The organism is Allobosea sp. BE125 (assembly GCF_031456075.1).
In the GTDB taxonomy this organism is placed as follows: Bacteria; Pseudomonadota; Alphaproteobacteria; order Rhizobiales; family Beijerinckiaceae; genus Allobosea.
In genome coordinates this window covers 1-56,697 of record NZ_JAVDTY010000015.1, presented here as the reverse complement: position 1 = coordinate 56,697, position 56,697 = coordinate 1, and the positions used below count along the sequence as shown (strand labels likewise).

Genomic DNA, 56,697 nt, shown 5'->3' with positions numbered 1-56,697 from the left:
TCGTCGCCATCACCGTCGGCTCCAACCGGCTGATCGAACGCCGCTACGCACAGGTGTTCGAATGAGACGCAATGGCCCGCTCGCGCTCTGCTTCCACGCGCTCTTCGTCATCTTCATGCTGGCGCCGCTGCTGATCGTCTGCGTCGTCGCCTTCACGCCGGAGGGCTATCTCTCGCTGCCGACGCGCGGCCCGAGCCTGCGCTGGTTCAAGGCGATCTTCGACTATCCCGAATTCATCCGCGCCTTCCGCGACTCGCTCTGGCTCGCGGCCCTGTCCTCGACGGTCGCGATCATGCTCGCCGTGCCCGCCGCGCTCGCCATCGCTCGCCACCGCTTTCCCGGGCGCGAGGCTCTGACCACGCTGTTCATGTCGCCCTTGATGGTGCCCCATGTCGTGCTCGGCATCGCCTTCCTGCGCTTCTTCACGCAGATCGGGCTGTCCGGCACCTTCCTCGGCCTGGTGCTGAGCCACATCATCGTGGTGCTGCCCTTCGCGCTCCGGCTCGTGCTGGCCGCCTCCTACGGCATCGACCAGCGCATCGAGCATGCGGCGATCTCGCTCGGCGCCGGCCATGCCACGGTGTTCCGTCGGGTGACGCTGCCCTTGATCCTGCCCGGCGTGGTCTCGGGCTGGCTGCTGGCTGCGATCAACTCCTTCGACGAGGTGACGATGACCGTCTTCATCGCCTCGCCCGCGACCGTGACCTTGCCGGTCCGGATGTTCCTCTACATCCAGGACAATATCGATCCTCTCATCGCAGCCGTCTCGACCTGCCTGATTGCCCTTACCGCCGGTCTCCTGATCGCGCTGGACCGGCTTTTCGGGCTCGACCGGCTGTTCGTCGGAACCGGAAAAGGCTGAAGCAGCGTGTCGTCCAAGAGCAATCGTCCATGAGCAATCACACGGAACCGGATGTCGTCGTCATCGGCGGCGGCGTGGTCGGCGGCGCGATCGCGCTGGGGCTCGCCCGCAGCGGCGCGCGCGTCACCATCCTCGACGAAGGCGACGCGGCGTTTCGGGCCTCGCGCGGCAATTTCGCGCTGGTCTGGGTGCAGTCGAAAGGCTTCGGCATGCCGGAATACGCGATGTGGTCGCGCCGTTCGGCCGATGACTGGCACGGGCTTGCCACGATCCTCAGCGAAGAGACCGGTATCGACGTCGCCCACAGCCAACCCGGCGGCTTCATGCTCTGCCTGTCGCAGGACGAACTCGGGAAGCGCGTCGATGCGATGCATCGCCTGCACAACCAGACGACGCTGACCGACTTCCCCTATGAAGTCCTCGACCATGCCGAGACGAAACGGCGCCTGCCCGATATCGGCAAAGACGTGGTCGGCGCGATCTACTCCCCGCTCGACGGCCATGTGAACTCGCTCAAGCTGTTCCGGGCGCTGCGCGAGGCGACGACGCGTCGCGGTGTCGATTACCGACCCAACTGCCCGGTCGAGAGCATCACGCCGCGCGATGGCGGCTTTCGCATAACCGGCCCCTGGGGCGAGATCGCCACGGCCAAGGTCGTGCTCGCAGCCGGGCTCGGCAATGCCCGGCTCGCGCCCATGGTCGGCCTCGATGCGCCGGTGAAACCGAGCAAAGGCCAGATCATCGTCACCGAGAAGACCGCGCCCTTCCTGCACAACCCGATGGTGACGGTCCGTCAGACCGATGAGGGCGGCGTCATGATCGGCGACAGCCAGGAGGATCGCGGCTTCGACACCGTCGTCGGCCAGCCGATTCTCTCGGTCATGGCCGAGCGCGCGGTCAGGATGTTCCCGCGCCTCGCCGGACTCAATGTCGTGCGGACCTGGTCGGCGCTGCGCGTGATGAGCCCTGACGGTTTCCCGATCTACGACCAGTCGCAGAGCTGCCCGGGCGCCTTCGTCGTCACCTGCCATTCCGGCGTGACGCTGGCCGCCAACCATGTCCTGACGCTCGCCCCCGCCATTCTGTCCGGCGTGCTGCCGGACGCGGTCGCGAGCTTTTCCGCACGGAGGTTCCATGTTTAGGCCCATGTCTGACGCCAAGAGCGCCGCCGCGCTCAGCTTCAGCTTCGACGGCCGCCCGCTGATTGGCCGCGACGGCGACACGGTCGCAGCCTCGCTGCTGGCGAACGGCGTCACGGTCTGCCGCGAGACCCCGGTCTCCGGCGCGCCGCGCGCGCCCTATTGCCTGATGGGCGTCTGCTTCGAGTGCCTCGTGGTCATCGACGGCGTCGGCAACCGGCAAGGCTGCATGGTCCCGCTGCGCGACGGCATGGCGATCGAAACCCAGCATGGCCGGCGTCAGCCCGAGGAAATCCAAGGATGAAGCCCCTCACCGAAATCGGCCAGCTCGCCGAGCATTACGATCTCGCCGTCGTCGGCGCAGGTCCCGCCGGCCTGTCGGCCGCGGCACGCGCGAGCGAGCTCGGCCTTTCCGTCCTGCTCGTCGACGAGAACCCGGCACCGGGCGGCCAGATCTACCGTTCGATCACGACGACGCCGGTCTCCGACCGCGCCGTGCTCGGCCAGGACTATTGGCGCGGCCTGGACATCGTCGCCCGCCTCAAACGTTCGGCCACCGCCTATGCCGCGCGCTGCACCGTCTGGTCGATCGCCCCCGAGGTGGAATCGGATGGAGCATCCTTCGAAATCGGCCTCTCGCTCGATGGCCGCGCCCGGCTGATCAGCGCCAGACAGGTCGTTCTGGCGACCGGCGCGCAGGAGCGGCCCTTCCCGATCCCGGGCTGGACCCTGCCCGGCGTGATGACGGCCGGCGCGGCGCAGATCGCGCTGAAGAGTTCAGCGATCGTCCCCAAGGGCCGCACCGTGATCGCCGGCTGCGGGCCGCTGCTCTATCTCCTGGCGGGTCAGCTCGCCGCTGCGGGCGCCGAGATCGTCGCCGTCCTCGACACCACGCCCCCGCGCAACTGGCGCGCCGCGCTCACGGCGCTGCCTGACTTCCTGCGCTCGCCCTATCTCGCCAAGGGGCTCAAGCTGATGGCCAAGGCGCGCCGCAGCCTGCGCTTCGTTGGTGGCGTCACCAGCCTCGCGGTCGAAGGCTCGGGCCGGCTCTCCGCTGTCCGCTTCGAGCGTGGCGGCACCTCGCAGAGCATCGCCTGCGATACGCTCCTGCTGCATCAAGGCGTCATCCCGAGCGTCAACCTCTCCAATGCCGCCGGCTGCGCGCATGATTTCGATCCGGTCCAGCATTGCTGGGTGCCGCAGCTCGACGACTGGTTCGCCTCTTCCGTCCCGGGCATCGCGATCGCCGGCGACGGCGCCGGCATCGGCGGAGCCGAGAGCGCGGCGCTGCGTGGCGAGATCGCGGCGCTCGACACGGCCAGGCGGCTTGGCCGCATCACCATGCAGGAGCGCGACAATCACGCTGCGCCGGTCCGCGCGGCGCTCGGGCGTACGCTGCGCGGCCGCCGCTTTCTCGATTTGCTCTACAAGCCGGCCGCGCAATTCCTCGCACCGACCGTCGACGACACCATCATCTGCCGCTGCGAGGAGGTCACCGCCGGGCAGGTCCGCGATGCAGCCAAACGGCTTGGCGTCACCGGCCCCAACCAGATGAAGGCTTTTCTGCGCTGCGGCATGGGGCCCTGCCAAGGGCGGCTGTGCGGGCCGACCGTGGTCGAGCTGATCGCGGAGACGCGCGGCACGTCTCCCGCCGAGGTCGGCTATTACCGCCTGCGCCCGCCGGTGAAGCCGGTGACGCTGGCCGAGCTCGCCTCGCTGCCGCAGAGCGAGGCGGCCGTCAAAGCGGTGGTCCGGTGAGCGCAGAGCGCCGCAGCGCCGATGTCATCGTCATCGGCGGTGGCATCCATGGCTGCTCGACCGCGCTGCACTGCGCCTTGCGCGGCCTCTCGGTCATCCTGATCGAGAAGGACCATGCCGGCCGCCATGCCTCGGGCGTCAATGCCGGCGGCGTGCGCCAGCTCGCGCGCCATGTCGCGGAAATCCCGCTCTCCAACACCTCGATGGCGATCTGGCATGGCATCGCCGAGCTCGTCGACGATGATTGCGGCTTCACCTCGGACGGCCAGGTGCTGGTCGCGGAAAACGAGGCCGATCTCGCCGGTTGCCGCGCCCGCGTCGAGGATCTCAACCTGCGCGGCTTCCATCATGAGGAAATGATCGACGCCAGGGAGCTGCGCGAGATCGTCCCGGCCGTCTCCGAAACCTGTCCCGGCGGCGTGATCTCGCGCCGCGACGGCGCCGCCATTCCGCTGCGCGCCACCCAGGCCTTCAAGCGCAAGGCCGCCGAAAGGGGCGCGACGATCCGCGAAGGCGTCAAGGTCACCAAGGTCGAGCGCGACGGCGCAAACTGGCGCGTCGTCACCGATGGCGGCGATTTCCTCAGCCCCCGCATCGTCAACGCCGCCGGCGCCTGGGCCGACCGCATCGCGGCTGATCTCGGCGAGCCCGTGCCGCTGGAGGTGATCGCACCGATGCTGATGATCACCGCGCCGATGCCAGCCTTCATCAAGCCGGTCGTGATCCTGCGCGGCCGAAAACTCTCCTTCAAGCAATTCGGCAACGGCACCGTCCTGATCGGCGGCGGCTATCTCGGCCGCGCCATCCGTGACGAGAACAGGACGATCCTCGACTGGGGCAAGCTCGCGACCAATGCGAAGACGGTCTGGGACCTGTTCCCGATCATGCGCGGGGCGCCGATCCTGCGCGCCTGGGCCGGGATCGAGGCGCGCATGCCCGACGATCTGCCCTGCTTTGGACCCAGCGCCAGGCATGATGGCGTCTACCACCAGTTCGGCTTCTCCGCCCATGGCTTCCAGCTCGGGCCGGGCGCCGGCGCCGTGATGGCCGAAATCATCGCGACCGGCCACAGCAACGTGCCCATCGACGGGCTCGACATTGCCCGCTTCACAGCCTCAACCGCGCACTGACCTCTTTTCAACCTGGAGAAAGACCATGACGATCACCCGTTCCATCCGCACCCCGATCCAGAACCGCGTCGTCCAGACCGGTGGGCTGGTCTTCGTCGGCGGCACCACCGCCGATGACACGACCCAATCGATGGGGCCGCAGACCCAGAACATCCTGACCAAGATCGAGGGCTATCTCGGCGAGGTCGGCCTCGACCGGACAGCGATCGTCGCCGCGACGATCTTCGTCACGGACCTGTCGATGAAGAAGGAGATGGACCCGGTCTGGACCGCTTTCTTCGGCGAAGGCCTGCCGACCCGCGCCACCGTCGGCGTCGCCGATCTCGGCGGCACCACACTGATCGAGGTCGTGGTCACCGCCGCCAAGGGCTGACCCACAAGGACGGCATCAGCAATTCGCGCGCCTCCGCCACCAGGCGGGGGCGTCGTTCTACGTTCCGCATTTATACGCAGTGCCCGCCGTGCTCGGGCCTTTCCACTTGATGTCGGCGACAGACGACTCGACATGGGTCGCGCCCAGCTCCGCGCCGCCGGCCTTCAACCGCGCCAATGCCGCATCGCGCGCCTGATCCCGGAGCAGCACCTTGCCCAATGGCGATGCGCCTTCAAGCTCGCCGAGCTTCTGGCATTTCTCGACGACGCTCTTGGTATCGGTGACGACCACCGTATTCGAGCGCGAGTTCGGGATCACGCAGGCCGAAAGCGCGAGCAGGGGCAAAAGCAGCAGGGAACGCAGCATCGGGACTGTCCTTGAAACGACGGCGCGCAACGCGCCCGCCGCCATGATCCCCGCTATTGTCGTATTTTCAAGGCCCGGCCGCCAGAAAGCCTACCGCTTGCCTCAGGCAGGCTCCGGCATTCGCGCCGCCGGGCCGCCGAGATGCAGCACGGCGTCGAGCAGTTCGCGCGCATAGGCCGTCGCGGGCGCGCTGAACAAGGTGCGGCTTTCGCCCTGTTCGACCACACGCCCGTTCTGCAGCACGACAGTGCGCTCGCACATCATCCTGACCACGTTGAGGTCATGGCTGACGAAAAGCAGCGCCAGCCCGTCCTCGCGACGCAACCGGTCGAGCAGTTGCAGGATCACCGCCTGGACCGAGACATCGAGCGCCGCCGTCGGCTCGTCGAGCACGAGCAGGCGCGGCCGGCAGGCGATGGCGCGCGCGATGCCGACGCGCGCCTTCTGGCCGCCCGAAAGCTGGTGCGGAAAGCGCTCCAGCAATTCGCTCGGCAAACCGGCGCGCTCGGCGCATTCGCTGACCCGCCCCGCCAGCGCCGACCCATTCTTCATGCCGAGCAGGCGGCGCAAGGGATGGGCGATGCAGTCGAAGGCATTGAAGCGCGGATTGAGGCTGTCGGTCGGATCCTGAAAGACGATCTGGATATCCCGGCGGAATTCGCTGCGATGGAAATCGCGCGCCGGCAGCGAGCCGATCGCGCGGCCGTCGAACAGGATCTCGCCTTCGCTTGGGTCGATCAACCGGCAGATCATGCGCGAGATCGTGCTCTTGCCCGAGCCCGATTCCCCGACCAGGCCCAGACTTTCGCCGGCCGCAATGCTGAAGGAGACGTCGTCGACCGCCGTGACGCCGCCATCATAGCGCTTCACCAGCTTCTGAACCTCGAGCAGCAGCGGCGTGCCGGGAGCGGGCTTGGGGCGCAAGAGTTCGACGGCCGGTCCGGCCCTGGCGCCGTCCGGCGCGAGATCGGCGATCGTCGAGGTCGCGGTCGGCGAAGCGGCGACGAGGCGCTTGGTATAGGGGTGCTGCGGCGCGCTGAAAAGCGTCGCAGGCGCGGCCTGTTCGACGACCTGGCCCCGCTCCATCACCACAGCGCGCTGGCAATAGCGCGAGGCGAGGCCGAGATCATGCGTGATCAGGATCATCGCCATGCCACGCTCGGCCGTGATGCGGGCGACGAGGTCCATCACCGTCTTCTGCGTGGTGACGTCGAGCCCCGTCGTCGGCTCATCAGCGATCAGCAGGGCCGGCTCGCAGGCGATCGCCATCGCGATCATCACGCGCTGGCACATGCCGCCCGAGAGCTCATGCGGGTAGGCGTCGAGCCGCTTTTCCGGATCGCGGATCAGCACCGCCTTGAGCAGCTCGAGCGCGCGCGCCCGCCCCTCGCTCGCCGAGATGGGCTCATGCGCCATGATCGCATCCGCGATCTGTCGGCCGACGCTGCGGATCGGATTCAGCGCGCCGCGCGGGTTCTGGAAGATCATCGAGATCGCCGCGCCATGCAGGGAGCGCAATTGCTTCGACGACGCCTTGCTGATGTCCTGCCCCTTGAAGCGGATGCTGCCTTGCGAGATGCGGCCGGCCGCGTCGAGCAACCGCGTGATCGCGAACGCCGTCACAGATTTGCCCGAGCCGCTCTCGCCGACGATGCCCAGCGTCTCGCCAGCGGCAACGGAGAGGCTGACGCCGCGCACCGCCTCGACGGTTCCGCTACGGGTCGAGAAACGTACATGCAGATCGTCGATGGCGAGCAAGGGCTCGCTGATCATGGCGTCCATCGCGTCTAAGTCCGCATGCGCGGGTCGAGGATGTCGCGTAGCCCGTCGCCCAGCAGGTTGAAGCAGAGCACGCTCAGCATCAGCGCCAGCCCCGGAAACGCGACGAGCCACCATTTCCCGGTCGAGATGAAGCGTGCGCCCTCAGCGACCATGATGCCCCATTCCGGCGTCGGTGGCTTGACCCCAAGCCCGATGAAGGAGAGCCCTGCGGCGTTCAGGATCGCCCAGCCGAGATTGAGCGAGACCTGCACCGCCATTGCCGGCAGCACATTGGGCAAGAGGAAGCGCAGCACGACCGAGACATGGCTGTCGCCGCAAGCGCGCGCCGCCTCGACCCAGCCGGCGTTACGCCGGACATTCACCTCGGCGCGGGCGAAGCGGATATAGAAGGGCAGGTTGATGATCGCGGTTGCGATGACGATGTTCTCGACCCGGTTGCCGAGCGCCGCGACCATCGCCATGGCGAGCACGAACAGCGGAAACGCCATCAGCACATCGACGAAGCGCCCGACATAACGGTCGAGCCGGCCGCCGGCATAACCGCAGAGCGCCCCGATCACCGCCCCGATGACGAAGGAGAGCGTCACCGCAGAAGCAGCGATCGCGAGATCCAACCCCGCCGCCACGATCAAGCGGCTGAAGACGTCGCGGCCGAGCTGGTCGGTGCCGGCCCAGTATTTCGCGCTCGGCGGCAGCAACGCGTTGGGCACGTCGGACGCGACCGGGTCATAAGGCACGATCCACGGCCCGATGACGGCAAGCACGCAGAGCGCGAATGCGCCCGCCGCTGCGAAAGCCGTGACCGGGTTGCCGCGCAGGATCCAGACGGTGTGGCGCAGGGTCGCGGAACTCATAGCTTCGCTCCTCCGTCATTCCGGGGTGCGCCGAAGGCGCGAACCCGGAACCCACGACCGAGTGACCGGCAGGGTTTTCCAGGGCTCACCCGGTCATGGGTTCCGGGTTCATCGTGGAGCTTATCCTTGGGCCGACCAAAGGTCGGACCCGAGGGCGATGCCCCGGAAAGACCGGTGTGGGCGCAAGCCATCATTCCACCGACACCCTCGGATCGGCGATGCCGTAGAGCACATCCACCGTCAGATTCACCAGGACGAAGATCGACGCCATCAGCAGCACGAAACCCTGCACCGGCGCGTAGTCCGAGGAGAGCAGTGCGTCGAGCGCATAAGACGCGACACCCGGCCAGGAGAACACTTTCTCGACCAGCACATTCGCCCCCAGCATGGTCGAGAACACGATGCCGGCGATGGTCAGCACCGGCAGAAGAGCGTTCCGCAGGGCGTAGGTGACGATGACCTTGCGCCGCGACAGGCCAAGCGAACGCGCCGTGCGGACAAAATCGCTGCCGAGCGAGGCCAGCATCGCAGCCCTGGTGATGCGCGCCAGCGGCGCGACCACGAAGAGCGCCATGGTGAAGGCCGGCAGCACGAGCTGGCTCGCGGCCGCGCGCCAACCCTCCCAATCGCCGGCCAGCGCGAAATCGATCAGCAGGAAGCCCGTCACCAAGGGTGGCGGCGAGGTGAAGATGTCGACCCTTCCGGTCGGATCGGGCGCGAAGCCGAGCAGGTAGTAGAAGGCATAGATCAGCAGGAGCCCGGAGACGAAGGTCGGCACGCAGACGCCAAGCGCGCAGATGAAGCGCACGATATGGTCGATGCCCGAACCTTGCCTCAGCGCGGCCGCGACGCCGAGCGGCACCGCCGTGACCAACGCGATCAGGAGCGCGGAGAAGGTGAGCTCGAGCGAGGCCGGCAGCCGCGACTTCAGATCGCTCAGCACCGGCTGGCCCGTGGTCAGCGAGCGCCCGAGATTGCCGGTGCCGATATCGCCGAGATAGCGCAGGAGCTGCTCGGGCACCGGCTTGTCGAGCCCCATCTGCTTGCGGATCGTCTCGATCTCCTCCTTGCCCGCCGTCGGGCCCGAAGCAAAGAACACCGCTGGATCGCCCGGCAGCACCCGCATCAGCAGGAAGGTGAAGACGAGCACGCCGAACAGCGCCGGCAGTGACGAGGCGAACCGCCAGCCCGCACGCTTGGCCGTGATGGAGAGTTGCGACATACCGACTTCTGCTCACTCACACCCGCGATGTCGTCCCGGACACGCAGCGAAGCCGCGCCAATCCGGGACCCATTCCGGAGCATAGCCGGAAAGCGTTCCGGCATGGGTCCCGGATCTTCGCGAAGTTTATCCTTGGGCCGATCGAAGATCGGACCCGAGAGCTACGCCCGGGACGACCGACAGGTTCACACCAAACCGTCAGAGGTCACTTCCGGCTCAGATCGCGGAAATCGATCTGCCGGTGGAACTGGTAGACATAGCCGTCGATCGACGACGCCATCACCGCGTCCTGCGCCGGCTGCCAGAGCGGGATCTGCGGCATCAGTTCGAAATGCCGCGTGTTCAGATCCTTGCCCAGGGCCGCGTATTTCGCCTTGTCGGCCTCGAAGCGGGCGGTCTGCGCCCATTCCGTGATCTTGGCGTCGTCGAGCGAGGCGTAGTTCCAGCGGATCGGGCCGATATAGAAGTTGCGGTAGAAGTAATCCATCGAGGGCAGCCAGGCGACGATGCCCTCGGTGAAGAACGGCAGCTTCTTCTCGTTGATCAGCGTCGACATCTGCGCGTCCGGCAGCTTCTGGATGTCGACCTTGATGCCGACCTTCCCCAGCGATTCCTTGAGCAGCGCCGCCATCGGCTCGGCCGTGCCGGCCTGGCCGACATTGAAGGAGAAGGTCGTCGAGAAGCCGTCGGGGAGGCCCGCCACTGCCAGCTGCTTCTTGGCCTCGGCGAGGTCCGTCTTCAGCGGCTGCGGGATCGGGAAGACCTCGCCGGTCGGGGCCTTGCCGTCCGGCCAGTTCGCGCCATAGAGCGGCGCTCCCCGGCCGAACAGGGCCGCCTTGAACATGTCGTCATAGGGCAGCGCCGCGGCGATGGCGCGCCGGACCTCGATCTTGTCGAAGGGCGGCATCTGGTTGTTGAATGAGACGAAGGTGATCGAATTGTACTGAGGCGTCGAGACGACCTTGAGCTTACCCTTTTTCTCCAAGTCGGCGGCGTCGGTCGCCTGCAGGTCGATGACGATGTCGGCATCGCCCTTCTCGACCAGATTGGCGCGCGTGGCGGCTTCCGGCACGGTCTGGGTGATGATGCGCTTGAAGCTCGCCGGCTTGTCGGCCGAGCCGCGATTCCAGTCCGGATTGCGGCGCAGGATCGTGGTCTCGCCCGGCTTGTAGCTTTCGATGATGTAGGCGCCGGAGCCGGCGGTGTTGTCCTTGAGCCAGTTCAGCGCCCAGGGATCCTCAGCTGTCGCATGCGACTTCGCCAGCTTCGAATTGATGATCACGGGATAGACCACGGCAAGGTTCGCCAGGGCCAGCTGGTCGGGCTTGGGCAGCGTGACCTCGAAGGTGTGGGCATCGATGATCTTGAACTGGTCCGGGCTGGTCAGCGAGCCGGTCAGCAACTGGTTCTTGCCCAGGACATTGGCGCTGACCTCGCGGTCGAGCGACCATTTCACATCCTCGGCCGTCACCGGCGTTCCGTCGTGGAACTTCGCGTCCTTGCGCAGATTGAAGGTGATCTTCAGCCCGTCGGGGCTGACCGTGTAGCTCTCGGCCAATTCCCCGCGGATGCTGTCGAGATCGAACACCCATTTGCCGTTGAGCTGCTTTCTGCCGAAGGAGAGCAGCCGGTCATAGGTCAGGAGGCTCAGGCCGAAGGCCTCGCGGGTCGAGCCTGGAATGTTGGGATCGAGCGTGTTGATGGCCGCGCCGGTGACGTGGCGCAGCGTCTCGGCACGTGTCTGCGCCAGCGCCGGCGAGGCCAGAAGCGCAGTCGAGGTCAAGAGCGCGGCTGCAAGCCAGCCCGTCCGCACGATCGTCATGGTCGTTTCCCTCTTCATCAGCGCAGTCGCCAGGTTGGTTCCGAGCGGGACCGGATGCAAGCGTGGTGCCATGCAGCGCATCATCTCCCCTCTCGTCTCAGGCGGAAAGACCGGATCAGCGCAGCACGGCCTGCGGCACGTCATAGGCCTGGAACGAGGCCCAGTGCCGCTCGACATCAGCGCGGAACAGTCCGCGCGTGATGCCCGAGACCAGCTTGGGCACCGCCGTGGTCATCGCGTTGATCGAGGAGCCGGACGCCCCGAAGCTCATCGTCGAGGCAATGGTGAAGAGATGGATGTCGCTGATCCAGGGTGTCGCGTCCGGCACGCGCTCGGTCAGCGCGTAGTCATCGGCGAGATAGGGGAAGCGGCCGAGCCGCTCGTCACGCTCGGCCGCCGGCGGCGCATAGCGGTCGGCCCAGGCGGCGATGTTGCCGGCGAAACCGGCAAGCTCCGGCCGCACGGAGAGATCGATCTCGATACCTGCAGCAGCGATGACGAAATCGACCGTGAGCGAACCTTGCGGCGTCGTGATCTCGACACCGTCGGGTCCGTCGATCGCACTCAGAGCCGGCGCGCCGAGATGCAGGGAAAAGGCGTCGTGGCGGGCGCAGCGGTCATAGGTCGCTTGCGGAAACCCCTCCCGCAGCGCCAGGACGGCGCTCATGAAACGCCAGCGCCAGGCATCGTCGAGGTCGCTGAGATGGCGCAGGAAGCCGCGAAAGGTCAGCCAGCGATAAGGCTGGATCACTTGCGCCTCAGGCCGGCGGCAGAGCAGATGAACCCGAGCCGCCCCGGCCTCCAGCGCTGTCGCGGCATTATCGAAAGCCGACGCGCCGGCCCCGATCACCGCAACGCGCTTGCCCGCAAGCGCCGCGAAGTCGATCGGCTCGGCGCAATGCGCGCAGCGTGAGACCGGCAGCGCCATGAGCGGCGCCGGCATGGTCCAGTCGCCCAGGCTCTCCTGCCCGGTCGCGAGCACGATCTTGCGGGCATGCAGCGTCTCGGCCTTGCCACCGCAGCGCAGCGTCACCGCCAGCAGCCCGCCGGCGGGGGCGATATCGACCACCTCCACCTCGTTGCGGACGGGGATGCCGACGACATGGCGAAACCAGCCCAGATAATCCGCCCAGAGTCCCTTCGGGATCAGGGTCAGCTCATCCCAGCTTTCGACACCGAATTTGGCCTCGTGCCAGGATTGGTAGGTCAGGCTCGGCACATCGAGATCGGGGCCGGTGAAATCCTTCGGGCTACGCAGCGTGTGCATGCGCGCATAGGAGCGCCATGGCCCTTCCTGCCCCGCAGCCGCCTTGTCGAGCACCAGGATGTTCGTGACCTGCGAGCGCTGCAGGCCAAAGGCCGTCGCCAGCCCCGACTGGCCGCCCCCGACCACGATCACGTCAAAGGCGCGCTTGCCGTCCGGCCCTGGAACCGGCTCGAGCCAGGGCGCACTGGGATGGGCGGTGCGGGCGAGATCGCCGGCGATACGGCTCTCGAGAACCGATAATCCGTCATGCTTCATGACAACATCCCATGCAGTGATCATGCCGGAAACCGGTCACGCGGCAAGCCAGCCGCCATCGACCACCAGCGTCGTCCCCGTGCTGAACGACGAGGCGTCGCCGGCGAGATAGAGCACGGCTTGGGCCACCTCCTCGGCGCGGCCGAAGCGCTTCATCGCATGGCGGTTGCGCGAGGCCTCGCGCAACGGCTCGGGCTCGGCATGGCGGGCAAAACTGCGCCGCAGCATCGGCGTGTCGATCGCGCCCGGAGCGATCGCGTTCACGCGGATGCCGTCTTCGGCATAGTCCAGCGCCATAGTCCGGGTCAGGCTCAGGATCGCTCCCTTGGCCGCGATATAGGCGCTGTTGCCACGCCCACCGGCCAGCGCCAGTTGCGAGGCGAAGGTCACGATCGCGCCGCCACCCCGACGCTGCATCGCCGGGATCACCGCCCTGGCGAAGAGGAAGGTGCCGCCGACATTGGCGCGGAAGACGGCGTCCCAATCCTCGGGCGCGGTCGTCGTCACCGTACCGCCGCAGGAGAAACCGGCCGCCGTGACCAGAATATCGATATGGCCGAAGCGCGCGAGCACCTCCTGCGCGACGCCATCGGCGAAGCCCGGCAAGCCGACATCGCCGATATGAGCGCAGGCCTGCCCGCCGGCCTCGACGATCAGCGCCGCCGTCGCCTGCGCCGCCTCGGCATCGCGATCGACGACTGCGACGCATGCGCCTTCGCGGGCAAAGAGCAGTGCGCTCGCCCTCCCGATTCCCGAGCCGGCGCCGGTCAGCAACGCGACCTTTCCCCCAAGCTTCATCCCCCAAGCTCTTTCATCGCCCAAATCCTTGTCATCGCCCGAGCCCCCGGCCATGCATCCGCCACCAGGCGGCCAACCTATTTGCCGACTCCGCCACGCCGGTTGCAGCCTCCCAGCCGAATTCCTGCCTCATCCGCGAAATGGAAAGCGGCGCGCGGTCGCCCGGTCCGTGCAGGTCGATCGTCGCCGCCTCGCCGGGCTCAGCCAGGCGGCAGGTGAAACCGGGAAAATTGTCCGCCAGCGCCTGCCCCCACTCCAGGGCCGCGAAGCGCCGCGGCGTCGAGATATTGTAGAGCCGATGACGCAAGGCTGGCGCGCCTGCCACGATCCGCACCGCCTCGGCGAGATCGGGCGCATAAATCCAGTCGCGCAGGCCCGGTCGGGGCAGGATCGCGGGCAAGTCCTTCTCGGCAGCGGCGAGGATCTGGGCTTGCGGGCTCAGCGTGTCGCGCACGCCCGTCGCACGCTCCCAAGGGCCGAAGACACCGCTGAGCCGCAAGGAGACCAGATCGAGCTCCCAGAGATCGGCCAGCCGCCCGCCGACGCGCTCGCTCGCCCATTTGCTGATCGCATAGAGGCTGACCGGATCGCCCGGCGTCTCCTCGTCGAGCACCTGATAGCGCTCTCCGGCCGCCCCATAAGCAGCAGCCGAACTCAGATTGACGACGCGCCGGACACCCGCAGCCCGCGCCGCCTCCAGGATCGGCACCTGAGCGAGCAGATTGACCTGCAGGATCGTCTCCGGGTCGCGCGCATCGCGCGCCGCTCCGGCGGTGATCGCAGCGCCCATGATGACGACGTCGACGCCGGGCTGCACCGCCTCGGCGATCGCCGCCTTGTCGGTGACTTCCCCCTCGACGGCGGTCAAGCGCCCCGGCAACCGGGAAAAGGCCTTCCGGATGGCAGCAGGCAACGCCATGCGGTCGAACACAACAACGTCGTCGCCTTTCGCCAACATCGCCTCCGCGATGTTGAGCCCGACGAAACCGACACCGCCAAAGATCAGGATTCTCAAGAAACGCCCCTTCACACAGCTTGCACGCCACGGCGGCTGACCTAAGCGTCCAGCCGTGCCGCCCACAAGCGCGACCGGTCCTGATCATGCCCGCATCTTCGGCGCTGCGGCGCAAATTTCGCCCATCCGGCCGCGCCCGCCGCGGAACCGAGCCGGCATGTCGCATTGCATCGGCGCGAACCATGGTCTAGGCGTCGCGCGACACCTGCAGAGGCCGCGCGCCACCCCGCCGCCACGCCTGGAGCAGGATGCGAAAAGTGGGAACCGGTTTTTCGCATGGATTCAGCTCTCACCTCCGGTGAGAGACGGTTTCAGACATTGGCACTTCAGCCGCCGCATCGCGCGGCCCGTCCATTTTCCGAAAGGACCCCGAATCATGGCCCGCAAGAAATCGAAGCCGCTCGATGCCGAATTCGTGATGTTCGACGTCGTCTATACCGATGGCTCGCGCCGCTCCAACCGGCGGGTGCCGACCGCACTGCTCGGCGGCCTCGACGGCGACGAGCCCGCGCGCGACGCCATCATGGAGCAGGACCGCGCCATCGCCGAGAAATCCGGGATGCCGGCCCTGGAGATCGCCACCCTCGCCCGCTCGGGCAAGGTCGTCGAGAAACCTGGGCGCAAGGTCGGCTAAACAAAGGCGCCCTCAGGGCGACGCAGTATTCCCATGACGATCGGACCGGCTTAAACCAACAGGCGCGGTTGTTCTTGACCTGCAACGGCGCGTGTATTTTAAGTCGTTTCTCCATTGGGAGGCTGAAAAGGAAAAATTGATGCGTACCCTTCTCATCGTTGGCGCCCTGGCCGCCGTCGTTGCTGGCTGCCAGACGCGGCAGGAATCGCTCGCCGACGCCGAAATCACCTGCGAGTCGCAGGGATTCCGTCCTGGCACCCGCGCCTATCAGCAGTGCCGCTCGGCCAACTACACCGAGAACCGCCGCGCCAACTCCGAAGCCAGCAGCGCTGTTGCGGCCGGCGTCGCCGCCGGTGTCATCGGCGGCGCGCTCGTTGCCGCTGACAACCGCTCCTATTACGGCCGCGGTTACTACGGCCGCCGCGGCTACTGGTATTGATCGCAACGACAGGCTGGAGGCGGCTTTCGCCAGCCGGCGATCCGCCACCGCCTGGAGCGTTTTCGACAAAGCGCAGGGGCAATTGAACGATCCAATTGGATCGGACATTGCTTGGACAGACAAAACCCCGCGGCCGAGAGGCTGCGGGGTTTTTCGTGGCCACAAGAGCATTGCGCGAAAAAGTGGGCACCGGTTTTTCGCGTGAGCAATGCTCTCAACTTTTAGAATCGATCACGAGGCCGGCTGTCAGCGCTTCGGTGCGGGGCGCTTGCGCGCGGGAGCCGCATCGCTGCTCGACGATCCCAGCAACGATCCCAGCGCATAGACCGCCAGCCCGATCCCCAGCATCGCCGCGATCGGCTCCTTCTGGGCCCGCTGCGCGATCATCCGGCCGCCATAGCCGGCATAGTCGCGTGCATCGCCGCCATAGGCGTTCAGCCATTGCTGGCTGCTCTTCAGCGCGCCCTCGCCCGACTTGGCGGCATCCTTGCCGTAGTCACCAAGCAGGCCACGCAGCCTGTCGAAATCGGGCTGGTAGCGCTCCCAGCGTGATGCGGGCGGTGAGCGCAGGCTCGCCCAGGCGATCAATCCGATGCCCAGCGCACCCAGCCCGAACGCGACGACGGGGTTGCGCTCGACCACGCGTATCATCGCCTGGCCGCCTTCGCGGGCGGTCTCGACCGGATCGATATCCGTCAAGGCGTCCTTGGCGCGGGAGTAGCCGCTCCTGACCGTCTCCGTCGCCTTGTCGGCGACATCGGCGGCCTTGGCGCGCAGGCCGTTGGTCGCGTTGTCGATCTCGTCGCCGGCTTCGTCCCAGCTTTTCGGCACATCGGGCGGAAACTTGTTCATGGTCGCCATCGCGATCCTCCTTCAAGACACAGATCCAAGCCCAATGAACGAGGCAGCGATGCGAGAGTTCCGCCCGGCGGCGAGAACGCAACGCGCCGACGCCCGGTTTTCGCCCTTCGCCAGCCCCTTTCACCTGGGCGCGGGCCGGCGCGCAAAGGCTTGCCGGCAAAGGCTTGTTTCGGACGGCACTCGGTCATGACAGCGCCAAGATTGGATGGGATTCAGCATCATCCATCCCAATCGAGCCATCATCCCAATCGAGAAGGAGACGCTCATGCAAACACAGCACCTCCAGATCGCCCGCCCTGGCGTGATGTCGGACCCGGAATGGATCGCCCTCGAGAGCATCGACGAGCAGACCACCCATTTCATCTTCGACGATGACATGCTGGTCGTGCTGAAGGATCGCGGCCTCGTCGAGCCGCTCGGCGGGCGCTGGCTGGTCACCGAGCACGGCCAGAAGGCGCTGAACGAGCGCAGCCTCTGAGGCTATTCTCCTCTGGCCTGCCCAGTCTTCTCTGGTCCGCGCAGTCTTCGCGGCCTATCCTTCATCCCAACGCGACTGCGCGCGGGACCGCCGGAACTCCGGCGACCCCCGTGTCACCATGTCCGTCGGTGCTCCTTCGACTGCGAATCCCATGGCCAAGCCCGTCAGCATCACGATTTCCCATGAGCTTGGCCGCGAGGCCGCGCTGGCGCGCATCCGTGGCGGCGTCGACCGCATCCGCGACAAGCTCGGCATGGTGAAGATGCAGCTCGTCGAGGAGGAGTGGCGCGACAACACGCTGGATTTCGGCGTGGCCGCGCTGGGCTATACGGTGCGAGGCAGCCTCACCGTCGAGGAGAGGCTGGTACGCGTCGAGATGATGCTGCCCTGGATGCTGGCGACCTTCGCCGAGACGCTGAAGCTTGGCGTCGAGAAGCAGGGTCGCGTCCTGCTGGACAAGCCGAAGCCCTGAGGCCTCCGACCACCCGGCCACCTGGCGGAAACGCCACATCACCTCGTCGAAAGCGCTCTGAAAGGACCGCCTCAAGGTTGAAATTGCGCGACCCAGACGCCATGCTTCGAGTGCTCTCTCGAGCCGCCTTTCGCCTTCCCTGATCCTGCCCGCCTTCTGGAGACCTGATGCATCCTGGCCCGCTGATCGCCATTCTCGTCGCGGGCCTGTGCCTCGCCTTCGTCTTCGGAGCGCTTGCTCAGAAGCTGCGCTTCTCTCCCCTGGTCGGCTATCTCCTCGCCGGCGTCGCGGTCGGGCCCTTCACGCCCGGTTTCGTCGCCGATCAAGGCCTTGCCAACGAACTGGCCGAGATCGGCGTCATCCTGCTGATGTTCGGCGTCGGCCTGCATTTTTCGCTGAAGGATTTGCTCTCGGTCAAAACCATCGCGGTCCCCGGCGCGCTCGTCCAGATCGCGGTGGCGACCTTGCTCGGCCTGGGCCTGGGGCTTTGGCTCGGCTGGGGTTGGGTCGCGGGTCTCGTCTTCGGGCTCGCGCTCTCGGTCGCCAGCACCGTCGTGCTGCTGCGCGCACTCCAGGAGCGCCGGCTGGTCCAGACCGAGAAGGGCAAGATCGCGGTCGGCTGGCTGATCGTCGAGGACCTCGCCATGGTGCTGGCGCTCGTCCTGATTCCGACCATCGCCGACGCCCTGAACGGCGCCAGGCCCGGCACGCCGGTTCCGCTCGCCGGGCAGTTCGACCTCGGCCTCTGGGGCGTGCTGGGGCTGACGCTCGCCAAGGTCGTGGCCTTCGTCGCCTTCATGCTCATCGTCGGGCGGCGCGTCATCCCCTGGGTGCTGCATTGGGTCGCCCATACCGGTTCGCGCGAGCTGTTCCGGCTCGCCGTGCTGGCGCTGGCGCTCGGCGTCGCCTTCATGGCGGCGAGCCTGTTCGGCGTCTCCTTTGCGCTCGGCGCCTTCTTCGCCGGCATGATCTTGAACGAATCGCCATTGAGCCAGCGCGCCGCCGAGGAATCGCTGCCGCTGCGCGACGCCTTCGCGGTGCTGTTCTTCGTCTCCGTCGGCATGCTGTTCGACCCCGGCATCCTGCTGCGCGCGCCGCTGCCCTTGCTGGCGACGCTCGCCATCATCCTGTTCGGCAAATCGCTCGCCGCCTGGCTGATCGTGCGCGCTTTCGGCCGCTCGAATGCCGTCGCCCTGACCATTTCGGCGTCGCTGGCGCAGATCGGCGAGTTCTCCTTCATTCTGGCGGGCCTGGGCGTTTCGCTGGCGATCCTGCCCGAACAGGGCCGCGACCTGATCCTGGCGGGCGCGATCCTCTCGATCCTGCTCAACCCGGTGCTGTTTGCGATCATCGAGCGCTTCGCCACGGAGGCGAGCCCCGCAAAGCCCAAGCCGAGCGCCGCCAAGCCGGAGCCTGAGCCGGAACCCGAACGCGACATCGTCCCGACCAGCTTGAGCGACCACATGGTCGTCGTCGGCTATGGCCGGGTCGGCGCGCTCCTGGGAGCGGGCCTGGTGACGCATGGCGAGACCTTGCTCGTCATTGAGGAACAGCCCGAAGCCATCGCCGCAGCCAAGGCGCAAGGCGCCGAGGTGCTTGTCGGCAACGCCGCCGATCCAGGCGTGCTGGCCGCCGCCGGCCTGGCGCGGGCGCGCCGGCTCTTCGTCGCCATTCCCGAGAGCTTCGAGGCCGGCCAGGTCTGCGAACAGGCGCGACGCGACAATCCCGAACTGCCGATCGTCGCCCGCGCTCATTCCGACGCGGCAGTCGAACATCTGACCAGATGCGGCGCGAGCCTGACGATCATGGGCGAGGCGGAAATCGCCCGCGCCATGCTGGCGCTATGCGAGAAGCCCGCCGTGAATGGCGAGCCCTCTGCGGACAAGCCGCCGGTTTAGGGCCCTAATCACCAGAACCATACCGTCAGCCCCGGCCAGCGGGAAAGGTCAGCGGCGAAATCTCGAGATGGTCTCGCTTGGCCCAGTCGAGACCCTGGACGTTGGGCTCGGCCCGGCGCTGGGCCTCCTCCAGCTCGGCGGCGGCGCTGGCATAGTCCATGGTCAGCACCTTGCCGTTCTCGACCACCGTGACGCCGTCGACGATCACGGTCGTCACCGCCCGCTCGCCCGCCGCATAGATCAGGCTGCGGATAGGATCGCGCAGCGGGCGCATCATCGGATGGGTGACGTCGACCAGCACGATGTCGGCTTTCGCGCCCTTGGCGAGCCGGCCGATATCGTCGCGGCCGAGCGCCTTGGCGCTTCCCAGCGTCGCTGCGTTGAAAGCGTCGGAGGTGCGCACGTCATAGACGTCCTCGGCCATCATGCGCGAGCCGATGCAGACCGCGCGCAATTCCTCCAGCATGTGGTGGGGATAGGTGTCGGTGCCGATACCGACATTGATGCCGGCAGCGACATATTGCCCGAAACTCTGCATCGCGATGCCGCGGCGCTGGAACACGATCGGGCAATGCGCGACATTGGTGCCGGTTTCGACCAGCGCACCCATATCGTCCGTCGCCGGCCATTTCACCGAGGAGTGATGGTCGAGGAAGATGCCATGGCCGATGATCGAGAACGGCCCGAGCACGTCGAGCTCTTCCAGCCACTCCACCGGCGTCATGCCATGCCGGCGCGTGATCTCATGGAATTCGACCACGCTCTGGGCGGCATGGATCTGGAAGGGGATTTTTCGTGTCTCCGCCTCCTCATAGCTCGCCTGGATCAGTTCGGGCGTGCAGGTGTCGATCTGCGAGGGCGAGACCATGCCCGAGAGCCTGCCCGTTGCGTCGGCCGCAACCTGGTCCAGCAGCTTCATGGCCTGCGCCATCGCCTTCTCGCCGGCCTTGGCGTCCCACTCATATTGCGCCAGATGGCCGTTATCGGTGTACCAGCGCGCCGAGCGGTACATCGGCGCAAACACGGCGCGAAGACCCGAGGCCTTGAAGGTCTCGAACCAGCCGTCCCAGGCGGCAGACATGTCGACCAGCGTGGTGACGCCCGACATCAGCAGTTCGGAATAAGTCACCTGCGCGCATGGCTTGACGCCTGCAGCGTCGCAGCGGAACAGCGGCATGAACTCGTAGAGCGCCGTGCCATACATTTTCGCGCTGCCGAGCTCGTCGTTCCAGCCCTTGCACATCGCCTCCGAGGAGGGGTGCGAGTGGATGTTGACGAGACCGGGCATGACCATCTTGCCGCGCCCGTCGATCGTCGCATCGGCCTTGCCCTTATAGCTTCCGCCGACCTGCAGGATGCGGTCGCCCTCATAGGCGACATCGCCATCGCGCAGATAGACATGGCCCTTGGCCTTGGCGTCATAGGCGACGATCCAGCTGGCGTTGCGGATAAGGGTGATCGTCATGGGCTGGGCTCCGGCTAGGTGTCGCGGCCTTGCATGGGCAGGCGCGGGGATCCCTCTCCCGGAGGGAAGAGGGCAGGATGAGGGGTCGGCCAGAAATCGCTGGCCTACTCCGGCACGCGGTTGGATTTCCACTCGACTGGTCGAGGGGCCGACCCCTCACCCCTGCCCCTCTCACTGAACCCGGGTATACCCGGGTTCAGCACTCAGAGTGTCGAAGTCGGGTAAACCCGACTTCGACGTGAGAGAGGGGTTCCCCGCGCTTCATTCGTCGATGGCTTACCTGACGAACTTCAGGTCCAGCCCCTTATACAGCCCGCAACCATAGATGTTGTGGGCCTTGAAGGGGCCGAGCCTTGCCGAGGCCGCGATCTTCATCGGCTCGTGATAGAGCGGCAGCCAGACCGCCGCCTCATGCACCTTCGTCAGAACCTCGCCATAGGCAGCCGCACGGTCGGCTTCGTTCAGCGCGGTGATGCCCTTGGTCAGCAATTCGTCCGTCGCCGGGTCCTTCCAGTTCATCCGGTTGGGCGTCGGCGCGTTGGTCGAGGGGAAATACAGGTTCAGCGCATCGCCGGCCGAGATGTAGGGGAAGCTCATCCCGAACATGTCGAACTCCTGCGTCGCCATCTTGCCCCAGGCGATGGTGGCATCGAAGAGCTGGACCCTGAGATCGACGCCGATCTTGCGCAGATCGCCCTGGATCGCTTCCATCAGCTTCTGCCAGGTCGAGCCGGTGAAGCCATAGACGACCGGCGAGAGCTTCTTGCCGTCCTTCATGCGGAAGCCGTCGGGCCCCTTCACCCAGCCCGCCGCGTCGAGGATCTTGTTGGCCTCGGCGACATTGGTCTTGATCAGCTTCGGCGTCAGCGCCTTGTTCCAGTCCAGCGCCTCGGTCGAGATATAGCTATAGGCCGGCTCGACCTCCCCGAAATAGAGGTTCTCGGCGATCGCCTTCTGATCGACCGCCATCACCATCGCCTTGCGCACGGCGGGATCGCTGACGCCCTCCTTGTCGATCTTGAAGCCGACGAAGTAGGTCCAGAACGCCTCCTTCGACTCGACGATCCTGAGATTCTTGTTGGCGCGCATCTGGGCCATGCCGGAATAGGGCACATATTGCGTCACCTGGGTCTGGCCGGTCATCACCGCGGCCAGACGGGTGTTGTCCTCCGGCACGATGCGCCAGACGATCTCCTCGATCTGCGCCGGCCCGGTGTTCTGATAGATCGGCGGGCCCCATTTATAGGCGGCGTGGCGTTTCAGCCGGAACTCGTTGCGCGGCTTCCAGTCGCCCCAGCAATAGGGGCCGGTGCCGTTGAAGCCCTTGACCCCGAAATCGGCGCCGAGCGTCTCGACATTGGCCTTGTCGACGACGACAGCGAAGCTCTGGGTGAGCTGGTAGAGCAATTCCGAGAACGGCGCCTTGAGCTTGTATTCGACCGTGTAATCATCGGTCGCGACGATGTCCTCGATCTTGCCGGCGCGCCAGGCCACGGGCGAGCGCGTCGCCGGGTCGATCCAGCGCTTGATCGAATAGACCACATCCTGCGCCGTCATCTTCTTGCCGTCGCAGAAGGAGACGTCGTTGCGCAGCTTGAAGGTGTAGGTCTTGCCGTCAGGCGCCATCGTCCAGGAGGTGGCAAGGCCGGGCTTGATCGTCGCCATGTCGTGGTCGAGCGAGACCAGCGTATCGGCCATCATGAAGAGGACTTCGGAGGCCGAGCGCGCCGTCGAGCGATGCGGATCATAGCGGTCGCTGTCGACCTCGCGCACGATGGTGAGGCTGGCATTGGAGCCTTGCGCGAGCGCCGGGCCGGCAAAGGCAGCAAGGCCGAGGCAGGCCCCCATGACGATGGATTTCAGCTTTCTCACGATCTTTGTCCCCTTTGTTATGAATTTAAGTGTCGGTGGCGCGCCTCACATGTTCCGCATGCGCGGATCGAGCAGATCACGCAGCGCATCGCCAAGCAGGTTCACGCAGAGCACGATCGCGATGATCGTGAGGCTCGGCAGCAGCGAGATATGCGGCGCAAAGAACAAGGCGTCGCGCCCGAGCGAGGCCATCATGCCGAGCTCCGCCTCGGGCGGGCGCACGCCCAGCCCCAGGAACGACAGCGCCGCCCCGATCAGGATGATCTGGCCGAAGCGCAGCGTCATGAAGACGAAGACCGGCGAGATGCAGTTCAGCGCCAGATAGCGCCAGATCAGCGTCCGGTCCGGCAGGCCCAAAGCACGACCGGCCTCCATGTAATCCTGCCCCATCACCACGATCGCGGCGCTGCGGGTGATGCGCGCGACATCCGGCACGGTGGCGATCGAGAGCGCGATCACGATGGCCGTCAGCCCGGGACCGACGACGGCCGCGAGCGCCAACCCCAGCAGGATGGCAGGAAAGGACAAAAGGATGTCGGCCGAGCGCATCACAAAAGGATCGAGCCGCCTGTAGAAGGCGCCGAGCAAGCCCAGCATCGCGCCGAGCCCGCCGCCGAGGATGATCGAGGCCAGCCCCATCACCAGCGTCAATCGCGTCCCGTAGAGCAGGCGCGAGAGCATGTCGCGCCCCTGCCCGTCGGTGCCGAGCCAGTATTGCGGCAGCGAGCCTTCGCTCCAGCGCGGCGGAATGAAGGGGCGGCGCGTCGTCTCATAGGGGTCGAAGGGCGCAAGCCAGGGCGCAAACAAAGCCGCGAGCACGATCGCCAGGAGGATGATCGCTGCCAATAAGGCGAGCTTGTCGCCAAGGATCCGCCGCCAGATCGGCGAGAGCCAGCTCCGTTGCGCCGTCACCGGCGCGGCCTGGGTCGTCAGGTCAGCCATGGGTCTCGACCCTCGGATCGAGCACGGCATAGAGCATGTCGACGATCAGATTGATCACCAGGAAGGCCAGCGCCAGCACCAGGATCGCGCCTTGCGCCAGGGGGAAATCGCTCGCCAGGATCGCCCCGACCGCGAGCCGCCCGACGCCGGGCCAGGAATAGATCGTCTCGGTGACGACCGCGCCGCCGAGCAGATAGCCGGCCTGAAGGCCGATCAGCGTCACCACCGGGATCAAGGCGTTGCGCAGCACATGCTGGAGGATGACGGTGCGCTCGGCCAATCCCTTGGCGCGGGCTGTGCGGACATGGTCGGCGTTCAGCACTTCGAGCGCGGCGGTGCGCGTCATCCGCGCGATCGGCCCGATGAAGACCAGCCCGAGCGTCAGTGCCGGCAGCACGATCGAGGCGAGCCCCTCCAGGCTCCAGAGCGGCCCGCCGCGCCCGATGAAGGGCAAAAGCTCCCAGTGGTAACCGATATACTGCATCAGGATCAGGCCGATGAAGAACACCGGCGTCGAGACGCCGGCGACCGAGATCGCGATCACCAGCCGGTCGAGCAGGCGCCCGCGATAGACCGCAGCGATCGTCCCAAGCGCGATGCCCAGCGGCACCGCCCAGACCAGGCAGGCGAGCATCAGCTCGGCGGTCGGGCCGATCGCCTCGGCCAGCTCCGTGGTGACGCGGGTGTTCGAGATCAGCGAGACGCCGAGATCGCCCTGCAGCACGCGCGCCATATAGATCGCAAACTGAATGATGATCGGCCGATCGAGCCCCATATCCTGCCTGATCTGCGCGACCAGTTCGGGGCTCGCCATCGGCCCGGCGATGATCGCGGCGGGGTCCGCGGGAACAAGTTGCAGCAGCAGGAAACCGAAGAGCAGCACGCCGAACAGCACCGGCACCGAAAGGGCGAGGCGCGAGGCGACGTGGTTCAGCATGGGCGGTCCGCACCCGTCATTGCGAGCGCAGCGAAGCAATCCAGGGGGACGTCGAGCGAGCCCCTCTGGATTGCTTCGTCGGCTGCGCCTCCTCGCGATGACGAAACCATCACGCCTCCGCCTCGTACACCAGCTTGCCCTCGATGATCGTCAGGTCGCAGCGGGTCTCGTGCAAGAGCTGTTCCGGCGTCGCCTTGGAGAGGTCGCGCGAGAATACGGCGACATCGGCAGCCATGCCCGGCAGCAGCCGGCCGCGATGGGTCTCGGCGCGGTTCACATAGGCGCCGAAATCGGTATAGGCGGCGATCACCTCGTCGATCGTCAGGGCCTGGTCGCCGCCTATCACCGTCCCGCGCGAGCTCTTGCGGGTCAGCATGGTGTAAATGTTGGGCCAGATATTCGCGTCGCAGACCGGCGCGTCGGAGGAGGCCGCGGGCTTCAACCCCGCCGCGATCCAGTCGCGCATCGGATAGCTCTCGCTGGCGCGCTTCTCGTCGAGCACCGAGAGATAGAGATCGCCGAAATCATAGATGAAGACCGGCTGGGGCACCGGCTCGATGCCGAGCCGGGCCATGCGCGCGATCTGCTCGGGCGAGTTGAAGCCGCAATGCTCGATGCGATGGCGGCGGTCGGGATCGGGATGGTCGTCGAGGCCCGCCTCCATCGCATTCAGCGTCTGCTCGATCGCGGCGTCTCCGATGGCATGGACGGCGAGCTGATAGCCCTTGGCATGGTAGTCGCGCGTCAGCGCATCCATCTCGGGGTCGGTCAGGCAGAAGATCCCGCTGGTCTCGGGCTCGCCGAGATAAGGCTCGCTCATCGCCGCGGTGCGCCCGCCGGCCGAACCGTCGGTGAAGATCTTGACCGGGCCGACGCTGAGCCAGTCGTCGCCCGCTCCGGTGACGAGACCGTCGGCAAAGCATTGCTCGACGATGCCGTTATGCCCGCCGAGCAGGCACATATTGGTACGCACCGGCAGGCGGCCCGTGCGCTGAGCCGTGCGATAGGCCGCGACCTCGCGGTAATAGGAACGGATGCCGACGGCCGCATCCATCACGCTGGTGATGCCGAAGGAGTTGCAATAGCGCCCGGCGCGCTCGATCGCCTCGACCAGCTCCTCATCGGTCGGGTCCGGGATCACGGCCTTGATCGGGTCGCGGCCGTTCTCGGCCATCAGGCCGGTGAGCGAGCCGTTGACCTGCTCGATCGCACCGCCCGGCGGCACCGGCGTCGCCTCGGTGATGCCGGCGATCTTCAGGGCCATCGAATTGGCGACCGAGAGATGGCCGCAGGCTCGCACGATATAGACCGGGTTGCTCGGCGCGGCCTTGTCGAGTTCGGTGCGATGCGGATGGCGCTTCACGTCGAGTTCGAACTGGTCGTAGCCGCGCGCCAGGATCCATTCGCCCGGCTTCACCTCGGCGGCGCGCTTCGCGATCATCTCCAGCAGGCCGTCGAGCGTGCGCACGAAGCGCGGCCGGATGTCGAGCTCCAGCATGGTCAGCCCAAGCGGCAGCAGATGCAGATGCGCCTCATAGAGGCCCGGCGTCGCCGTCCGGCCGGCGAGGTCGATCACCTTGGTGGCGGGACCGATCAATGGCGCCATCTCGGCTGGCGTGCCGGTCGCGAGCACCTTGCCCGCCCAGAGCGCCACCGCCGTAGCATATCCTTCTCTCAAACCGAGATAGACAGGTCCATTCTGCAGGACCATGTCGGCTTTCGGAAACGCGACCATCGATTTCGTTCCTCCCGGTACGAAATCATGGCCGCTTCACGACAGCCCGGCAATCCGCGCGGCGCGCGAATTTTCGGCGCGCCTGCGCAAGATTCTGCCGCCTGTCGATCCTGTGCCTTGGAGGAACGCGCGGGAATTCGCTAGAGCCGGATGATTTCAGCTGGGCTCACGAAGTGATCCCAGCTGAAATCTGAATCCGTCTCTCATCTAAAAGTGAGAGCAGGATCGATTGCGAAAAACCGGTGCCCACTTTTCCGCATCCTGCTCTACGGCGAGTTGGCTGGCGTGGCCGTCGAGAACCGGAGCGCAGCGGACATGTGTCCGTGAGCACCGGAAGTGCAGGCGGCCGCGTCAGTAGAATTCACGCCAGTTCGAACTTGATCTCCTGCGCGCCTTCCCAGAGCGTCTTGCGGCCGAGCGTGTAGAGGTTTTCCAGCCCCGAGGTCAGCGTGATGAAGTGGTTGCCGGCGAGCTGGCCCATCTTGCTGGCGAAGTGCACGCCGCCATAGGCGAGCAGGATCTCGGTCTCGCTGATGCCGCCGGGATAGAGGATGATCTGGCCAGGCGCCGGATAGCTGGTGTGGTTCTCGTAACCGACGCCGAAATCGAGTTCGCCGAGCGGCATCCAGACGCCCTCGCCGCTCCAGCGCACATGCACGATCTTGCTCTCGAACGGCATGTGCCGGAGGAAGGCGGCGCAGGTCTTGGGCGCGGCTTCGAGTTCGAGCTTGCCCTCGAAGGTGAAGGGGCCGGCGGTGACGATCAGCTTGGTCATGGAAATCTCTGTCTCTCGAAACGGCTTCGCAGGGTGATTGCCCGTTTGGCCAGGCTTTCGCAAGACCCGGGTGCTCGCCATGACGGCCGGCAGGATTAAGAGATCGCCTCCTTGAGGTCGAGCGTGCCGGCCTTGCCGATCGCCTCGTAATTGCGCTTGAGCCAGCGCTTGGCCGCCGCCCGCCCCATGTCGCGCAGGCGCAGCAGGAAGTCCCAATCCGCATTCATCCGCGACGACGAGGTCAGCTGCGCCAAGGGCGGCCCGCCATCGATCCGGTGCATCAGCACGCGCTTGTACTCGTCGGTCGGCAGTTTGCCGCTGTCGACGAGCTTGTTGACGAACTCGATCGCGCGCAATTCGCGCAGGAGCGAGGCGTTGAAGGTGATCTCGTTCAGCCGGTCCTGGATCGCGCGGGCATTGGTGGGCAGTTCCTTGCGCTGCAGCGGGTTGATCTGCACCAGCATGATGTCGTCGCAATGGGCCTCGTAGAACAGCGGGAACAGCGCCGGATTGCCCATATAGCCACCGTCCCAATAGGCCTCGCCTGCGATCTCTACGGCCTGGAACAGCATCGGCAGGCAGGCCGAGGCCATCAGATGGTCGGGGCTCAATTCATCACCGTTGAAGACCTTGATCTTGCCGGTGCGGACATTGGTCGCGGCGATGAAGAGCTTGACGTCCTGGCTGGCGCGCACCTTCTCGAAATCGATCAGGTCGGCGATGACGCCACGCAGCGGGTTGATGTTGAGCGGGTTGACGTCGTAGGGGCTCGCGACCTTCGAGAACATCTCGAACCAGATCAGGCCCGGCGGCGTGCCGCTGTTGCCCCAGGCACCGAGCATGGTGTCGATCAGCGAGCGCTCCGAGCCGCCATATTTGCCGTCGACGCTGATCGCCCGCCAGAAGCTTTCGAGCTTGGCGCGCGCGCCTTCCGCGCCGCCTTCGAGCCAGCCCTCGCTCAGCACGACGGCATTCATAGCGCCGGCGCTGGTGCCCGACAGCGCCTCGATCGCCAGCCGCCCATCCTCCAGGATCGCGTCGAGCACGCCCCAGGTGAAGGCGCCATGCGCGCCTCCGCCCTGGAGCGCCAGCGAGACGGTCTTCTCGGCCTTGGGGCCGGCGAGCCCCTTGACCCGCGCCGAACTGCGCCTGCGCCGACCGGTCACGCCGCGGTCCAGCCGCCATCCATCGGCAAGATCGTGCCGGTGATCGACTTTGCCGCATCCGTGCACAGGAAGACCGCGAGCGCCGCGACCTGCTCGACCGTGACGAACTCCTTGGTCGGTTGGGCCGTCAGCAGCACGTCGTTGATGACCTGCTCCTTGGTCATGTTGCGCGCCTTCATCGTGTCGGGGATCTGCTTCTCGACCAGCGGCGTCCAGACATAGCCGGGCGCGATCGCGTTCACGGTGATGCCGTTGGTTGCGACTTCCAGTGCCACCGTCTTGGTCAGGCCGGCGATGCCGTGCTTGGCCGAGACATAGGCCGATTTGAAGGGCGAGGCGACGAAGGCGTGCGCCGAGGCCGTGTTGATGATCCGGCCCCAGCCCTTCGCCTTCATCTTCGGCAGCGCTGCGCGCGTGGTATGGAAGGCCGAGGTCAGGTTGATCGCGATGATCATGTCCCAGGTCGCGATCGGGAATTCCTCGATCGGGGCGACATGCTGGATGCCGGCATTGTTGACGAGGATGTCGACCGCCCCAAAAGCGGCTTCGGCCTGGGCGATCATGCCGGCGATCTGGTCGGGCTTGGTCATGTCGGCGGGCGAGAACAACGCCTTGACGCCGAACTCGCTTTCGAGCCCGGAACGGAGCTTTTCGGCATCGTCAGCGGGCAGGATGCCGTTGATGACGAGATTCGCGCCTTCCTTGGCGAGCGCATGGGCATAGGCGAGGCCGATGCCGGAGGTCGAGCCGGTAATCACGGCGCAGCGGTCTTTGAGGAACATGAACGTCAAGGCTCCTGACATTGAGGATAGAAATGCTTAGGTTCGGTGCCGAGCGGGCGATATGTCAGTGACCGGAAAAGGGTCGCGGCGCGGCGCCTGATGACCTATTGCAACGCAACATGACCAAAATGCAGCCACACGCACACGATCATGACGGCGCTGACGATGCAATCTGCCGGCATGCGCATGACCATCGCAATCACGCGGCCCAGGCCCTGGCCCGGGCCGAGCATCTCTGCCGCGAGCGCGGTCTCAGGCTGACGCCGATCCGCCGCAAGGCGCTGGAGGCGCTGCATGCCGACCACCGCCCCGTCGGGGCCTATGACCTGGCCGATCGCATCTCGCCGGCCGGCGGGCGTCGTCTCGCGCCGATCTCGATCTATCGCGCGCTCGATTTTCTGGTCGAGCAGGGCTTCGTCCACCGACTCTCCTCGCGCAACGCCTATATCGCCTGCCTGCACGGCCATGGCGCCGACGAGGTCGTCGCCTTCCTGATCTGCGAAGCCTGCGGCGGCGTCGACGAGGATTCGTCGCCCGCCATGAAGAAGGCCGTGGCGGCGATCGCGCAGACGCGACAGTTTTCCCCCTCGCATCAGGTGGTCGAGATCGTCGGCCGCTGCGAGCATTGCCGGAGCGTTCAAGCATGAACGAGCGCGTGTCGCCTCCCTGCCTTCCCGATCAGGCCGGACCGCAGCCGCGCCGGCTGACCGTGTCGGTCCAGGTCGGCTCCGTCACCGTCGGCGGCGGGGCGCCGATCGTCGTGCAATCGATGACCAACACCGACACCGCCGATATCGCGGGCACGATCGCGCAGGTCGCGGCGCTCGCCCGGCAGGGTTCGGAACTCGTCCGCATCACGGTCGACCGCGACGAGGCCGCCGCCGCCGTCCCGCATATTCGTGAGCGGCTCGACCGCATCGGCATCGACGTGCCGCTCGTCGGCGATTTCCACTATATCGGCCACAAGCTGCTGAGCGACCATCCCGCCTGCGCCGAGGCGCTGGCGAAGTACCGCATCAACCCCGGCAATGTCGGCTTCAAGGACAAGAAGGACCGGCAGTTCGGCCAGATCGTCGAGCTCGCGATCAAACATGGCAAGGCCGTGCGCATCGGCGCGAACTGGGGCTCGCTCGACCAGGAATTGCTGACCGTCCTGATGGACGAGAACGCCGTCTCGGCCACCCCGCTCGATGCCCGCGCCGTGATGCGCGAAGCGATGGTGCAGTCCGCCCTCCTCTCTGCGCAACGCGCCGAGGAGATCGGATTGGGTCGCGACCGTATCATCCTTTCGGCCAAGGTCTCGGGCGTGCAGGACCTGATCGCGGTCTACCGCATGCTGGCCAACCGGGCCGACTACGCCATCCATCTCGGCCTCACCGAAGCCGGCATGGGCTCGAAGGGCCTCGTCGCCTCCTCGGCCGCGCTCGGCATCCTGCTGCAGGAGGGCATCGGCGACACGATCCGCTTCTCGCTGACGCCTGAGCCCGGCGGCGACCGCACGCTCGAGGTCAAGGCCGCGCAGGAACTGCTCCAGACCATGGGCTTCCGCGCCTTCGTGCCGCTGGTGGCGGCCTGCCCCGGCTGCGGCCGCACCACCTCGACTGTGTTTCAGGAGCTGGCGCGGGATATCCAGAGCTGGATCTCAAGCTCCATGCCGGAATGGAAGACGCGCTATCCCGGTGTCGAGACGCTGAACGTCGCGGTGATGGGTTGCATCGTCAACGGCCCCGGCGAGTCCAAGCATGCCGATATCGGCATCTCGCTGCCGGGCACGGGCGAGGCGCCGGTCGCTCCGGTTTTCGTCGACGGCCGCAAGGTCACGACCCTGCGCGGCCCGTCCATCGCCGCCGAATTCAAGACGATGGTCGATGGCTATATCGCGCGGCGTTATGGTGGGCTGGGCGATGCGGCGCAGTAAGATCGAACCGGCACGCCTTTGCGCGCCGGCCTGCCTGTGTTAGACGCCCCGGCCTTTCGCTGCACCGCAGCGCGCGCGGAGATCCCTGATGGGGCATGATCAGCCGAATCCCCCGACCACGCGGCCGGAGGATTCCCGTTTCGGCCTCGATGATGGTCATGGCAGCGCAAGCAAGCAGGCGCACTCGACCAGCAGCTACACCACGCTCGCGCTTGGCGCGCTCGGCGTCGTCTATGGCGATATCGGTACGAGCCCGCTCTACGCGCTGCGCGAGACCGTCCTGGCGGCAACCGCCGCCCATGGCGCCGTGACCGGCGTCGCGCTCGCCACCCCGGTGCCGCGCGACATCGTCATCGGCGTGCTCTCGCTGATCCTGTGGTCGCTGGTCGTCGTCGTCTCGCTGAAATACGTGCTGCTCCTGATGCGGGCGGACAACAACGGCGAGGGCGGTATCCTGACCCTGGTCGCCCTGGCGCAGCGCGGCCTCGGCCGGGCGCGCGGCGGCGTCGTCCTGTTCCTCGGCATGGCCGGTGCGGCCTTGTTCTATGGCGACGCAGTCATCACGCCGGCGATCTCGGTGCTCTCGGCCGTGGAGGGCATCAAGCTGGTGACATCGGCGCTGGACGACTACGTGCTCACCATCGCCTCGGTGATCCTGGTCGCGCTGTTCATCGTCCAGAGCGGCGGCACCGAGAAGGTCGCGACCTTCTTCGGGCCGGTCATGCTGGTCTGGTTCCTGGCGCTGGGCGGGCTCGGCATCTACCACATCGCCGACGATCTCAGCATCCTCTCCTCGATCAACCCCTATTACGGCCTGCGCTTCTTCATCGACCACCCGGCCGTCTCTCTCGCAGTGCTCGGCTCGGTCTGCCTGGCCGTGACGGGCGCGGAGGCGCTCTACGCCGATATGGGCCATTTCGGCCGCGGCCCGATCCGCAGCGCCTGGACCTATGTGGTCTTCCCCTCGCTCTGGCTGAACTATCTCGGCCAGGGCGCGCTGATCCTCTCGGACCCGAGCGCGATCGACAATCCGTTCTACCGGCTGGCGCCGGAAGGCTTCATCCTGCCGCTCGTCATCCTGGCGACCATCGCCACGATCATCGCGAGCCAGGCGGTGATCACCGGAGCCTTCTCCCTGACGCGCCAGGCGATCCAGCTCGGGCTGTTGCCCCGGCTCGAGATCAGGCACACCTCCGAGCACACCTCCGGGCAGATCTACATCCCGCGCATCAACTGGATGCTGCTTGTCGTCGTGCTGATCCTGGTCTTCGCTTTCCGGACCTCGTCCAACCTCTCGCACGCCTATGGCATCGCCGTGTTCGGCACCATGGTGGTGAGCTCCCTGCTCGCCTTCATCGTGATCCGCCGCGGCTGGGGCTGGAGCCTGCCGGCGACGGTGGCGCTGATCCTGCCGTTCCTGGTCATCGACGTCGCCTTCTTCTCCGCCAACATGCTGAAGCTGTTCAGCGGCGGCTACATGCCGGTGCTGCTGGCGATCTTCCTGGTCGTGCTGATGTGGACCTGGGTGCGCGGCACCAAGATCCTGTTCGACAAGACGCGCAAGACCGACGTGCCGCTGCTCGAACTTGTCGGCATGCTGTCGAAAAGCCCGCCCGTCCGCGTCAAGGGCATGGCGGTGTTCCTGACCAGCGATCCCGAGACGGCGCCCGCCTCGCTGCTGCACAATCTCAAGCACAACAAGGTGCTGCATGAGCGCAATGTGATCCTGACCGTGCGCTCGGCCGACACGCCGCGCGTCGCCGAGGAGGAGCGCGTCAGGCTCTCGCGGATCACCGACGATTTCTGGCGGGTCGAGATGGTCTACGGCTATATGGAGAGCCCCAATATCCCCAAGGGGCTCGCCGTGCTGCGCAAGCAGGGCTTCAAGTTCGACATCATGTCGACCTCGTTCTTCCTGTCGCGCCGCTCGATCAAGGCCTCGCCGCAATCGGGCATGCCGATCTGGCAGGACAAGCTCTTCATCAGCCTGACCAAGAGCGCGACCGACGCCACGAGCTTCTTCCAGATCCCGACCGGCCGCGTCGTCGAGGTCGGCACGCAGGTCTCGGTCTGAGGACTGCGCATCTCCCCCTCTCAGCCCTCATCCTGAGGAGCGGCCATCGGGCCGCGTCTCCATGAGGGCTGAGGGGTAGAGGGTCGGAAAGCAGGCAGGCTTCAATCCAGCCGCGCCGAGCCCTCGGGCACATGCCTGACCCGCTCGCGATAGAGCAGGTACAGCCCCGAGGCGATGACGATGCTCGCGCCGATGAAGGTCCAGCGGTCCGGCCACTGGCCGAAGGCGAACCAGCCGAGCGCGATCATCCAGACGATCTGCGAATAGATGAAGGGCGCAAGCACCGTCGCCGGCGCAAGCCGATGCGCGAGGATCAGGAGCCAATGGCCGAAGCCGCCGAGCACCCCGGTCGCGAACATCAGCAACCAGACCAGCGGGCTTTGCGGCACCGTCCAGAAGAACGGGATCAAGGGTAGCATGGCAAGCGTGCCGGCGACGCCCGAATAGACCATCGTCGTCTCCGGCGGGTCGAAGGCGGCAAGCTTGCGCGTCGCCAGCGAATAGAACGAATAGCAGACGCAGCCGAGCACGCTGAGCAGGGCGGCAGGATGCATCCCGCCGAAGCCCGGCCGGGTGATCACCAGCACGCCGAGAAAACCGACGCCGATGGCGATAAGCCGGCGCGGGCCCGGCCATTCCCCCAGGAGCGGACCGGAGACCAGCGCCACCAGGAGCGGCCCCGCGAACATGATCGAGACGGTTTCGGCGAGCTGGAGATATTTGACCGCGATGAAGTTCAGCATCGTCGAGCCCAGCAGCAGCAGCGAGCGGACCGCCTGGAGCCAGGGTCGTTGCGTCCGCAGGATGCCGGGACGGCTCCACGGATTGAGCAGCAGGCAGACCAGCGCCATGCTGCCGACATAGCGGGCGAACACCACCTGCACCGGATCCATCGAGGCCGACAGCCATTTCGCGCTGGCATCGAGCATGGCGAAGCACAGCACGGCCCCACACATCAGCGCGATCGCGGCCAGCCGCGTGCGGCTGGTTTCCGGAGTGTGGGGATGGGCGGCCAAGAAAGGTTCCGTCATGCGCTGGCAGAATGCCAGGGGCAGATTTAACCGTTTTACAACCTCAGGCCAGTCGATGGCTGCATGCAATCCATGCGCGTATCAGCCGTCGCTGTCGGCCTCGTCGCCATCGACATCGCCATCCTCGATCTCGACGCCGGCTTTCGACAATCCTTTGGCGGCTTTGCGGAGAAGCTTGCGCAGCTGCTTGCGCTCCTTCGCGTCCAAACGTTCGAGCAACTCGTCCTCGACCTGGTTCCAGACCGCATCCAGCGTCCCGGCGGTCTTCTGGCCGAGTTCAGTCAGCGCGACCTGGACGAGGCGTCCGTCGCGGCTGCCGCCTTCGCGCGTGACGAGGCCCTGCAATGAAAGCCGTCCGATCGTCTTGGAAACCGTCGGCGGCTTGACCCGGAGCAGGGTCGCAAGCTCCCCCATCGTCATCGGCGCGGGCATCAGCGCCTTCAGCGCCTGCTCCTGGCCCGGGAACAGGCCAAGTGCGTTGAGCCGCTCGCCCATCCGCGCGCGATGCAGCCGCGCGGTCACGAGCAGGGCACGGCCGACGCTCTTCTCCAGCGACTTGGTCATGAGCCGGTCCTTGCTAATGGTTTCGGCGATCGTTCGCCGGCTCTCAGATCGCCTGCGATCGTGACACGCTGATGACGTCGGTGAGACAGATGCTTCACAGCCGGAGGATATTAGCACGAACCCGGTCTAAAAATGCCTTACGGCTCTCCGGCGTCGCGCGGTTCATGTCGTAATGCGCAAGGTAGCGCGGCCGCGCCCCGGGGTGGCAGACCGCGCGCAGCACCCGGTTGACCGCCTTGCGCGGCGGATCCCCCATCAACAGCGCGCGCCAGCGCGTGCCGCCATAGGTCGTCACCGCAGCGAGCTTGCGGATGTTCCAGAGATTGGGCCTGACCTTGCCGTCGACCAGCTTGAACGAGACGCCGGGCAGGAAGACCCTGTCGAAGAACCCCTTCAGGATCGCCGGGTAGCCGAAATTCCACACCGGAAAGCACAGCACCAGCGCCTCGGCTCTCTGCAACCGCTCGACATAGCCGGCAACGGGACGCGTGTTGCTGGCGAGGTCGTGATAGCCCACGCGCTCGGCCCGGCTCAGCACGGCGTCAAAACCCTCGGCATGGAGATCGCAGTCGTCGACCTCGTGCCCAGCACGCTTCAGGCTCGTCACCACGGCCTCGTGCAGCGCCGCGCCATAGCTCTCGGGATCGGGATGGGCATAGAGCACGAGCACCCGCATCGTCAGCCCACCCCGGCTTCGGACAGGCTGCGGAACAGAAAAGTCTTGCCTGATGCGTAATCGTAGGCCGGGTCCTCCCAGGCGATCATCTTGCCGGGGTTGAGCAGCCCTTGCGGATCGGCCTGGCGCTTAAAGGCGAGCTGGGCTTCATCGGTCTGCTTCATGCCGCCCTCCTCCAGCGTGTAGCGATGCGGGTTGAAGATCGGCGCGCCCATCGCCTCATGGATCGCCATGATCTCCTCCAGCCGCTCCTCCGTGGTGAAGCGCACCAAGGGCAGCCCGAAGCAGGTGATCTTGCCGTCGAAGCGGACGAATTCAAGATGGCAGAGCACTTCATCGCCGAAGCGCGCATGGATCGCCTCGACCAGTTCGACCTGGTTCGGGAACGGGTAGAGCACCTGGAGATAGGTGATGGCGGGATCAACGCGCAGCGCCCTGAGCGTGGTGTGGTTCCAGCCGAGCTCATAGGCGGGCGGCAGGCCCTTGGCCTCCTCCGGGGAGAGCCTGTCCGAACGCATCAGCAGTTCGGCGCCCTTGAAACGCTTGGCATAGGCGAGCAGCGAGTCGACCGCGAAATCGGCCGCCATGACGATGACGAGATGGCTGTCGCGCGGCAGGAATTTCCTGTGCCGCAGGAAATAATCATGGGGAGCCGGCGCAGCGACGACGGCAAGGTTCTTCAGCGCCAGCCCGTCCTGCTCGCCCAGCCCATTGGCGAATTCCGTCGCGGCCCGCAAACTGCCGAAGCCGAGGATGACATCGACCCAGTCGTAAGCCGGCGCCAATGGCATCTCGACTTCAGTGATGATGCCGTTGGTGCCATAGGCATGGGCGACCTTGTGCAGATCCTCGCCGCTCAGCTCCAGAATGCGCGGCGAGGCCTCCATCGTCGCGACCTTGAGCGCGATGATGTTGCCCCAGTCGCGCAATCCACCCCATTTGATCGAGCCGACGCCGCCCGAACCGCCGGCGATGAAGCCGCCGATCGAGGCTGTCTGGTAGGTCGAAGGGTGGAGCCTGAGTTCCTGGCGCGAATGCTTGCGGGTCTCGTCATCGATCCGCGCCATGATCGCACCGGGCTCGGCGACATAGCGGCCAGGCGCGATCGCCCTGACCTTGTTGAAGCCGGAGAGATCGAGCAGCACGCCGCCCAAGAGCGGCATGGCCTGGCCGTAATTGCCCGTGCCGGTGCCGCGCGGCGTCACCGGAATGCCCAGCACATGCGCGGCTGCGAGCACCTCCAGCACCTGCGCCTCGCTTGTCGGGGACACGACGATGTCGGCGGTGACATGGTCGAGCTGGCGCTTCAGCACCGGCGAATACCAGAAGAAGTCGCGGCTCCTCTGCTTCACCAGCGCCGGGTTGTCCTCGCTGCGGATGCCGCCGAGGCGAGCTTTCAAGGCGGCGATGTCGTAGCGGGCGGTCATGGTGCCCTCGTCCCGATGGCCTGCGCCGAAAACAACACCCGCGCCGTCATCCCGGACGCAGCGAAGCGGAGCTCCGGAATCCATCGTAGGGAACTGCGCTCTACGATGGATCCCGGGACAGGCCCGGGATGACGGCGCGGGAGAGACAAACGGCACGGCATCACGAATGCGCGCTCCCCATCAGACGATCGAGCTCGCGATGGTCCGGCAGCGTCGTGTCGATCGCCTTGCCATTCACCAGCACGGTCCGGTCGGTCTGGGGGCGGGCAAAGAACTCGGTCCAGTCGCGGGCGCGGGTCAGGATCAGGTCGGCCGCTCCGCCGGGCGAGAGCACGCCGGCGCCGGTCGCGCCCATGATCGCGGCCGGCGTCCGCGCCACCGCATTCGCCCAATCGGTTCCGGAGTGATCGAACTGGAGGATGCGCGTGCCTTCGCGCAGCACCTCGATCAGGTCGAGGTCGCCATAGGCATAGAACGGATCGCGGGTGTTGTCGGAGGCGATCATCACCGGCACGCCCGCCGCCTTCAGTTCATGCAGCGCCGTGACCCCGCGCCAGCGCGGCGTGCGGCCGGGCGCACGGTCCTGCAGATACATGTTGCACATCGGCAGCGAGACCACGCTGATCCCCGCCTCCCTGACCTTGGCGATGATGCGCGCCTCGTCATCGGGCTGCTGCACGGCGAGCGAACAGCAATGCCCGCACAGGATCTTAGTCGCGAAGCCATGGCGGATCGCGGCATCCGCGATGTTCTCCAGCGAACGCGCCTCAGGGTCATTGGTCTCGTCGACATGGAAATCGAGGTCGAAGCCGTTCTCGATCGCGGTGCGGAAGACGATGTCGAGCGCCGCATCGAGCTCCGGGATCATATAGCTGACGCAGCCGAAGACGCCGTCGCCATGCGTCTTCACCGCCGCCGTCACCGCCCGCATATGCTCGGGCTCGAGCGCGAGCTGGATGCCAAACAGCGGCGATGCCTGCAGCGCGATGCGGCCGGCCCATTCCGCCCTGAGCTCGGCGAAGATCGGCCAGGAAATGCCGATCTGCTTGCCGAGCGAATCGAGATGCGTCCGCATCGCCGCCGTGCCATGGGCAAAGGCGCAGCGCAGGCCGAACTCCATCCGGGCCCGCACGTCGTCCGCGGACCAGTTCGCCTCGCGGTCGATCAGGACATTGCTCAGCGCGCCCATGAAGCTGCCGTCGGGATTGCGTCGGCGCGGCCAGATATGGCCCTTGTCGAGATGGACATGGCAGTCGACGAGGCGGGGCAGCACGATGCCGCCGTCGAGATCGAAACCGGCGCCTGCCTCCAGCGATTCGGTTCCCGCCGGCAGGATCGAGACGATACGGCCCTGCTCGATGCCGATATCGACCTTCGCCAACCCGTCGCGATCGGCGGCGAGCGAAGCGCCGTCGAGGAGGCAGAGCGGCGCGCGGGCATTGCTCAGGCGAAAGGAGGCTGTGCCGGGCAGGGAAGCAAAACCGCTGGTCACGTCGTCGTCTCTCCCGCTCGGCCTTGCATCGCTGCGCAGCGATCGATACCGGCCTGCAATGACGCGTGCAACCAAGACGGCGTCGCATCCGGGCTTGTCGCCGCCGGGCCGATCGCGCATGAGGACGGCTCGCGGACGAGACGAGGAGTGTCAGGCCATGCCGGATCAGGCGCGCATCATCGATGGCAAGGCGGCGGCCGCCGCGCTACGGGGCGAGATCGGCCGCGAGGTCGCGGCGATCAAGGCGGAACGTGGCCTCACGCCCGGCCTGCATGTCGTGCTCGTCGGCGAGGATCCGGCAAGCCGTGTCTATGTCGCCTCGAAGGAAAAGCTCGCCGCCGAGATCGGCATGAACTCGGTCGCGCATCGCCTGCCGACGGAGACCAGCCAGGCCGAGCTCCTGGCCAAGATCGCCAGCCTCAACGCCGACGATGCGGTCGACGGCATCCTGGTGCAATTGCCCCTGCCCAAGCATATCGACACCGGCCGGGTCATCGATGCGATCGACCCCGCCAAGGATGTCGACGGCCTGCATCCGATCAATGCCGGCAAGCTCGCCGGCGGCAAGAACGGCCTCGTGCCCTGCACGCCGCTCGGCTGCATGCTGCTGCTGCGGCAGACGCTGCCGACGCTGTCGGGGCTGGAGGCCGTCGTGATCGGCCGCTCCGAGCTTGTCGGCCGCCCCGTGGCGCAATTGCTGCTGCAGGCCGATTGCACGGTGACGATCGCCCATTCGCGCACGCGCGACCTCGCCGCCGTTGTGCGCCGCGCCGATATCGTCGTGGCCGCGGTCGGCCGGCCGCATTTCGTCAGGGGCGGCTGGATCAAGCCCGGCGCGACCGTGATCGATGTCGGCATCAACCGCACGCCCGATGGCAAGCTGGTCGGCGATGTCGCTTTCACCGAAGCGGCCAGCGTCGCCGGCGCGATTACCCCGGTGCCGGGCGGCGTCGGTCCGATGACGATCGCCTGCCTGCTGCGCAACACGCTGACGGCGTTCAGGGCAAGGCGGGGCTGAGCAGAGACGGCTGTCGCGCTTAATCGGATCGCTTCAATTAGAGCTTCCGACCTGACGCGATTTTTATCGGATGATGGCATGGTTCGCGATGTAACGTTGCGAGACAGCCTATGCGCATTCAAACAAGCTTGCCGGGTTTAACTTATGCCGGCCTTGCCGCCGCGGTCTTTGCCTGGATCTGCACCAGTACCGGCATCTACAGCATCTCGCCGCAGACACTGAACTCGGATCGCATGGTCCTGCTGGCTCTCAGCTCAGCTATTGCGTTCAGCACCATCTTCGCAATCGCTCACGTGGCATTCCGTTCTAGCGGTCTCTCGAACCGCCTAGCCTATGCCGCAGCAGGCGCGATCGGGATGACCGTGGCCCTGCTCATAATTATGGATCCTGCCTCGCGTTCCGTGATGTTTCAGTCGGGCGAAGTGTTCCGCTCCCTGATCCTGCCTGCAGTGTCGGGGTGGCTGGTCGGCACATTCTATCACTGGCATGCGGGGTTCGACACGTCGGGCGATGATCTCGAAGCGCTCGAGGCCGCGGTCGAAGAGCACTCACAGACGATGGCGGCAGGCGGCGATGCCGCAGTTGGACTTGCCGCTCACATCCGGACGCCCACCGCCGAGTATTTCGACGGCCCGATGCAGGTCTGCAGTTCGTTCAACGCCGCCGTTGCTGCGGCCGTCACAGCCATCATGGTGTCCCACATCTCGATGTGGTTCTTTCTGATCCTCACGCAGTTGCGCGCCTTCGGCTTCCCAGCGGGGTCGCGGGCGCCTTCCGGCAAAGCCCTGCCGTCGGGCATCGCGATTCCAGATTATTCGCAATACACGGAGGCCTTGACCGCCGTTCTCGGATCGACCCTGACGATGACCCTCCTGCTCGTGATCCCCGTCACGCTGATCGTCTATGCGACCCATCTGGGACTGAAGGCCTTCGGCAAGCTGTCATATAAGGACTACGGCCTTGCGGGACTGGCCGTCCCGCTGGCTATCAGCTTGCCGCTCTTCTTCGCGCTTGTCGTCGGCTTGCAGCTGGCGATTCCGTTCGCCCTTGCGATGATGGCCTATCGCAGGATGGCTGGCCTCGAACCCCTGTCGCTGCCCGACGACATCCAGGTGAAGGACAGGCGGACCCTGATCGCCAGCAATCACGCACGGCGACGCTTTGCGCGCGTAATCGCCAAAAGCTGAGCAGTACGGGCGGCGGCAGCCGCCCGCCAGTCACATATGGATAGGGCGCTTGCCCACGGCGAGGGCGGCTTCCTTCACCGCCTCGGCCAGCGTCAGATGCGCATGACAGGTGCGGGCGAGGTCCTCGGCCGAGGCGGCCTCCTCGACCAGCCGGATCGCCTCGAGGATTTCTTCGAGAACGACATCCACCCGCCTCACCATCAGAAGACTCGGATGGCCTCGCTCTCGATCTGCGCTCTCAGCTTGGGGTGCAGGCTCTTGCGTGTGGTGAGATCGATCTCGACCCCGAGTTCCCCGACGAGGAAGTTCCGCATCCCAGCGAGATCGATCAGCGAGAATTTTCGACCTGGGACGACATCGATGAAGAGATCGATGTCGCTGTTGGCCGTTGCCGTGTTACGTGCCGTCGAGCCGAAGAGAAAGGCTGCTTGCGCGCCACGGGCGCGCAGGGCGTCGGCGCGACGCGCGAGTTCGAAAGCAGCCTCTTCTCGTGTCATGGCGCCGATCCTACATCAGACCGGCTCGCGAACCAAAACCGAAGCCGCGCTCGAAAGAGAGCCGCCGCTCACATATGGATCTGACGCTTGTCCACGGCGAGCGCGGCTTCCTTCACCGCCTCGGCCAGCGTCGGATGCGCATGGCAGGTGCGGGCGAGATCCTCGGCCGAGCCGCCGAACTCCATCAGCACCGTGACCTCGGCGATCAGATCGCCGGCATGGGGGCCGATGATGTGGCAGCCGAGCACGCGGTCGCTCGCGGCATCCGCCAGGAACTTCACGAAGCCATCAGTATGGCGCATGGCGCGCGCCCGGCCATTGGCCGTGAAGGGGAATTTGCCGACCTTGTAGGCAACGCCCGCGGCCTTGAGCTCTTCCTCGGTCTTGCCGATCGCGGCGACCTCGGGAGCCGTGTAGACGATGCCGGGAATCGCGTCGTAATTCACATGGCCGGCCTTGCCGGCGATGATCTCGGCGACCGCCATGCCCTCATCCTCGGCCTTATGGGCGAGCATCGGGCCGCGCACCACGTCGCCAATGGCGTAGATGCCGGCGACATTGGTCTTGAAATGATCGTCGATGATGACGCGGCCGCGCTCGGTCGCAACGCCGGCCGCTTCCAGGCCGAGCCCGTCGGTGTTCGGGCGGCGGCCGATCGCGACCAACACGATATCGGCCGAAAGCGTCTTGGCCTCGCCCCCAGCGGCGGGCTCGACGGTGACGGTCGCGCCCTTCTTGGCCGTCTCGACCTTGGTGACCTTGGAGCCGAGCTGGAAGGTGAAGCCCTGCTTCTCCAGGATGCGCTGGAACTGCTTGGCGATCTCGCCATCCATGCCGGGCAGGATGCGGTCGAGATACTCGACCACGGTGACCTTGGCGCCGAGACGGCTCCAGACCGAGCCGATCTCCAGGCCGATCACGCCGGCGCCGACCACGACCAGTTCCTTGGGAACGGCGGTCAGCTCGAGCGCGCCGGTCGAGGTCACGACGACCTTCTCATCGACGCTCACGCCGGGAAGATTGGTGGATTCCGAGCCCGTCGCGATGACGATGGCCTTGGTCTCGAGCTCCTGCGTCTTGCCGTCCTCGGCGGTGACGACGACCTTGCCGGCAGCCGGGATCGAGGCCGTGCCGTGGAAGGGCTCGATCTTGTTCTTCTTCAGCAGGAAGGCGACGCCGTTGACGTTGGCGTCGACCGTCTCCTGCTTGTGGACCAGCATCTGCTTGAGATCGAGCTTGGGCGTGCCGACGACGACGCCGAGGCTCGGGAAGGTGTGGCTAGCCTCCTCGAACATCTCCGAGGCATGCAGCAGCGCCTTGGACGGGATGCAGCCGACATTCAGGCAGGTCCCGCCATGGGTCTTGCGCTTCTCCACCACGGCGACCTTGAGGCCGAGCTGGGCAGCGCGAATGGCGCAGACATAGCCGCCGGGGCCGGTTCCGATGACGACGAGATCGTAGGACATTTAATTTCTCTCGATGGATTCAGGCGAGGGATCGGGAAAGGAGCAGCGGCGCGCAGTGCGCGAGCCTATCCGTGACGGAGGACATCAACGGCTCCTTCCAGTTCAGCTGACCGCACGGACCGCCATCAGCAGGAGCCCGACGATGGATGCGATCCAGACCGCGGTGCGCAGATAGGGCACACCGGCGAGGTAGAGAGGCAGGTAGATCACGCGTGCCGCCAGCCAGAGCAGCCCGCCGGCGAAGCCAATTCCATCGGCGCGCTGCAAGACGATCAGCAGCAGCGCCAGAAGCCCGAAGGCGGGGAATGTTTCGAGATAGTTGCGGAAGGCCCGGTCGGCCCGCCCCGCGAAAACCCCGAGAGGCCGACTGCCCTCGTCACGCGCCCCGGTGTTCCAGGCCGAGCCCCGTTCGCGGGTGACGGACCTCACCTGCACGGCAAGATAGAGCAGCAGCAGAATGACGCTCGCGACGATCAGGGTCGCCATCGCTGCGCCATCCCGCATGCCAAAGGTCCTCAGAGATCCAGCACGAGACGCGCCGGGTCCTCCAGCGCTTCCTTGATGCGGACGAGGAAGGTCACCGCTTCCTTGCCGTCGATGATGCGGTGATCATAGGAGACCGCCAGATACATCATCGGGCGCACCACGATCTGGCCGCCGACGACCATCGGGCGCTCCTGGATCTTGTGCATGCCCAGGATCGCCGATTGCGGCGCGTTCAGGATCGGCGTCGACATCAGCGAGCCGTAGACGCCGCCATTCGAGATGGTGAAGGTGCCGCCCTGCATGTCCTCGATCTTGAGGGCGCCGTCGCGCGCCTTCTTGCCGAGCACGCCGATCGCCTTCTCGACACCCGCGATCGAGAGCTGATCGGCGTCGCGCACCACCGGCACGACCAGGCCCTTATCGGTGCCGACCGCGACCGCGACGTGATAATAATTCTTGTAGACGATGTCGGTGCCGTCGATCTCGGCATTGACGGAGGGGATCTCCTTCAGCGCCTGCACGCAGGCCTTCACGAAGAAGCCCATGAAGCCGAGCTTCACGCCATGCTTCTTCTCGAACACGTCCTTGTACTGGTTGCGCAGCGCCATCACCGCCGACATGTCCACCTCGTTGAAGGTGGTCAGCATCGCCGCCGTCGCCTGGGCTTCCTTGAGGCGGCGCGCGATGGTCTGGCGCAGCTTGGTCATCTTGACGCGCTCTTCGCGCGAGGCGTCGTCGGGCGCCGACGGAGCACGCACCTGGATCGGCGCAGCCGGGGCAGCGGGCGCGGGAGCTGCGGAACCGGCCGCGATCGCGGCCAGCATGTCGCCCTTGGTGACGCGGCCATCCTTGCCCGAGGCATTGACGCCTGACGGGTCGACGCCGCTCTCGGCTGCCAGCCGCGAGACGGCCGGGCCGGAATCAGCAGCCTTGGTCGCGGGCTTGATCTGCGTGTCTCCAGCGACCTCGCCAGCCTTCTTCTCGGCCGCGGCCGAGCTCGATTCGCCAGCCTTGCCAGAGGCCTGCGCCACAGCGGCGTCGGCCTTCTTCTCTTCGGCCTTGGCGGGAGCGGCGGCCTTGCCGTCGCCAGCCGTGATCATGCCGAGCAGCGCGCTGACGCCGACCGTGTCGCCTTCCTTGGCGACGATCTCGCCAAGCACGCCGGCGGCTGGCGCGTTGACCTCGAGCGTGACCTTGTCGGTCTCCAGCTCGACCAAGGGCTCGTCGGCCTTCACCGCGTCGCCAGGCTTCTTGAACCACTTGCCGATCGTGGCCTCGGAGACGGATTCGCCGAGGGTGGGTACGCGGATTTCGGTCGCCATGTCAGGCCTCTGTTGGTGTCTTTGTCTGGCGTGTCGTGATGGGCGCTACTGGTGTCAGGCCGCGAAGGCTTCGTCCAGGAACGCGTTGAGCTGTGCGAGGTGCTTGGACATCAGGCCGGTCGCCGTGGCTGCCGATGCCGGGCGTCCGACATAGCGCGGCCGCTTCGACTTGACCCCGGCATGGCCCAGCACCCATTCGAGATAGGGCTCGACGAAGGTCCAGGAGCCCATGTTCTTCGGCTCCTCCTGGCACCAGACCACGTCGGCGCCCTTGAAGCGCGCCAGCTCCTGCGCCAGCGACTTCAGCGGGAACGGATAGAGCTGCTCGACGCGCATCAGATAGACGTCGTCGATGCCGCGCTTCTCGCGCTCTTCCAGCAGGTCGAAATAGACCTTGCCCGAGCACAGCACGACGCGGCGGATCTTGGCGTCCTTGACCAGCTTGGTGGTCGAGCGGCCGCGCTCGGCATCGTCATGCAGCACGCGATGGAAGGTCGAGCCTTCGGCGAGCTCGGCGAGGTCGGAGACGCAGCGCTTGTGGCGCAGCAGCGACTTCGGCGTCATCAGGATCAGCGGCTTGCGGAAGTCGCGCTTCAGCTGGCGGCGCAGGATGTGGAAATAGCTCGCCGGCGTCGAGCAGTTCGCCACCTGCATATTGTCTTCCGCGCACATCTGCAGGAAGCGCTCCAGGCGAGCCGAGGAATGCTCCGGCCCCTGGCCCTCATAGCCATGCGGCAGCAGGCAGACGAGGCCCGACATGCGCAGCCATTTGCGCTCGCCCGACGAGATGAACTGGTCGAACAGCACCTGCGCGCCATTGGCGAAGTCGCCGAACTGCGCTTCCCAGCAGGTCAGGGCGTTCGGCTCCGACAGCGTATAGCCGTATTCGAAGCCGAGCACCGCCTCTTCCGAGAGCATCGAGTTGATGACCTCGTAGCGCGACTGGCCCTCGCGGATATGGTTCAGCGAGGTGTGGCGCGCCTCGGTCTCCTGGTCGATCAGCACGGAATGGCGCTGCGAGAAGGTGCCGCGCTCGCAATCCTGGCCCGAGAGCCGGACCGGGTTGCCGTCGAGCAGGAGCGAGCCGAAGGCCAGCGACTCAGCCGTCGCCCAGTCGATGCCCTGCCCGGTCTCGACCGCCTTGCGGCGGTTGTCGAGGAAGCGCTGGATCGTCTTGTGGACGTTGAAGCCGGGCGGGGTCGCGGTGATCTTCTCGGTGATCTCCTTGAGAACCTCGGCGGGAACGCCGGTCGCACCGCGACGCGGATCGTCCTCGTCGGCGCGGATCGCCTTCATGCCGGCCCAGCGGCCGTCGAGCCAGTCGGCCTTGTTCGGCTTGAAGGCCTGGCCCGCATCGAACTCGATCTCGAGCTTGGCCTTCCAGGCCGCGCGCGCTTCGTCGACCTCGCCGGGCTGGATCACGCCCTCGGCCTCGAGCTTGGCGGAATAGAGCTCCAGCGTCGTCTTGTGGCCGCGGATCTTGCGGTACATCAGCGGCTGGGTGAAGCCCGGCTCGTCGCCCTCGTTATGGCCGAAGCGGCGATAGCAGAACATGTCGACCACGACCGGCTTATGGAATTTCTGCCGGAACTCGATCGCGATCTTGGCGGCGAAGACGACGGCTTCCGGATCGTCGCCATTCACATGGAAGACCGGAGCCTCGACCATCTTGGCCACATCGGACGGATAAGGCGAGGAGCGCGAATAACGCGGATAGGTCGTGAAACCGATCTGGTTGTTGATGATGAAATGCACGGAGCCACCGGTACGGTGGCCCTTCAGGCCGGACAGGCCCAGGCATTCCGCCACCACGCCCTGGCCGGCGAAGGCAGCGTCGCCATGCAGCAGGAGCGGCAGCACCTTGGAGCGCTCGACGACATCGCCGAACTGGTCCTGCTTGGCGCGGACCTTGCCGAGCACGACGGGGTCGACGATTTCGAGATGCGACGGGTTGGCGGTCAGCGAGACGTGGACATTGTTGCCGTCGAACTCGCGGTCGCTGGAGGCGCCGAGATGATACTTGACGTCGCCCGAGCCCTCGACGTCGTCAGGCGCGAAGGAGCCGCCTTTGAACTCGTGGAACAGCGCGCGGTGCGGCTTGCCCAGAACCTGGGTCAGCACGTTGAGGCGGCCGCGATGGGCCATGCCGAAGACGATGTCGCGCACGCCGAGCGCGCCGCCGCGCTTGATGATCTGCTCCAGCGCCGGGATCAACGATTCAGCCCCATCAAGGCCGAAACGCTTGGTGCCGGTGTATTTCAGGTCGATGAACTTCTCGAAGCCCTCGGCCTCGACGAGCTTGTTCAGGATCGCCTTCTTGCCCTCGCGGGTGAAGGCGATCTCCTTGTCTGGGCCCTCGATCCGCTCCTGCAGCCATGCCTTCTGCTCCGGATCGGAGATGTGCATGAACTCGATGCCGACCGTGCTGCAATAGGTGCGCTGCAGGATCGCGGTCATCTCGCGGATCGTGGCGAACTCCATGCCGAGCACGTTGTCGATGAAGATCTTGCGGTCGAGATCGGCCTCGGTGAAGCCGAAGGCGGCCGGCGAGAACTCCTCGGGATCCCGGGCCTGCTCGATCCCCAGCGGGTCGAGCTTGGCGTGGAGATGGCCACGCATGCGGTAGGCGCGGATCAGCATGATGGCGCGCACGGAATCGCGCGTCGCCTGCTGCACGTCAGACGCGCTCAGGGCGGTGCCAGCGGCCTTGGCCTTGGCGCCGAGCTTGTCGGAGACGATCTTCTCGACCACGGCCCAGTTGCCGTCGAGCGCCGAGACCAGCTCGCCATTGGCGTGAACCGGCCAGTTCGGCTTCTTCCAGGAGGCGCCCTTGGCGTTCTGGATGATGGCCGAGCCTTCATCCTTCAGCCCGGCGAAGAAACCCTGCCACTGCTCGTCGACCGATTTCGGATCGGCCTGATAGCGGGCGTAGAGATCCTCGATATAGGCTGCGTTGCCGCCATAGAGGAAACCCGTCTGGGCGAGAGCCTCGTTGATGTCCTGGCGAGCCATGATCTGTCCTGCCTTTTCCTGCCTGCAACGTCATGGTCGGCCTTGAGCCGACCATCTTTTCGGTAGCGTCCAGCGCGTCACGAGATGGTCGGGCCAGGCCCGACCATGACGCGCGAGACCCTCAGCCCTTCAACACGTCGACCAAGGTCTTTCCAAGGCGCGCCGGCGAAGGCGAGACCCGGATGCCGGCCGCTTCCATGGCCGCGATCTTGTCTTCCGCGCCGCCCTTGCCGCCCGAGATGATCGCGCCGGCATGGCCCATGCGACGTCCGGGAGGCGCCGTGCGACCGGCGATGAAGCCGACCATCGGCTTCTTGCGGCCGCGCTTGGCTTCGTCCTTGATGAACTGCGCCGCGTCCTCTTCCGCCGAGCCACCGATCTCGCCGATCATCACGATCGACTTGGTGTGCTCGTCGGCCAGAAACATCTCCAGCATGTCGATGAACTCGGTGCCCTTGACCGGGTCGCCGCCGATGCCGACGGCCGTGGTCTGGCCCAGGCCCTCGCGGGTGGTCTGGAACACCGCCTCATAGGTCAGCGTGCCCGAGCGCGAGACGATGCCGACCGAGCCCGGCTTGAAGATGTTGGCCGGCATGATGCCGATCTTGCTTTCGCCCGCCGTGACGACGCCGGGGCAGTTGGGCCCGATCAGCCGCGACTTGGAGCCCGACAGCGAGCGCTTGACGCGCACCATGTCGAGCACCGGGATGCCCTCGGTGATGCAGATGATCAGCGGGATCTCGGCGTCGATCGCCTCGCAGATCGCGTCCGCGGCGCCCGGAGGCGGCACATAGACGACGGACGCCGTGGCGCCGGTCTTGTCACGGGCTTCGGCGACGGTATCGAAGACCGGCAGGCCCAGATGCAGCGCGCCGCCTTTGCCCGGCGAGGTGCCGCCGACCATCTGCGTGCCATAGGCGATCGCCTGCTCGGAATGGAAGGTGCCGTTCTTGCCGGTGAAGCCCTGGCAGATGACCTTGGTGTTCTTGTCGATCAGGATGGACATGGTTTCTCCTCAGGCCTTCTTGATCGCAGCCACGATCTTCTGGGCGGCATCGTCGAGATCGTCGGCGGAAATGACGTTCAGGCCGGAGGACGAGATGATGTCCTTGCCTTCCTGCACATTGGTGCCCTCGAGGCGCACCACCAGCGGAACCTGAAGGCCGACCGCCTTCACCGCGGCGATGACGCCGCGCGCGATGACGTCGCACTTCATGATGCCGCCGAAGATGTTGACCAGGATGCCCTTCACCTGCGGATCGGCGGTGATGATCTTGAAAGCCGCGGTGACCTTCTCTTCCGTGGCGCCGCCGCCGACATCGAGGAAGTTCGCCGGCTCCTCGCCATAGAGCTTGATGATGTCGAGCGTCGCCATGGCGAGGCCGGCACCGTTGACCATGCAGCCGATCGTGCCGTCGAGCGCGATATAGGCGAGGTCATATTTCGAGGCTTCGATCTCCTTGTCGTCCTCCTCGGTCGTGTCGCGCAGCGCCACGATCTCGGGGTGACGGTAGAGCGAGTTGGAGTCGAACGAGATCTTGGCGTCCAGGCACTTGATCTGGCCCTGCGTCGTCACGATCAGCGGGTTGATCTCCAGCATGTCCATGTCCTTGGACACGAACGCCGTGTAGATCTGGCCCAGCACCGTGCCGGCCTGCTTGGCGAGATCGCCGGAGAGGCCGAGGATCCGCGCCATGGCGCGGCCGTGATGGGGCATGATGCCGGTGGCGGGATCGACCGAGAAGGTCTCGATCTTCTCCGGCGTGTCATGGGCGACGGCCTCGATGTCCATGCCGCCTTCGGTCGAGATCACGAAGGCGACGCGCGAGGTCTCGCGGTCGACCAGGGCCGAGAGGTAGAACTCCTTCTCGATGTCCGAGCCATCCTCGATATAGAGGCGGTTGACCTGCTTGCCGGCATCGCCGGTCTGCGCGGTCACCAGCGTGTTGCCGAGCATCTCCTTGGCGTGGCTCTCGACCTCGGCGACCGACTTGGCCAGCCGCACGCCGCCCTTGGCGTCAGGGCCGAGTTCCTTGAACTTGCCCTTGCCGCGGCCACCGGCGTGGATCTGGCTCTTCACCACATAAAGCGGTCCGGGCAGCTTCTTGGCGGCCTCGACGGCCTCGGCGACCGTCAGCGCCGGAAAACCGGCGGAGACCGGCGCGCCGAACTCCTTGAGTACCGCCTTGCCCTGATATTCGTGGATGTTCATGTGCTCGGTTTCCCTGAAGCGAAGGTTATTTTGGCAGTCGGCAATAGGCAGTAGGCAGTAGCAAAGCGAGCCGGCGCCAGTTTCACGACTGCCGACTGCCTATTGCCGACTGCCCTTATGTCACGCCAATGACGGATCGACAGCCTTGCAGGCGTCGATAAGGGTCTGGACCGAAGCCACCGACTTCTCCAGCATCGCCTTCTCGGCGCCGTTGAGGCGGATCTTGACGACCTTCTCGACGCCCTTGGCGCCGATCACCACCGGCACGCCGACGAACATGTCCTTGACGCCGTACTGGCCCTTGAGCGCGGCCGCCGCCGGCAGGACGCGCTTCTGGTCCTTGAGATAGCTCTCGGCCATCGCGATCGCGGACGCCGCGGGCGCATAGAAGGCCGAGCCGGTCTTGAGCAGGTTGACGATCTCGCCGCCGCCCTTGCGGGTACGCTCGACGATGGCGTCGAGACGCTCCTGGGTGGTCCACTTCATCTTGACGAGGTCGGGCAGCGGGATGCCGGCAACGCCGGAATAGCGCACGAGCGGCACCATGTCGTCGCCATGGCCGCCGAGCACGAAGGCCGAGACGTCCTTGACCGAGACCTTGAACTCATCGGCGAGGAAGTGGCGGAAGCGGGCGCTGTCGAGCACGCCGGCCATGCCGCAGATCATGTTGGGCTTGAGGCCCGAGAATTTCTGCAGCGCCCAGACCATGGCGTCGAGCGGGTTGGTGATGCAGATGACGAAGGCCTTGGGGGCGTATTGCTTGATGCCCTCGCCGACCGACTTCATCACCTTGAGGTTGATGCCGATCAGGTCGTCGCGGCTCATGCCGGGCTTGCGCGGCACGCCGGCGGTGACGATGATCACGTCGGCGCCCTTGATGTCCTCATAGGACTGCGTGCCGGTATAGCTCGCGTCGAAACCGTCGACCGGCGCGGATTCGGCGATGTCGAGGCCCTTGCCTTGCGGGATGCCCTCGGCGATGTCGAACATGACGACGTCGCCCAGTTCCTTCAGACCGGCCAGGTGCGCGAGCGTTCCGCCGATCTGGCCGGCGCCGATGAGGGCAATCTTCTTGCGGGCCATATCCTAGTCCTTGTCCTTAGGTGCTGCGGGAGGCCGGTGGCCGGCCGAAACCGTGGGTTTCTTTGGCCCAAACGGGGCTTTTGCCGCAACCCTGTCGTTTGCGGGGGTGAAGACCGGCCTCGATGCGCGCCAGTTTGGGGCTCAACCGACCAATCGACCTGATTTCAAACACTTGCACCGGGCAAAAATGCGGCCGCCTTGTCCAACGCCAAGAAAATTGGCAATGACAATTTACATAATTTGTAATTTGTCACAAGATTTTTCAGATAATCCCGGTCTCCAGCACGCGCAGCGCGACGCGGATCAGCGTGGCCAGACGCATATCGACCGAGGCCTGGGGCACGTCCGCCTCGAGCGCCAGCGCGGCCGGATGGATGAAGCGGTGCGTGGCGTCGATGACGAAGGCGATGGCCCGGTCGCGGTCGCGCGGCTCGAAGGCGCCCGACGCAATGCCCTCATCGATGACGCGCTCGAACAGCGCGCGCACGCGGGTGCGGTTGCGCCGGCTGATCGCATGGCGCTTGGCGACCGCCTGCGAGAGCGCGGCGAAGAGATGCGGATCCTCGCTCAGCAGATCCCGATTGCCCTTGGCCAGCGCCAGGATCAACCGTTCGAGCTTGTCCGCGGCAGGGTCGGGCCCATCGGCGATGTCGGCAAGCCGCCGCTCGGTCGTCTTCAGCCAGACATCGACGACCGCATCGACCAGCGCCCCGCGCGACGGGAAGTAGCGATAGACATTGGCATGCGTCATGCCCGCCTCCGCCGCCACCGCCACGACGGTGAAGCGCTTCAAGCCGAACTGGCGCAGATGCTCGCTGGCGACCGAGAGGATGCGGGTCTCGCTCGGCTCGCGCATCGGCATGGGACCTCAACCTTGCTCGATCTGGGAAAGGAGCGCCTTCGTCATCAAGATGACGCGTTCGGCTCCGTGGAATTCATCGCGAAGATGTACGAAGCCCAGCTTCGCATAAAACCCTTCGGCATTGACCGATGATGGCACCGTGACTTGGCCGAGCCCCTGCTCGGCGGCGATTACTAAAACGCTCTCCATCAAACGCGCACCGATGCCTTGGCCTTGCCTATCCGGCCTGACGAAGACGCTGCGCACCCAGTTTCCATGCAGGCTCGCCGTGCCGACGATATCGCGCTCCGTCATCGCGATCAGAACACTGCGATCACCGATGCGCACGGCAATCTTGTCGCTGGAAAAGTTGGCGATGACCGATTCCAGAATGTCTGGAGAATAGTACCGCGCATTCGTTTCGCGCAGGGTGCGTATGACGAGATCGCTGATGATTTGCGCGTCGGCAGACGTTGCCCGTCTGATCTCCGGGACGTGCTCGCCTGCCATCGCTCAGGTTTCCACCAACCCGCCGCTATCGCCTGAAGCAGCCGAGTCGGCGCGGCCATGCGGCAAGGCGAGATAATCGTCGGAGCGCATCTCGATCAATCGCGAGACCGTGCGGTCGAACTCGAAGGCCTCGCGGCCATTGCCGTCCTTGTAGAGTTCATGCGGCTCGGCCGCCGCCGAAGCGACGAGCTTGACGTGGTGCTCGTAGAGCGTGTCGATCAGGATGATGAAACGCTTGGCCTCGTTGCGCCGGTCCCGAACCAGCGCCGGGATGTCGTCGAGCACCAGCGTGTGGAAGCGCTGCGCCAGCGCGATATAGTCCGACGCGCCATAGGCTTGGCTGCAAAGGTCGGAAAAGCTCGCCCGCGCCACGCCGCCGGCCGCCTGCGGAATCCGCATTTCATGGCCCTTGACCGACAGCGTCACCGGTGCCCCCTGCGCCGAGCCGGAGACACGCCTGAACGCCTCATCGAGCGCGGCCTTCGCCGCCGCGTCAGCCGGAACATGATAGGTCGGCGCGCCCCCGAGCTTCTCCAACCGGAAATCGGTGCGCGCATCGAGCCTGAGCACCTCGACCTTCTCGGTCAGCAGCGCGATGAAAGGCAGGAACAGCGCCCGGTTGAGCCCGCCCTCATAGAGCCGCGACGGCTCGACATTCGAGGTCGCGACCACGACGACGCCGGCCGCAAACAGCGCCGTGAACAGCCGACCGAGGATCATCGCATCGGCGATGTCGGTGACCGTGAACTCGTCGAAGCAGAGCAGGTTCGCCTCGGCCGCCAACTCGGCCGCGATGGGTGCGATCGGATCGGGCTCCTTGACCTCGCCGGCCTTGAGCTTCTGCCGGTAGGCAAAGATGCGCGAATGCACGTCGGCCAGGAATTCGTGGAAATGCACGCGCCGGCGCTTCGGCACCGGCGCTGCGTCATAGAACATATCCATCAGCATGGTCTTGCCGCGCCCGACCGAGCCCCAGATGTAGAGCCCCTTGGGAGCCTCCGTCGAAGCCTGCTTGCCGCCGAGCAGCCAGCCGAGCGCACTGCTCTTCCTGCCCAGCCGGCGCGCACCCAGGGTCTCGGCCAACGCCGCCAGGCGCCTGACCACGGCGACCTGCGCCGGATCGCGCTCGATGGCGCCCGCTTCGACCAGGGCGGAGTAACGGTCTGAAATCGAGGCGGCCATGGCGGGGGATCGTCGGCGGAAGGGAATTTCCGGTTACGGCAGGCAAGGCCCAGCCGCAAGGCCTGTCCCGGCATGGCAGGGCCTCGAAGCCATGCCGCCCTCCCTTGGTAGGCGCGCCTTCCCTGCGCAATCCGGCACGCCGCATGGCAGCCCTTCCCGGCTCGGCTTTCCGTCCGCGCCGCAACGGCCTAGCCTAACCGTCAGATGAGGCAATCTTCTTAGCGAAAGGCGGCCAGTGATGAAGAAGGGCTCCGACCTCCTGGTTGAAGCGCTCGAGAACGAGGGCGTCGACCGCATTTTCGGCGTGCCGGGCGAGGAGAATCTCGATGTCGTCGAGTCGCTTCGGACCTCCAGCATCAAGCTGATCCTGACGCGGCATGAGCAGGCGGCGGCCTTCATGGCCGCGACCCATGGCCGCTTGACCGGCAAGCCCGGCGTCTGCATCGCAACGCTTGGACCTGGCGCGCTCAATTTCTCGACCGGAGCGGCCTATGCCCATCTCGGCGCCATGCCGATGATCCTGATCACCGGCCAGAAGGCGATCATGACCGCCAAGCAGGCGCGCTTCCAGATCGTCGATGTCGTCGCCTCGATGAAGCCCTTGACCAAGATGACGCGGCAGATCGTCAGCGTCGCCAGCATCCCATCCGTGGTGCGCGATGCCTTCCGCGTCGCGATGGAGGAGCGGCCGGGTCCGGTCCATCTCGAATTGCCGGAGGATGTCGCGGCCGAGGAGATCGCGGATGCCGCGGTCATTCCGGTCCACCCGCTGGAGCGCCCGGTCGCTCAAGCCACCGCGCTCGACCGCGCCGCCGACATGATCCTGGCCGCCAAGCACCCGCTCGTCATGATCGGCGCGGCGGGCAACAGGCCACGCCTCGTCGAGGCGCTGTCCTCCTTCGTCCGGCGCACGCGCCTGCCCTTCTTCAACACGCAGATGGGCAAGGGCGCCGTCACCGGCGGCTCGAACCTCTATATGGGCACCGCCGCGCTCTCGGAGCGCGACTACGTCCATCAGGCCGTCGACCATGCCGACCTGATCATCGCGATCGGTCACGATACCATCGAGAAGCCGCCCTTCCTGATGAAGAGCGCCGGCGGCTCGAAGGTCGTCCATATCGGCTACCAATCGGCCAATGTCGAACAGGTCTATCACCCAGATGCCGAGGTCATCGGCGATATCGGCGCGACGGTGACGGGGCTGGCGGACAGGCTCGAGGGCAAGCTCGCGGCCGATCCCTCGATGCTGGCGCTGCGCCAGACGATTCTGGGCAAGATCAATGATCGCGCCGAGGAGGACCGCTTCCCGGTCACGCCGCAGCGCATCGTCCACGATATCCGCCAGGTCATGCCGGAGGACGGCATCGTCTGCCTCGACAACGGCATGTACAAGATCTGGTTCGCCCGCAACTACCGCACCCATGTCGCCAACACGCTGCTGCTCGACAATGCGCTGGCGACGATGGGAGCCGGCCTGCCCTCGGCGATGATGGCGGCGATGCTTTACCCCGAACGCCGCGTCATGGCCGTCTGCGGCGATGGCGGCTTCATGATGAACTCGCAGGAGATGGAGACGGCGGTCCGGCTCGGCCTGAACCTCGTCGTCGTCATCCTCAACGACAACGCCTATGGCATGATCCGCTGGAAGCAGTCGGTTGATAATTTCCCCGATTTCGGCATGACCTTCGGCAACCCCGACTTCGTCCGCTATGCGCAGGCCTACGGCGCCAAGGGCTCGCGGGTCGCGTCCGTCGATGAACTCGTCCCGACGCTGGAGGCCGCCTTCACTGGGGGCGGCGTCCATCTTGTCGAAGTGCCGATCGACTATTCCGAAAACACCCGCGTGCTCGTCGAGGAGCTGCGCAACCGCAGCCCCGACATCCAGCTCGCCTGACCGGGAGAAAACCCATGCTGCAGGTCGTACAGGCCTTCGACCGCGCGCCGATCACCGAAATCGCGACGGACGACGCGGCCGCGCTGGAAGCCAAGCTCCAGGCCGCCGAGCGCGTCTTCCGCAACCGCGACGGCTGGCTCAAGCCGCATGAACGGATGGCAATCCTGCGCCGGCTGGCCGGGCTGATCGCGGGCAAGCGCGACCATCTCGCCCTGCAGATCGCGCGCGAAGGCGGCAAGCCGCTGCCCGATGCGATCGTGGAGGTCACCCGCGCCATCGACGGCGTACACAACGCCGCCGACGAATTGCGCAATTTTGCCGGGCGCGAGATCCCGATGGGGCTGTCGCCGGCCGCGGCCGATCGCTGGGCCTTCACCACCAAGGAGCCGATCGGCATCGTCGCCGCGATCTCGGCTTTCAACCACCCGCTGAACCTGATCGTGCATCAGGTCGCGCCTGCGATCGCCACCGGCTGCCCGGTCATCATCAAGCCGGCGGGCACGACGCCGCTCTCCTGCCTCGACTTCGTCGCGCTTGTGCATGAGGCCGGTTTGCCCGAGGCTTGGTGCCAGAGCTTCGTCCCCGAGACCACCGAGCTTGCCGAAAAACTCGCGACCGATCCGCGTATCGCCTTCCTCAGCTTCATCGGCTCGGCCAAGGTCGGCTGGTATCTTCATAGCAAGCTTGCCCATGGCGCGCGCTCGGCGCTGGAGCATGGCGGCGTCGCGCCTGCGATCGTCGACAAGAGCGCCAATCTCGAAGCGATCATCGAACCGATCGTCAAGGGCGGCTACTACCATGCCGGCCAGGTCTGCGTGTCGACGCAGCGCATCTATGTGCATGATTCCATCGTCAACGACTTCACCGAGCGTCTCGTCGCGCGGGTGAAGACGCTGCGCACCGGCGATCCCGTGCTGAAGGACACCGAAGTCGGCCCGCTGATCACGCCGAAGGAAGCCGACCGCGTCGCCTCCTGGATCGACGAGGCGGTGAAGGGCGGCGCCAAGCTGCTGACCGGCGGCAAGCGGCTCTCCGAGACGACGCTGGAGCCGACCGTGCTGGTCGATCCTTCCGAGGAGGCACGCATCTCGCGGGAAGAGATCTTCGGCCCGGCCGTCGCGATCTACCGCTACCGCGATCTCGACGATGCGATCGCCCGGGCCAATTCCCTCCCGGTGGCCTTCCAGGCCAGCATCTTCGCGCAGGACATCGACATCGCCTTGCGCGCCGCCAACCGGCTCGATGCCTCGGCCGTCATGATCAACGACCCGACCACCTTCCGCACCGATTGGATGCCTTTCGCCGGCCGCCGCGAATCCGGCTACGCCACCGGCGGCATCCCCTTCACCATGCGCGACATGACGCAGGAGAAGATGATCCTGATGCGCCGGAGCTAGGCATCGGCCCGAAAGGTGAGAGCCGGTTTTCGGGCTGATCCTGCTCTCACTCTTCGATGCAGCGAAAGGCGCGGGGAACCCCTCTCCTGTAAGGAGAGGGGCAGGGGTGAGGTGTAGGCCCCTGGACCAGCTACGTGAAAACCTCACAACGAGGCAGCGGTGAGGTCACGGCCAAAGCGTCAAACGGCCGACCCCTCACCCTGCCCTCTCCCTCCGGAGACCTTTGCATAACCGGCAGTGTCGTGATTCCCTTTGGATAAAGGGGATTGATCGCGATGCACCGGGTTTCAGGGCAGCCGAGTTTTCTGG

Annotated in this window: 52 protein-coding genes and 1 pseudogene (1 of these 53 only partly in view); 19 read left to right on the top strand and 34 right to left on the bottom strand. The window is 66.0% G+C overall.

Annotation, left to right across the window (positions count from 1 at the left end; all coding sequences use genetic code 11):
* The 7 genes in view from J2Y55_RS26640 to J2Y55_RS26610 are tightly spaced (at most 29 nt apart) and all read left to right on the top strand, a layout consistent with a single transcriptional unit that may run on beyond the window.
* Positions 1–65, top strand: the 3' portion of a protein-coding gene (locus J2Y55_RS26640; protein ID WP_310159477.1) for an ABC transporter permease. 802 nt of this gene lie to the left of the window's left edge; 65 of the gene's 867 nt are visible here — the last part of the coding sequence; its start codon lies off the left edge, out of view; its stop codon occupies positions 63–65.
* Positions 62–862 carry an ABC transporter permease gene (locus tag J2Y55_RS26635; RefSeq protein ID WP_310159473.1) on the top strand — a complete coding sequence of 267 codons (801 nt, stop codon included), beginning with the start codon at positions 62–64 and terminating at the stop codon, positions 860–862. Before J2Y55_RS26640 ends, J2Y55_RS26635 begins: the two co-directional genes overlap by 4 nt.
* Positions 863–891: 29 nt before the next feature.
* A complete protein-coding gene (locus J2Y55_RS26630) occupies positions 892–2,004 on the top strand; it encodes an NAD(P)/FAD-dependent oxidoreductase (RefSeq protein WP_310159470.1) in 1,113 nt (370 codons plus the stop codon).
* Positions 1,997–2,305 carry a (2Fe-2S)-binding protein gene (locus J2Y55_RS26625; protein WP_404979046.1) on the top strand — a complete coding sequence of 103 codons (309 nt, stop codon included), beginning with the start codon at positions 1,997–1,999 and terminating at the stop codon, positions 2,303–2,305. The genes J2Y55_RS26630 and J2Y55_RS26625 overlap by 8 nt, the downstream gene beginning before the upstream one ends.
* Positions 2,302–3,759, top strand: coding sequence for an FAD-dependent oxidoreductase (locus J2Y55_RS26620; RefSeq protein ID WP_310159463.1), 1,458 nt, complete (start codon positions 2,302–2,304; stop codon positions 3,757–3,759). The genes J2Y55_RS26625 and J2Y55_RS26620 overlap by 4 nt, the downstream gene beginning before the upstream one ends.
* The gene (locus tag J2Y55_RS26615) at positions 3,756–4,889 is read left to right on the top strand and encodes an NAD(P)/FAD-dependent oxidoreductase (protein ID WP_310159457.1); all 1,134 of its coding nucleotides are present in this window, start codon (positions 3,756–3,758) and stop codon (positions 4,887–4,889) included. Before J2Y55_RS26620 ends, J2Y55_RS26615 begins: the two co-directional genes overlap by 4 nt.
* Positions 4,890–4,914: 25 nt before the next feature.
* Positions 4,915–5,262, top strand: a complete 348-nt coding sequence (locus J2Y55_RS26610; protein ID WP_092171893.1) for a RidA family protein — start codon at positions 4,915–4,917, stop codon at positions 5,260–5,262.
* 57 nt (positions 5,263–5,319) lie between these two features.
* On the opposite strand, the gene J2Y55_RS26605 is transcribed toward J2Y55_RS26610, so the two are convergent.
* From J2Y55_RS26605 to J2Y55_RS26570, 8 genes are all read right to left on the bottom strand, one after another.
* Positions 5,320–5,628, bottom strand: coding sequence for a hypothetical protein (locus J2Y55_RS26605; RefSeq protein WP_310159452.1), 309 nt, complete (start codon positions 5,626–5,628; stop codon positions 5,320–5,322).
* 102 nt (positions 5,629–5,730) lie between these two features.
* Positions 5,731–7,398 (bottom strand): nickel ABC transporter ATP-binding protein NikE, encoded by a 1,668-nt coding sequence (nikE, locus tag J2Y55_RS26600; RefSeq protein WP_310159644.1) that lies wholly within the window; start codon positions 7,396–7,398, stop codon positions 5,731–5,733.
* Positions 7,399–7,415: 17 nt separating this feature from the next.
* On the bottom strand, positions 7,416–8,264 hold the full coding sequence (locus J2Y55_RS26595) for an ABC transporter permease (RefSeq protein WP_310159449.1): 849 nt from the start codon (positions 8,262–8,264) through the stop codon (positions 7,416–7,418).
* A 190-nt stretch (positions 8,265–8,454) separates the two neighbouring features.
* A complete protein-coding gene (locus tag J2Y55_RS26590) occupies positions 8,455–9,486 on the bottom strand; it encodes an ABC transporter permease (protein WP_310159447.1) in 1,032 nt (343 codons plus the stop codon).
* Positions 9,487–9,691: 205 nt separating this feature from the next.
* Positions 9,692–11,308, bottom strand: a complete 1,617-nt coding sequence (locus tag J2Y55_RS26585; protein WP_310159442.1) for an ABC transporter substrate-binding protein — start codon at positions 11,306–11,308, stop codon at positions 9,692–9,694.
* Positions 11,309–11,423: 115 nt separating this feature from the next.
* A complete protein-coding gene (locus J2Y55_RS26580) occupies positions 11,424–12,830 on the bottom strand; it encodes an FAD-dependent oxidoreductase (protein ID WP_310159439.1) in 1,407 nt (468 codons plus the stop codon).
* Between the two features lie 36 nt (positions 12,831–12,866).
* A complete protein-coding gene (locus J2Y55_RS26575; protein ID WP_310159435.1) occupies positions 12,867–13,628 on the bottom strand; it encodes an SDR family oxidoreductase in 762 nt (253 codons plus the stop codon).
* Positions 13,629–13,659: 31 nt separating this feature from the next.
* Positions 13,660–14,643, bottom strand: coding sequence for an NAD-dependent epimerase/dehydratase family protein (locus tag J2Y55_RS26570; protein ID WP_310159433.1), 984 nt, complete (start codon positions 14,641–14,643; stop codon positions 13,660–13,662).
* Positions 14,644–15,019: 376 nt separating this feature from the next.
* Here J2Y55_RS26570 and J2Y55_RS26565 point away from each other — a divergent pair, with 376 nt between their 5' ends.
* Both J2Y55_RS26565 and J2Y55_RS26560 read left to right on the top strand, forming a co-directional pair.
* The gene (locus J2Y55_RS26565) at positions 15,020–15,277 is read left to right on the top strand and encodes a hypothetical protein (RefSeq protein ID WP_069688815.1); all 258 of its coding nucleotides are present in this window, start codon (positions 15,020–15,022) and stop codon (positions 15,275–15,277) included.
* 139 nt (positions 15,278–15,416) lie between these two features.
* Positions 15,417–15,716 carry a hypothetical protein gene (locus J2Y55_RS26560; RefSeq protein WP_310159428.1) on the top strand — a complete coding sequence of 100 codons (300 nt, stop codon included), beginning with the start codon at positions 15,417–15,419 and terminating at the stop codon, positions 15,714–15,716.
* A 246-nt stretch (positions 15,717–15,962) separates the two neighbouring features.
* Here the strand turns inward: J2Y55_RS26560 and J2Y55_RS26555 are convergent, their stop codons facing one another.
* Positions 15,963–16,577 (bottom strand): hypothetical protein, encoded by a 615-nt coding sequence (locus J2Y55_RS26555; RefSeq protein WP_310159426.1) that lies wholly within the window; start codon positions 16,575–16,577, stop codon positions 15,963–15,965.
* Between the two features lie 265 nt (positions 16,578–16,842).
* Between J2Y55_RS26555 and J2Y55_RS26550 the strand changes: the two genes are divergently transcribed.
* The 3 genes from J2Y55_RS26550 (at position 16,843) to ybaL (ending at position 19,425) form a co-directional block, all read left to right on the top strand.
* Positions 16,843–17,055 carry a hypothetical protein gene (locus J2Y55_RS26550; RefSeq protein ID WP_310159423.1) on the top strand — a complete coding sequence of 71 codons (213 nt, stop codon included), beginning with the start codon at positions 16,843–16,845 and terminating at the stop codon, positions 17,053–17,055.
* Between the two features lie 151 nt (positions 17,056–17,206).
* Positions 17,207–17,527, top strand: a complete 321-nt coding sequence (locus J2Y55_RS26545; protein WP_310159420.1) for a polyhydroxyalkanoic acid system family protein — start codon at positions 17,207–17,209, stop codon at positions 17,525–17,527.
* 164 nt (positions 17,528–17,691) lie between these two features.
* On the top strand, positions 17,692–19,425 hold the full coding sequence (ybaL, locus tag J2Y55_RS26540) for a YbaL family putative K(+) efflux transporter (protein ID WP_310159643.1): 1,734 nt from the start codon (positions 17,692–17,694) through the stop codon (positions 19,423–19,425).
* Between the two features lie 25 nt (positions 19,426–19,450).
* Here ybaL and J2Y55_RS26535 read toward each other — a convergent pair whose 3' ends face one another.
* The 8 genes from J2Y55_RS26535 to J2Y55_RS26500 all read right to left on the bottom strand — a co-directional run bounded on the left by J2Y55_RS26535 (position 19,451) and on the right by J2Y55_RS26500 (position 29,099).
* The gene (locus J2Y55_RS26535; protein ID WP_310159418.1) at positions 19,451–20,890 is read right to left on the bottom strand and encodes an amidohydrolase family protein; all 1,440 of its coding nucleotides are present in this window, start codon (positions 20,888–20,890) and stop codon (positions 19,451–19,453) included.
* A gap of 276 nt (positions 20,891–21,166) precedes the next feature.
* The gene (locus tag J2Y55_RS26530; RefSeq protein WP_310159416.1) at positions 21,167–22,762 is read right to left on the bottom strand and encodes an ABC transporter substrate-binding protein; all 1,596 of its coding nucleotides are present in this window, start codon (positions 22,760–22,762) and stop codon (positions 21,167–21,169) included.
* A 45-nt stretch (positions 22,763–22,807) separates the two neighbouring features.
* The gene (locus tag J2Y55_RS26525; protein WP_310159414.1) at positions 22,808–23,704 is read right to left on the bottom strand and encodes an ABC transporter permease; all 897 of its coding nucleotides are present in this window, start codon (positions 23,702–23,704) and stop codon (positions 22,808–22,810) included.
* Positions 23,697–24,641 (bottom strand): ABC transporter permease, encoded by a 945-nt coding sequence (locus tag J2Y55_RS26520; protein WP_310159412.1) that lies wholly within the window; start codon positions 24,639–24,641, stop codon positions 23,697–23,699. Before J2Y55_RS26520 ends, J2Y55_RS26525 begins: the two co-directional genes overlap by 8 nt.
* Positions 24,642–24,750: 109 nt before the next feature.
* Positions 24,751–26,376, bottom strand: a complete 1,626-nt coding sequence (locus J2Y55_RS26515; protein ID WP_310159410.1) for an amidohydrolase — start codon at positions 26,374–26,376, stop codon at positions 24,751–24,753.
* Positions 26,377–26,737: 361 nt separating this feature from the next.
* Positions 26,738–27,151: a DUF3830 family protein gene (locus J2Y55_RS26510; protein ID WP_310159407.1), complete on the bottom strand. Its 414-nt coding sequence runs from the start codon at positions 27,149–27,151 to the stop codon at positions 26,738–26,740.
* Between the two features lie 95 nt (positions 27,152–27,246).
* Positions 27,247–28,317: a patatin-like phospholipase family protein gene (locus J2Y55_RS26505; protein WP_310159405.1), complete on the bottom strand. Its 1,071-nt coding sequence runs from the start codon at positions 28,315–28,317 to the stop codon at positions 27,247–27,249.
* Positions 28,314–29,099 carry a 3-hydroxybutyrate dehydrogenase gene (locus J2Y55_RS26500; protein WP_069688826.1) on the bottom strand — a complete coding sequence of 262 codons (786 nt, stop codon included), beginning with the start codon at positions 29,097–29,099 and terminating at the stop codon, positions 28,314–28,316. The genes J2Y55_RS26505 and J2Y55_RS26500 overlap by 4 nt, the downstream gene beginning before the upstream one ends.
* A 128-nt stretch (positions 29,100–29,227) precedes the next feature.
* Between J2Y55_RS26500 and J2Y55_RS26495 the strand changes: the two genes are divergently transcribed.
* From J2Y55_RS26495 to J2Y55_RS26485, 3 genes are all read left to right on the top strand, one after another.
* Positions 29,228–29,746, top strand: a complete 519-nt coding sequence (locus tag J2Y55_RS26495) for a Fur family transcriptional regulator (protein ID WP_310159401.1) — start codon at positions 29,228–29,230, stop codon at positions 29,744–29,746.
* Positions 29,743–31,017 carry a flavodoxin-dependent (E)-4-hydroxy-3-methylbut-2-enyl-diphosphate synthase gene (gene ispG / locus J2Y55_RS26490; RefSeq protein ID WP_310159399.1) on the top strand — a complete coding sequence of 425 codons (1,275 nt, stop codon included), beginning with the start codon at positions 29,743–29,745 and terminating at the stop codon, positions 31,015–31,017. The genes J2Y55_RS26495 and ispG overlap by 4 nt, the downstream gene beginning before the upstream one ends.
* Positions 31,018–31,105: 88 nt before the next feature.
* Positions 31,106–33,091 (top strand): potassium transporter Kup, encoded by a 1,986-nt coding sequence (locus tag J2Y55_RS26485; protein WP_310159397.1) that lies wholly within the window; start codon positions 31,106–31,108, stop codon positions 33,089–33,091.
* A 101-nt stretch (positions 33,092–33,192) separates the two neighbouring features.
* Here J2Y55_RS26485 and J2Y55_RS26480 read toward each other — a convergent pair whose 3' ends face one another.
* From J2Y55_RS26480 to J2Y55_RS26460, 5 genes are all read right to left on the bottom strand, one after another.
* The gene (locus tag J2Y55_RS26480) at positions 33,193–34,107 is read right to left on the bottom strand and encodes a DMT family transporter (RefSeq protein ID WP_310159395.1); all 915 of its coding nucleotides are present in this window, start codon (positions 34,105–34,107) and stop codon (positions 33,193–33,195) included.
* 96 nt (positions 34,108–34,203) lie between these two features.
* Positions 34,204–34,686, bottom strand: a complete 483-nt coding sequence (locus tag J2Y55_RS26475) for a MarR family winged helix-turn-helix transcriptional regulator (protein ID WP_310159392.1) — start codon at positions 34,684–34,686, stop codon at positions 34,204–34,206.
* A gap of 94 nt (positions 34,687–34,780) precedes the next feature.
* Positions 34,781–35,362, bottom strand: a complete 582-nt coding sequence (locus tag J2Y55_RS26470; RefSeq protein WP_310159389.1) for an NAD(P)H-dependent oxidoreductase — start codon at positions 35,360–35,362, stop codon at positions 34,781–34,783.
* Between the two features lie 2 nt (positions 35,363–35,364).
* A complete protein-coding gene (locus tag J2Y55_RS26465) occupies positions 35,365–36,789 on the bottom strand; it encodes an FAD-binding oxidoreductase (protein ID WP_310159387.1) in 1,425 nt (474 codons plus the stop codon).
* A 160-nt stretch (positions 36,790–36,949) separates the two neighbouring features.
* Complete coding sequence (locus J2Y55_RS26460; RefSeq protein ID WP_310159385.1) at positions 36,950–38,281, bottom strand: cytosine deaminase; 1,332 nt, start codon at positions 38,279–38,281, stop codon at positions 36,950–36,952.
* 157 nt (positions 38,282–38,438) lie between these two features.
* On the opposite strand from J2Y55_RS26460, the gene folD reads away from it, so the two are divergent.
* The gene (gene folD, locus J2Y55_RS26455) at positions 38,439–39,299 is read left to right on the top strand and encodes a bifunctional methylenetetrahydrofolate dehydrogenase/methenyltetrahydrofolate cyclohydrolase FolD (protein ID WP_310159384.1); all 861 of its coding nucleotides are present in this window, start codon (positions 38,439–38,441) and stop codon (positions 39,297–39,299) included.
* A 110-nt stretch (positions 39,300–39,409) separates the two neighbouring features.
* Entirely contained in the window at positions 39,410–40,486 is a 1,077-nt protein-coding gene (locus J2Y55_RS26450) for a hypothetical protein (RefSeq protein ID WP_310159383.1), read from the top strand.
* A gap of 30 nt (positions 40,487–40,516) precedes the next feature.
* Here J2Y55_RS26450 and J2Y55_RS26445 read toward each other — a convergent pair.
* The 12 genes and pseudogenes from J2Y55_RS26445 to zapE all read right to left on the bottom strand — a co-directional run.
* A pseudogene (locus J2Y55_RS26445) lies at positions 40,517–40,660 on the bottom strand (dihydrolipoyl dehydrogenase); the annotation flags it as partial.
* 26 nt (positions 40,661–40,686) lie between these two features.
* Entirely contained in the window at positions 40,687–40,983 is a 297-nt protein-coding gene (locus J2Y55_RS26440; RefSeq protein ID WP_310159382.1) for a nucleotidyltransferase family protein, read from the bottom strand.
* Positions 40,984–41,051: 68 nt separating this feature from the next.
* Positions 41,052–42,449 (bottom strand): dihydrolipoyl dehydrogenase, encoded by a 1,398-nt coding sequence (gene lpdA / locus J2Y55_RS26435; protein ID WP_310159381.1) that lies wholly within the window; start codon positions 42,447–42,449, stop codon positions 41,052–41,054.
* A 102-nt stretch (positions 42,450–42,551) separates the two neighbouring features.
* Positions 42,552–42,953, bottom strand: coding sequence for an MAPEG family protein (locus J2Y55_RS26430; RefSeq protein WP_310159380.1), 402 nt, complete (start codon positions 42,951–42,953; stop codon positions 42,552–42,554).
* Positions 42,954–42,964: 11 nt separating this feature from the next.
* On the bottom strand, positions 42,965–44,257 hold the full coding sequence (gene odhB / locus J2Y55_RS26425) for a 2-oxoglutarate dehydrogenase complex dihydrolipoyllysine-residue succinyltransferase (RefSeq protein WP_310159379.1): 1,293 nt from the start codon (positions 44,255–44,257) through the stop codon (positions 42,965–42,967).
* A 54-nt stretch (positions 44,258–44,311) separates the two neighbouring features.
* On the bottom strand, positions 44,312–47,269 hold the full coding sequence (locus tag J2Y55_RS26420) for a 2-oxoglutarate dehydrogenase E1 component (RefSeq protein ID WP_310159378.1): 2,958 nt from the start codon (positions 47,267–47,269) through the stop codon (positions 44,312–44,314).
* 121 nt (positions 47,270–47,390) lie between these two features.
* Complete coding sequence (gene sucD, locus J2Y55_RS26415) at positions 47,391–48,275, bottom strand: succinate--CoA ligase subunit alpha (protein WP_069688840.1); 885 nt, start codon at positions 48,273–48,275, stop codon at positions 47,391–47,393.
* A 9-nt stretch (positions 48,276–48,284) separates the two neighbouring features.
* Positions 48,285–49,481, bottom strand: a complete 1,197-nt coding sequence (gene sucC, locus J2Y55_RS26410; protein ID WP_069688841.1) for an ADP-forming succinate--CoA ligase subunit beta — start codon at positions 49,479–49,481, stop codon at positions 48,285–48,287.
* A 120-nt stretch (positions 49,482–49,601) separates the two neighbouring features.
* Positions 49,602–50,564 (bottom strand): malate dehydrogenase, encoded by a 963-nt coding sequence (mdh, locus tag J2Y55_RS26405; protein WP_092171987.1) that lies wholly within the window; start codon positions 50,562–50,564, stop codon positions 49,602–49,604.
* A gap of 262 nt (positions 50,565–50,826) precedes the next feature.
* The gene (locus J2Y55_RS26400; RefSeq protein WP_245928214.1) at positions 50,827–51,426 is read right to left on the bottom strand and encodes a TetR/AcrR family transcriptional regulator; all 600 of its coding nucleotides are present in this window, start codon (positions 51,424–51,426) and stop codon (positions 50,827–50,829) included.
* A 6-nt stretch (positions 51,427–51,432) separates the two neighbouring features.
* Positions 51,433–51,915 (bottom strand): GNAT family N-acetyltransferase, encoded by a 483-nt coding sequence (locus J2Y55_RS26395; protein ID WP_310159372.1) that lies wholly within the window; start codon positions 51,913–51,915, stop codon positions 51,433–51,435.
* A 3-nt stretch (positions 51,916–51,918) separates the two neighbouring features.
* A complete protein-coding gene (gene zapE / locus J2Y55_RS26390; RefSeq protein WP_310159371.1) occupies positions 51,919–53,097 on the bottom strand; it encodes a cell division protein ZapE in 1,179 nt (392 codons plus the stop codon).
* A 238-nt stretch (positions 53,098–53,335) separates the two neighbouring features.
* Between zapE and J2Y55_RS26385 the strand changes: the two genes are divergently transcribed.
* On the top strand, positions 53,336–54,991 hold the full coding sequence (locus tag J2Y55_RS26385) for an acetolactate synthase large subunit (protein WP_310159370.1): 1,656 nt from the start codon (positions 53,336–53,338) through the stop codon (positions 54,989–54,991).
* A 14-nt stretch (positions 54,992–55,005) separates the two neighbouring features.
* On the top strand, positions 55,006–56,388 hold the full coding sequence (locus tag J2Y55_RS26380) for an aldehyde dehydrogenase family protein (protein ID WP_310159368.1): 1,383 nt from the start codon (positions 55,006–55,008) through the stop codon (positions 56,386–56,388).
* Positions 56,389–56,697: the final 309 nt, after the last annotated feature.

Excerpts from the sequence above, each read along its gene's own strand:
- J2Y55_RS26635 (WP_310159473.1), top strand. The coding sequence starts at position 62 with ATGAGACGCAATGGCCCGCTCGCGCTCTGCTTCCACGCGCTCTTCGTC.
- J2Y55_RS26630 (WP_310159470.1), top strand. The coding sequence starts at position 892 with ATGAGCAATCACACGGAACCGGATGTCGTCGTCATCGGCGGCGGCGTG.
- J2Y55_RS26625 (WP_404979046.1), top strand. The coding sequence starts at position 1,997 with ATGTTTAGGCCCATGTCTGACGCCAAGAGCGCCGCCGCGCTCAGCTTC.
- J2Y55_RS26620 (WP_310159463.1), top strand. The coding sequence starts at position 2,302 with ATGAAGCCCCTCACCGAAATCGGCCAGCTCGCCGAGCATTACGATCTC.
- J2Y55_RS26610 (WP_092171893.1), top strand. The coding sequence starts at position 4,915 with ATGACGATCACCCGTTCCATCCGCACCCCGATCCAGAACCGCGTCGTC.
- J2Y55_RS26605 (WP_310159452.1), bottom strand. The coding sequence starts at position 5,628 with ATGCTGCGTTCCCTGCTGCTTTTGCCCCTGCTCGCGCTTTCGGCCTGC.
- J2Y55_RS26595 (WP_310159449.1), bottom strand. The coding sequence starts at position 8,264 with ATGAGTTCCGCGACCCTGCGCCACACCGTCTGGATCCTGCGCGGCAAC.
- J2Y55_RS26590 (WP_310159447.1), bottom strand. The coding sequence starts at position 9,486 with ATGTCGCAACTCTCCATCACGGCCAAGCGTGCGGGCTGGCGGTTCGCC.
- J2Y55_RS26585 (WP_310159442.1), bottom strand. The coding sequence starts at position 11,308 with ATGACGATCGTGCGGACGGGCTGGCTTGCAGCCGCGCTCTTGACCTCG.
- J2Y55_RS26580 (WP_310159439.1), bottom strand. The coding sequence starts at position 12,830 with ATGAAGCATGACGGATTATCGGTTCTCGAGAGCCGTATCGCCGGCGAT.
- J2Y55_RS26575 (WP_310159435.1), bottom strand. The coding sequence starts at position 13,628 with ATGAAGCTTGGGGGAAAGGTCGCGTTGCTGACCGGCGCCGGCTCGGGA.
- J2Y55_RS26565 (WP_069688815.1), top strand. The coding sequence starts at position 15,020 with ATGGCCCGCAAGAAATCGAAGCCGCTCGATGCCGAATTCGTGATGTTC.
- J2Y55_RS26560 (WP_310159428.1), top strand. The coding sequence starts at position 15,417 with ATGCGTACCCTTCTCATCGTTGGCGCCCTGGCCGCCGTCGTTGCTGGC.
- J2Y55_RS26555 (WP_310159426.1), bottom strand. The coding sequence starts at position 16,577 with ATGGCGACCATGAACAAGTTTCCGCCCGATGTGCCGAAAAGCTGGGAC.
- J2Y55_RS26550 (WP_310159423.1), top strand. The coding sequence starts at position 16,843 with ATGCAAACACAGCACCTCCAGATCGCCCGCCCTGGCGTGATGTCGGAC.
- J2Y55_RS26545 (WP_310159420.1), top strand. The coding sequence starts at position 17,207 with ATGGCCAAGCCCGTCAGCATCACGATTTCCCATGAGCTTGGCCGCGAG.
- J2Y55_RS26535 (WP_310159418.1), bottom strand. The coding sequence starts at position 20,890 with ATGACGATCACCCTTATCCGCAACGCCAGCTGGATCGTCGCCTATGAC.
- J2Y55_RS26525 (WP_310159414.1), bottom strand. The coding sequence starts at position 23,704 with ATGGCTGACCTGACGACCCAGGCCGCGCCGGTGACGGCGCAACGGAGC.
- J2Y55_RS26520 (WP_310159412.1), bottom strand. The coding sequence starts at position 24,641 with ATGCTGAACCACGTCGCCTCGCGCCTCGCCCTTTCGGTGCCGGTGCTG.
- J2Y55_RS26515 (WP_310159410.1), bottom strand. The coding sequence starts at position 26,376 with ATGGTCGCGTTTCCGAAAGCCGACATGGTCCTGCAGAATGGACCTGTC.
- J2Y55_RS26510 (WP_310159407.1), bottom strand. The coding sequence starts at position 27,151 with ATGACCAAGCTGATCGTCACCGCCGGCCCCTTCACCTTCGAGGGCAAG.
- J2Y55_RS26500 (WP_069688826.1), bottom strand. The coding sequence starts at position 29,099 with ATGTTCCTCAAAGACCGCTGCGCCGTGATTACCGGCTCGACCTCCGGC.
- J2Y55_RS26495 (WP_310159401.1), top strand. The coding sequence starts at position 29,228 with ATGCAGCCACACGCACACGATCATGACGGCGCTGACGATGCAATCTGC.
- ispG (WP_310159399.1), top strand. The coding sequence starts at position 29,743 with ATGAACGAGCGCGTGTCGCCTCCCTGCCTTCCCGATCAGGCCGGACCG.
- J2Y55_RS26485 (WP_310159397.1), top strand. The coding sequence starts at position 31,106 with ATGGGGCATGATCAGCCGAATCCCCCGACCACGCGGCCGGAGGATTCC.
- J2Y55_RS26475 (WP_310159392.1), bottom strand. The coding sequence starts at position 34,686 with ATGACCAAGTCGCTGGAGAAGAGCGTCGGCCGTGCCCTGCTCGTGACC.
- J2Y55_RS26470 (WP_310159389.1), bottom strand. The coding sequence starts at position 35,362 with ATGCGGGTGCTCGTGCTCTATGCCCATCCCGATCCCGAGAGCTATGGC.
- J2Y55_RS26465 (WP_310159387.1), bottom strand. The coding sequence starts at position 36,789 with ATGACCGCCCGCTACGACATCGCCGCCTTGAAAGCTCGCCTCGGCGGC.
- folD (WP_310159384.1), top strand. The coding sequence starts at position 38,439 with ATGCCGGATCAGGCGCGCATCATCGATGGCAAGGCGGCGGCCGCCGCG.
- J2Y55_RS26450 (WP_310159383.1), top strand. The coding sequence starts at position 39,410 with ATGCGCATTCAAACAAGCTTGCCGGGTTTAACTTATGCCGGCCTTGCC.
- J2Y55_RS26440 (WP_310159382.1), bottom strand. The coding sequence starts at position 40,983 with ATGACACGAGAAGAGGCTGCTTTCGAACTCGCGCGTCGCGCCGACGCC.
- lpdA (WP_310159381.1), bottom strand. The coding sequence starts at position 42,449 with ATGTCCTACGATCTCGTCGTCATCGGAACCGGCCCCGGCGGCTATGTC.
- J2Y55_RS26430 (WP_310159380.1), bottom strand. The coding sequence starts at position 42,953 with ATGCGGGATGGCGCAGCGATGGCGACCCTGATCGTCGCGAGCGTCATT.
- odhB (WP_310159379.1), bottom strand. The coding sequence starts at position 44,257 with ATGGCGACCGAAATCCGCGTACCCACCCTCGGCGAATCCGTCTCCGAG.
- J2Y55_RS26420 (WP_310159378.1), bottom strand. The coding sequence starts at position 47,269 with ATGGCTCGCCAGGACATCAACGAGGCTCTCGCCCAGACGGGTTTCCTC.
- sucD (WP_069688840.1), bottom strand. The coding sequence starts at position 48,275 with ATGTCCATCCTGATCGACAAGAACACCAAGGTCATCTGCCAGGGCTTC.
- sucC (WP_069688841.1), bottom strand. The coding sequence starts at position 49,481 with ATGAACATCCACGAATATCAGGGCAAGGCGGTACTCAAGGAGTTCGGC.
- mdh (WP_092171987.1), bottom strand. The coding sequence starts at position 50,564 with ATGGCCCGCAAGAAGATTGCCCTCATCGGCGCCGGCCAGATCGGCGGA.
- J2Y55_RS26400 (WP_245928214.1), bottom strand. The coding sequence starts at position 51,426 with ATGCCGATGCGCGAGCCGAGCGAGACCCGCATCCTCTCGGTCGCCAGC.
- J2Y55_RS26395 (WP_310159372.1), bottom strand. The coding sequence starts at position 51,915 with ATGGCAGGCGAGCACGTCCCGGAGATCAGACGGGCAACGTCTGCCGAC.
- zapE (WP_310159371.1), bottom strand. The coding sequence starts at position 53,097 with ATGGCCGCCTCGATTTCAGACCGTTACTCCGCCCTGGTCGAAGCGGGC.
- J2Y55_RS26385 (WP_310159370.1), top strand. The coding sequence starts at position 53,336 with ATGAAGAAGGGCTCCGACCTCCTGGTTGAAGCGCTCGAGAACGAGGGC.
- J2Y55_RS26380 (WP_310159368.1), top strand. The coding sequence starts at position 55,006 with ATGCTGCAGGTCGTACAGGCCTTCGACCGCGCGCCGATCACCGAAATC.